This is a genomic window from Micromonospora sp. NPDC048830 (assembly GCF_043198215.1).
Classification (GTDB): domain Bacteria; phylum Actinomycetota; class Actinomycetes; order Mycobacteriales; family Micromonosporaceae; genus Micromonospora.
In genome coordinates, this window is the sequence record NZ_JBICUP010000001.1 from 392887 (window position 1) to 446877 (window position 53991).

Sequence of the window (53991 nt, forward strand, 5' to 3'; positions counted from 1 at the left end):
CCCTGCTCGCCCCGTTCGACCCCGCGGTGGAGCACCACGTGCAGACCAACGCCACCCTGGTCGACGACGCCTGGTGCGAGTTCTTCGCGGCGCACCGGATGCGGGTCAGTGTCAGCGTGGACGGCCCGCGCGGGCGTAACGGCGACCGGGTCACCCGGGCCGGCCTGCCCGCGTACGACCGGATCGTGCGCGGGGTGGCCGCGCTGCGCCGGCACGGGCTGCCGTTCTCGGCGCTGGCCGTGGTCAGCGACCCGACGCCGGGGCGCGCCACCGAGCTGTACGACTACTTTCTCGGCCTCGGCTGCGAGGTGTTGGGCGTCAACATCGAGGAGACCGAGGGCGTCAACACCCGCGGCAACGCCCACGAGGCGGCGGCGGTGCGGGCGTTCTGGGCCGAGCTGGTGGCCGCCTGGCGGCGGGCGCCCCGCATCCACCTGCGCGAGGTGGAATGGTCGCTGCGGTACGTCGGGGCGGTCCTCGACGGCACGACGGACGATCTGTTGCCCCGCCGGCTCGACCCGATCCCCACGGTCGGCCACGACGGGTCGGTGACCGTGCTCTCGCCGGAGCTGGCCGGCTTCACCGACCCCCGGTACGGCGACTTCAGCAGCGGTAACGTCCTGACCACGCCGCTGGCCGAGATCCTGGCCGGCGCGGCGGGGACGCCCTGGGTCGGCGAGTTCCTGGCCGGCGTGGAGGCGTGCCGGGGGTCCTGCCCGTACTTCGGCTTCTGCGGCGGCGGCCACGCCGCCAACCGTTACTTCGAGCTGGGGCGTTTCGACGGTACGGAGACCGACCACTGCCGCAACAGCAAGATCCGCCTACTGGAGGGAGTGTTGGACCATGCCCGAGACCACCGGACACCGGCTGTCTGAGCGCGCCGGGGCCGCTGTCGTCGACCCGGTTGCCCAGCGGGTGCGGGAGACCGCCCCGGGGATCACCGCGCTGCTCTGCGAGGCGGAGGACGCGCGCCGGCTGCGGTCGGAGGTGGCGGGAGGCGAGGGTTCCGGCGCGGTCTGCGCCTGGAACCACTTCGAGAACATCCCGACGTTCTACAACTGGAACAACCGGCCCCGCTGAAACGACTGCCCGCGATCAAGGACCTGCCGGGGTTTCCGGATGCTCCGGCACGGCAGGCCCCTGATCGTCGGTGAACGCCGCCTCACGATGGGCACATGCGTGAGCACGCGGGGCTCACCGCGTGCTCAGATGTGACCGGGGGTCAGCGGGTCGGGCGGACCCAGGGATCCGGGTCCTCGTCCGCGTGGTCCTCGTCATCGTCGTCGACATACTCTTTGTAGTCGTCGTCGAAGTCGTGGTCCGACTTGCCAGCACCCGCCAGTTCGCGCTGCAAGGCGGTGAGGTCGGTGTTCGGGGAGTGGTACTTCAACTCCCGGGCCACCTTTGTCTGCTTGGCCTTAGCACGGCCGCGCCCCATGGCTCGACCCCCTCGCACAGAATGCGGGGCAGCCCGAAGGCGGGCCCCGATGACGTCAGGCATCTCTCGTGGCTCTTACGGTACATGGGGATGCCACCGTTCGGCACCTCGGGTTACCGTCAGCCGGCACCGCGCGTCGCGGTGATCCGGCCGTCACCAAGTGTACCGGGGTAAGGGGCGTACGCCGACTCGCTCGTGACATCGTGCGAATCGGCCGGAATCTCCCCAATTTCCAGCTTAACGCCGGCGCGGCCGTCCGGTTTTACCGGCTCGCCGGTTCGGGGGCGGGAACGCTCCCGCCCCCGAACGTGACGTTCACCGCAGGTGGATCGTGCGCAGCCGGCCGACGTCGGCCATCCGGCGCTCGGCGAGCCGGTCCGCCGCCGCCGCCGGCGGCACGCCCTCCTGGTCGGCGAGCCGCAGGATCTCCCGGGTGGTGTCGTAGATCTTCGTGGCGCGCAGCTTCGCCCGCTCGAAGTTGAAGCCCTGGACCTCGTCGGCGACCTGGATCACACCGCCGGCGTTCACCACGTAGTCGGGGGCGTAGAGAATGCCCCGGTCGGCGAGGACCTTCTCGATGCCCGGGTGGGCGAGCTGGTTGTTGGCCGCCCCGGCGATCACCTTCGCGCGCAGCACCGGCACGGTGTCGTCGTCGAGGGCGCCGCCCAGCGCGCACGGGGAGTACACGTCGATGTCGGAGGCGACCAGGGCGGCGGTGTCGTCGACGAGCTCGACCTGCGGGTAGGTGGCGCGCGTCCAGGCCAGGGCCTTCGCGCTGACGTCGGTCGCCACCACCTCGGCCCCGTCCTCGATGAGGTGACCGGTGAGGTGCTTGCCGACCTTGCCCAGGCCGGCGATGCCGACGCGGCGGCCCTTCAGGGCCGGCGTGCCCCACACCTGCTCGGCGGCGGCCCGCATGCCCTGGAAGACACCCCAGGCGGTGAGGACCGAGGAGTCGCCCGCGCCACCGTGCTCCACGCTGCGGCCGGTGACGAACCGGCTCTCCCGGGCGACCACGTCCATGTCCGCGACGTACGTCCCGACGTCACAGGCGGTGTAGTAGCGACCGTTCAGCGACTCGACGAAGCGGCCGTACGCGCGCAGCAGGGGCTCGCTCTTGATCTGCTCCGGGTCGCCCCAGATGACCGCCTTGCCGCCGCCGTGGTCGAGCCCGGCCAGGGCGTTCTTGTACGCCATGCCGCGGGACAGGTCGAGGACGTCGGCCAGCGCCGCCTCCTCGCTGGCGTACGGGTAGAAGCGGGTGCCCCCGAGGGCGGGGCCCAGCGCGGTGGAGTAGATCCCGATGATCGCCTTGAGACCGGTCTGCTTGTCCTGGCAGAACACGACCTGCTCGTGGCCGGTGGATGATGGGTCGTCGGTACTGGCGAATACGCCCATGGCTGACTCCTGTGTCGGTGTCCGTCCTTGTGGGACTCGGACTGGTGGCGTGCCGGACGGGATGTTTCCGGTGCTGCCGGTGCTGCCGAGCCTAGTCTCGGCCGATACCGTACTGTCGCCGGCCGGCCTGAGCGCAAGGGCTATCCGGAGTGCCTGAGCGGGGTCGCCACATGCCTGTTCCCCGGACGCTGTCGGCGTCCGGGTTCCGTCTCGTGGGAGGATCGCGGCGTGCCGTCGCTCTTCGCTTCGTACCTTCGCGTGTACGAGCCGCTGACCGCCTTCGACCGGGACCGCCAGGTGTTCTGGCGGCGCTACGCCCAGGAGGGCCGTGCCGTCGCCCCGTCGGATGGGCCGGTACGGCAGCGTACAGCCGTCATCGAGGCGCTCGGCGCGGGCTGGACCCGGCTGCCCGACCTGCCGGACGAGGCGTACGTCCTGGAGACCGACGACACCCTACTGATCTGTCCGTGGAACCTGCGGGTCCGGGTGGCCGAGGCGGCGCTGAGCGCCCGGGACGGGGTGCCGTCGGTGCTGGCGGACGCGTTCGTGCCCCCGATCCTGGCCGGGCAGGCCAAAGCGGTCGTGGAGGACTGGCGCAGCGGGGCCCGGGTGCTGGAGCACGGCGTCCCCCGGGTGCACGAGCAGATCGCCACCTGGGGCGTGCCGCTGCGCTGGTTCGTGCTGTTCGAGCCGGCCGAGCGGCACTTCGTCACCGATCCGGGCCGGCGGGCGCTGTCCTACCGGACGGAGATCTCCCGGGCCCGTCGCCGGTCCTCGCGGGCGCTGTCGGTGCTGCGCAAGACCGTCGGTGAGGCGCCGATCACCGAGGCGGTCGAGGAGGCCGCCCGATGGCTGGAGGAGTTCCACCCGCGCTCGGTGGTGGAGCTGGACTACGGCGGCCTGGTCCAGTTGCTCTCGGACGAGACGCTGGAGGCGGACGACTCGCCGACGCTCGTGGCACGGGGCCTGGCCGGCCTCTCCAACGGCGAGGCCGAGGCGGCCTCGGCGGCGTACGACAAGCTCGTGGCGCGCTGGCGGGCGGTCCAGCTGTTGGAGCGTTGCAACTAGCCCTGAGCTGGGTAGAGGAGTTCTCAATGGGCCCCAAACCGCCCATGGGAAGGCTCCCAAACCGAGAAGTGCTCGTAGTTTACGCATCACGAACCGTGATCATGAGTCCTAATAAGATACTGTCTGGCGTGTATTAGTCGTATAAATCGGGCATGGTTCATCCGTCCGTCTAGGGACCTTCGGCCGTTCGGCCCATGTCGGACATCGGGGACTAGCCGGACCATGGGAGACGCGTCGGCCGGCGGGACCCCGGCCGATGTCTATACCTGTGGAGGAGTGACCGATATGGCATCGCGAACGCACGAACCGGAGCCGCTGCTCACACCGGCCGAGGTGGCGTCGATGTTCCGTGTCGACCCGAAGACGGTGACCCGGTGGGCCAAGGCCGGCAAGCTCAGTGCCATCCGTACGCTGGGGGGCCACCGTCGTTACCGTGAGTCGGAGGTTCGGGCGCTGCTGCAGGGGCAGATCCCGCAGCAGCGCCAGGGAGACTGACCGACGAGGGAAGCTCCGAAACGTACCAGGTCAGGGGCGGCAGAGCGGATCGCGGAAGCGATCGCTCCGCCGCCCCTGACGCGTCTGCGCCGGCGGGCCGCCCGGACGGCCCCGCGGCTCACTCGGCGAGGGTGACCCGGAGCCCCACGGTGCCGCGCTCGCCCCGCCGCAGCCGGCTCGCCAGCAGGCTGAGCCGGCCGAGCATCCGGTACTTCTGCTTCATCAGCTCGCGCACCCGCCGGGTGCCGGCCACGTCGCAGATCGTCGCGTGCCCGGCCACCTCCTCGCCGTGCGGCCGGCCCCGGACGTCGCACGGGGCCACCGTCACCGTGCCGCTGCGCCGGATCCGCCTGACCTTGCCCGAGTCCGCGGCCGTCCAGACGGCCAGCGCGTCGCCGTCCCGGACCGCCCAGACCGGCGTCGGCACGGCGCGCCCGTCGCGACGGTAGGTGGTGAGCAGCAGGTACTTCTCGGCGGCCAAGCGGTCCAACGTGCTCATTCGGCCAGGATACGGCCGAGCGGCCGGCGGGTCCGCGTGTCGGCCGGCGACCCGGGTGTTGACAGGGGCCCCTGCCATACGCGAGAAGCGTCGAGAAGGGCCCCTTCCAACTCAGACCTGGACGGTCGGGGGGAGCTGCTCCGGCGGAAGGCCGCCATCGCCGTCGACCACCTCGTCGGGGGTGCCGTCCTCGTCGAGGTCGACCATGGTGACGTCCACCTTGCCGTCGTGGTCGGTGTCGAACTGGAACAGGTCGGCCCTGCCGTCGCCGTCCGTGTCGACCACCCAGACGTCGGTCCGGCCGTCGTTGTTGGTGTCCGCGCGGAGCAGGTCGATCCGCTCGTCGCCGCGGGTCTCCACAGTCTCCGCGTTGTCCACATTCCGCGGTGCCTGGCTCATCTCTCGGTCCTTCCCTCGGTTGTCGGCCGTCCTACCCGCCTCGGCGTGCCCCCACGCATGCCGCCGCCGGCCGTGCTGCATAGGGTCGCACCCATGAGCCAGCGGAGTGGGCGGCCCGGCGCGGCGGAGACCCCGCACGCCGTACGCAGCGAGGGGACGTCATGAACGGTCGTTTTGTCGTCGTCGGGGCCGGCACGATGGGTCTCGGCATCGCCTACGTGGCGGCCGGCGCAGGGTACCGCGTCGAACTGGTCGAGGTGGACCCCGGCCGGGCCACCGCCGCCGCCGAACGCCTCGGCGAGCTGTGGCAGCGGGCGGTGCAGCGGGGGAAGCTCACCGCCGGCGAGGCGGCGGCGAACCGGGACCGGCTGACGCTGCGGGCCGCCCTCGCCGAGGTCGCGCCGGAGCCGGAGGTGGTCGTGGAGGCCGTCCCCGAGCGGCTGGACCTCAAGCGCGCCGTGCTGCGCGACGCCGCCGCCCTGCGCCCCGCGTTGCTGGGCAGCAACACCTCCAGCATTCCGATCACGGAGCTGGCCGCGGGACTGGACCGGCCGGAGCGATTCCTCGGGCTGCACTTCTTCAACCCCGTCTGGGCCATGGCGCTGCTGGAGGTCGTGGTCGGCCCGGCCACCACCCAGGAGACCACCGTGGCGGCCGTCGCGCTGGCCGGCCGGCTCGGCAAGGACCCCGTCGTCGTACGCGACATGCCCGGCTTCGCCACCTCCCGGCTCGGGGTCACCCTCGGCCTGGAGGCGATCCGGATGGTCGCCGACGGGGTGGCCAGCCCGGCCGACATCGACAAGGCGATGGTGCTGGGCTACCGGCACCCGGTGGGCCCGCTGGAGCTGACCGACCTGGTCGGCCTGGACGTCCGGCTCGACATCGCGCGAACCCTCCAGGCCGCGTACGGGGACCGGTTCGCGCCGCCGCCGCTGCTGGCGGAGATGGTCGCGGCGGGGAAGCTGGGCAAGAAGTCCGGGCAGGGCTTCTACCGCTGGGAAGGCGGTGTAAAACGGTGAGCGCGAGGAGTGAGCTTGCGAGCCCCGCAGTCGCGAACGAAAGGCGGGCACCGGTGAGCGCGAGGAGTGAGCTTGCGAGCCCCGCAGTCGCGAACGAAGGGCCGGCGCAGTGAGCGGCCTGCGGGTGGAGGAGCACCCGGACCGGCTGGTGGTGACGCTGGACCGGCCGGAGAAGCGCAACGCGATCGACGCCGACCTCATCGGCGAGCTGCACGCGGTCTGCGCCGAGCTGGAGGCCCGGCCCCGGCTGCTGCTGCTCACCGGGGGCGCGGAGGGCATCTTCGCGGGCGGGGCGGACATCGGGCAGCTCCGCGAGCGGGGCCGGCTGGACGCCCTCGCCGCGATCAACTCCGCCGCGTTCGCCCGCATCCGGGCGCTGCCGATGCCGACCGTCGCGGCCGTGGACGGGCCTGCGCTGGGCGGGGGCGCCGAGCTGGCGTACGCGTGCGACCTGCGGGTGTGCACGGCCCGCGCGGTCTTCGGTCAGCCCGAGGTGCGGCTGGGCATCCTGGCCGGGGCGGGGGCGACCCACCGGCTGCCGGCGCTGATCGGCGAGGCCCGCGCCAAGGAGCTGCTGTTCACGGGCCGCCGGGTGGACGCCGAGGAGGCGCTGCGGATCGGGCTGGTCAACCGGGTGGTCGCCGAGCCCGCCGAGCTGCTGCCCGCGGCGCACGGGCTGCTGGACGAAATGGCGAAGGCGTCCGCCCTCGCGCTGCGGCTCACCAAGCTGGCCGTGGACGCGCCGCCGGCCGCGCATCCGCAGCTCGACCTCGTCAGCCAGGCGGTGCTGTTCGAGGACGAGGAGAAGCGACGTCGGATGACGGACTTCCTGGAGCGCCGCCGCCCCCGCTGACAGTCGTGCCGGGCCGCAGACGCGCGACGGCCGCCCCCGGAAGCTCCGGGGGCGGCCGTTCGTCGTCCGTGCTGGAAGTCGTCGTGCCCAAGACCGTCAGTGCCGGAACTGCACGCCCGAGTCGGCGAGCGCCCGGATCACCTGAGCGGACTCGCCGAAGCCGATGACCAGCACCGCGTCCGCGCCGTACGCCTTGATCTCGCGCGCGCCGGCGGAGAAGTCCAGCGGCGGGGCCTTGGCGTCGGCCGGCGGCTCGTACGTCAGCAGCTTCACCCGGTCGGCGCCCAGGCCCGCCCGCTCCAGCTCGGCACGCACGGCCTCCTGGAAGCCCTCGCCGTAGGAGTCCTTCCGGGCCACCAGCACGATCTTGTGCGGCCCGTCGCGCAGGATCACGTCCGCCAGCGCCCGGCCCTGCAGGCTGTCCGGCGGCGCGGTACGGAAGAAGAGGCCCTTGTCGTCGAGCGAGGTCAGCCCGGCGTCGGTGCTGGAGGGTGAGAACAGCACCCGGCCGGCGGCCACCACGTCCGGCAGCACCGCCCGCGAGACGCCCGAGGCGCCGGCGCCGATGATGACGTGCGCGCCCTTTTTGATGTGCGAGGCCACCGTGGCCTTCGCGACCTCCGGGTTGGTGCCGTCGTCGCCGTCCTTCCAGACCACGGGCTCGCCGAGCACGCCCCCGGCGGCATTGATCTCCTTGATCGCCAGGCCGGCCCCCGCCGTGAGCGGCGGGTACGCGATGGACAGGTCACCGGTGCGCGGCAGCAGGCCGCCGAGGACCAGCGGCGCGTCGGGCGCCTTGCTGTCGCCGCGCTGCCGGTGCGCCCGGGGCGGCTTCGCCGTGCTCGCGGCGGACTCGTCGCCGGCGCCGACGAACTCGGTCTTGCCCTCGTCGAGCTTCTGGTACCCGAAGGTCAGCGTGGCGTAGCTGGCCGTGGCCGGCTCGCCGGCGTCGGTGAACCCGGCCCGGTTGAGCGACACGCCCCGGTACTCGATGTCCTGGCCGTTGCGGGCGAGCTCGAGGCAGGCCGCCACCTCATCGCAGTGCTGGCCACCGTTGGTGACCCCGACGATCTGCCTGGCGATCGCGGCCGGCTCGGTGGTGCCCGCCAGCTGCGCGGCCAACGCGCTGATCAGCACCGCGTCGTACGACTCCGCCGCGTAGAGGAAGTCGTTCAGCTTCGGGTCGACGGCCCGCAGCCGGTTCTTGAAGGCCTCCGGCAACGGCGTGGACGGGGTGGTGCCCTTCATGCCGTCGATCAGGTCGGCGCGTTCCTTCATCCCCTCGGCGAACGAGTTCTGCATGTTGCCGTCAGTGCCGTAGAGGCGGACCTGGGTCGTGGCGGCCCCCTTCTCCGGCTTGTCGGTGCCGCAGCCGGCGCCGGCCAGGAGCAACGCCCCGCACGCCACCAGCGCGGCGGCGGCGCGTGGACCGGGTGATAGGAGCATGGTCGTCCTTCCTCGGGCGAAGGTCCGCTGCGCACATTAGCGTGCCGGACCCGCCGGTGGGGTCGTGGAGGCCGGGTGAATCGCCTGTTCGGCCCGTGTCGATCGCGGCGGCCACGAGGAAACTGTCGGCTGGTCACCACTTGACCACTCGTCGTACTCTTCGCCAGGTGACGGACGTACCGCAGCAGACGCTGGACGACGCGGCCGCCGTGCTCCACTCGGCACTGTCCGGGGACGGCGAGGCGGTGGTGGGCACCTTCGACGCGGTCGTCGACCGGTCCGGCCTCGCCGGGGCGTACGGGGTGGCCTGGTGCCTGGCGGCCACGATGGTCGGGGACGTGCCCCGGCCGGGTGGCGCCGCGCTGGACTTCCCGGGCATCGACGAGGCCGGGTACGACACCCGCTGGGTGGCCCGGTTCGTCAGCGCGTACGCGAACGCCGACGCCGACACCGGGGAGGCCCTGTTCGGGGCGGCGGTCGCCGACGGGCTGCTGCCCGACTGTCTGCTCACGCTCGCCGGTTCCACGGTGGCCACCCTGCGCAGCCGGGCCGGCTGACGCCTGGCGTCGGGCCGGCGCCGCCCCTTCCGCCCGTGTGATAGCTGTGGTGGCATGTCGGAGGCCATGCTCGCCAAGGTGCGCAAGCTGCTGGCGAAGGCCGAGGACCCGGCCTGCACGCCGCAGGAGTCCGCCGCCTTCACGGCCAAGGCCACGGAGCTGATCGCGCGCTACGGCGTGGACCGGGCGCTGCTGGCGGCCCGTGACCCGGCCACCGACCCGGTCGGCGACCGGGTGATCGAGGTGGTCGCCCCGTACGCCCGCGACAAGGCCGGGCTGCTCGCGGCCGTCGCCGACCCGCTGCGCTGCCGCTGCGTGCGCCGGCACCACGGCGGCGGCTTCGCGATGCACCTGTTCGGCTTCGCCAGTGACCTGGAGCGCGTCGACGTGCTCTTCACCTCGCTGCTGGTGCAGGCCGCGCACGGGCTGGCCGCGACGGCCGTTCCGGCGGGCGAGCACCCGGCCGCGTTCCGACGGTCCTGGCTCGCCGGTTTCGCCCAGGCGGTCGGGGCGCGGCTGCGCGACGCCGAGGCCGGCGCGGTCACGGAAGCCGGAGCCCCCTCGGTCGCGCTGGTGCTGGCCGACCGGTCGGACCGGGTCCAGCGCCGGGTCGCCGAGGTCTACCCACGGCTGCGCGCCGCCGCGGCGCGCCGGCTCGCCGGCACCGGGTACGGCTCGGGCGCCGCCGCCGGGCGCAGGGCGGAGCTGGGCGGGCGGGGAGCCGTCGGCGACATCCGGCCGGGCCGGGGGATCGGCCGCTGAGCCCGTGCCCCGGACCGTCGCCGCCGGTGGTCGGCGTCCGTCAGGACAGCGGCGGGTGGTTGCGGGCCACGGAGACGACGAACCGGGACAGCAGCTCGTGCCAGCCCGCGGTGAGCGCCTGCCGGTATCCCTCGGCCGCCTCGCCGTGCCGGTCGAAGTGCCGGTGCTCGACCTCCACCCGGACCTGATCCGCGTCGGGCAGGAACAGCACCTCCACCTCGCTCGCCTGCGCCGGGTCGGGGACCGGTACCCGGTCGGGGCCGATCTGCCAGGTGAACACGAGCCGGCGGGGCGGGTCCCAGGTGAGCACACGGCCCCAGTCGCTCCGGAAGCCGTACGGGCCGATCTCGTAGAGCATGCCGCCGGCGCGGGGCTCGATCCCCAGCTCGGCCAGCGCCGCGGGCCCGGACCAGGTGTACTCGGCGACCCACCAGTCGGTCAGCGCGCCGGCGAAGACCGCGAAGGCGTGCTCGGCTGAGGCGGGGACGAGGAGGGTGCTGCGGAGCGAGAACCGCGCGACGTCCTGCCGGATTTCTGTCGGGCCGTCCATCTCCTGTCCCATAGGGCCGGACCATACCGGCTCCGGAGCGGGGACGCAGCAGCACAAATGGCCGCTTCTGAGCGCTCGCACGCCCGCATGCCGGACGGTGGTGTTTGTCCTCCGGACGCCCTGGCGGCCACGACACCAGGTGTGGCCTGCGTGGCTGCGCGTCCAGGGACGCGGCCTTCGGCGGCGAGGGCGGATGCCAGCCGCGCCAGCGGGTAGGCGCCCCGACCCGGCCCGACCGCGACCGGGCCGACAGGGGGTGGCGGCAATAAGCGGGTACGCGACGGAGCGGGACCAGGGCGTCCGCCTCCGCCCCGAGCCGGCTCAGGCGCCGCGTGGGGCGTACATGATGATCGCGACGCCAGCGAGGCAGGCGGCGGCGCCGATGACGTCGTAGCGGTCGGGGCGGAACTTGTCGACGACCATCGCCCAGACGAGGGAGCCGGCGACGAAGACGCCGCCGTAGGCGGCCAGGATGCGGCCGAAGTTCGGGTCGGGTTGGAAGGTCGCGACGAAGCCGTAGCACCCGAGTGCGATGACCCCGGCCGCGATCCACAGCAGCCCCCGGTTCTCCCGCCAGCCCTGCCAGACCAGCCAGGCGCCGCCGATCTCGGCGAGTGCGGCGAGCAGGAACAGCAGGATCGAGCGGGCGAGGATCATGCCTGCGACCGTAGCGGCAGGTGCCGGCGGTCGTCTCGGTCGGCCTGCCCGCAGGAGCAGTGCGACCACCGACGGCGAGCTGGGCTCGTCCGACTACGCAATCGCCGTGCCCGGCGCGCCCGCTGGCCGCGCCGGGCTTCCACGGCCGTCAACGGTGTGAAAACTTGACCTTGCGCGTGGGGATCTCGCCGTAGGTCCGGAACACGTTGTGCTCGCCCGTCTTGATCATCTTCCAGCCGATCCAGAACGTCGCGCCGTCGCTGATCCGGTAGGCATACACGTGGACAGGCTCAGTGCTGCCGCTGCGAAACGCCATGCTCCAACATTTGCCCGGCGCTACCAGGTAACTGGAGAACCCGCCACGAGAGGGGAACTGCAGGTACGACCAGTAGCTTGCCTTGTTGCAGAGTCCGGTCCGGTTGGTGCTCGCTGCCCCTGCCGTCGTCGAGGTTGCGGCCAACCCTGCCAGGACCAGGGCGCCGATCAGGACCGGTCGCCACGCCTTGCGCATGCGTGTCAATGCTGTCATCTGGGCTCCTGGGATGTCGTAGTGGAAGCTTGTAGTGGGACGCTGCCGTGGATCGGTTGCGCCTGACACGCGTGCAATACGCCTGTCGATGGAGACACGGATGCATCCGGTGGTGGGGTTCACGGAGCTCGGTATCGCCGGTCTCCGCGCGGTCGTCCTGTCGGAGCGGGCTCGTCTTCTGCGAGGGGCAAGCTGCGGTGACTTGTGCGGGCGGCTTGGTCGCGGCGTCGCCGTCCAGCTCGCGCCACTGGCAGCAGAGGGATGCGGCCGGGGCGTCAACAGCAAGATCCCCACCGGCGTTTCCGCTGGTGGGGATCTCTGTAGCCCGGCGAAAGGCTATGTGGCCAGGGGCGGGGTCGAACCGCCGACCTTCCGATTTTCAGTCGGACGCTCGTACCAACTGAGCTACCTGGCCGTGCTGCTCGGCTCATGGTACCCGGATGGCGGGCTCGCCGCCCGGAAGGGCACCTGCACCGATACGCAGAACGCCGCGCAACGTACGCGCGGCGTCAGCGCTTGCGGTCCTGACGGGACTTGAACCCGCGACCTCCGCCTTGACAGGGCGGCGAGCACTCCGACTGCTCCACAGGACCTAGCTGGTGTTACCGGTGTTGCTCCGGCTTGCGCCGGTCGTGCCCCCAACGGGATTCGAACCCGTGCTACCGCCTTGAAAGGGCGGCGTCCTGGGCCGCTAGACGATGAGGGCGGCCCCGCCATCATTGCACACTCACAAATCTGGCGGACTTGCTCCCATCCGGCCCCGCCGGAGGCTTGGAAAGCATACGTGACCGCCGGCCCCGGCACCAAATCGGTATGGCCCGGGGCGCAGCCACGCGGGAAACGGCAGGTCAGGGCCGGTTCAGCGGAGCCGGATGAGCCCGTAGCGCCGCTTCAGCTCCCCGATCAGGTGGGCGCAGGCGGCGACCGTGGCGGCCCGATCTCCGCCGCCGTCGTGCAGCAGGACGATCGAACCGGGCCGAGTCGCCTCGATCACCCGCTGCCGGATCGTCGGGGCGGTGGGCTTGGCCCAGTCCTGGGGGTCGACGGCCCAGTGCAGCGAACGCATCCCGAGCTGCCGGGCCACCGCCACCACCTCAGGGGTCCACCGCCCGCCCGGCTGCCGGTAGAACGGCACCTTGGCGCCCGGCGCGGCGGCCTGGATGGCCCGGTTGGTCCGTACCAGGTCGGCCTTGATGTCCGCGACCGGCCGGCGGCCGAGGTTGAGGTCGTGGTGCCAGCTGTGGTTGCAGAGCTGGTGGCCCTCACGGACGATCCGGGCGATGAGCTGAGGGTGGCGCCGGGCCTGGGTGCCGATCACGCAGAAGGTGGCCTGCACCTTGGCCGCGCGCAGCTGGTCGAGGATCTTCGGCGTCCAGGTCGGGTCCGGCCCGTCGTCGAAGGTCAGCGCGACGGCGCGGGTGCCGGTGGTCCGCCGCAGCCCGGCCGGGAGCTTGGTGGGACGCGGCCGCAGCGGGGGCGGGGTGGTGGCCCGGGTCGGTGTCGGCTTCGGCGAGGTGGTCGGTTTCGCAGTCGCCTCGGGCTCCGGCGTCGCCGACCCGGTCGGGGCGGCGGCCTCCGGGCGCGGGGCGGTCGGCTCGGCGCAGCCGCCGAGGAAGAGGACCAGGCTGAGGCCGAACGCCAGGACGGCGCGTGCGCTCATCGTCGCTCCGAGGGGTAGAGGTCCGTGGGCGACTCGACGCTAGTGCACGTTTCGCGAAATGGGCAGACCCGTCAAACCCCTGGCGGTCGGTCCAGCGAGTCGCGTACGGCCAGGGCCAGCGCCCGCGCCTCGGCGAGGTCGGCCGGCCGGACCACGCCGGCCGGTAGCGCGTCCCCCTGCCAGCCCGGCCCGGCGGCCAGTACCAGCAGCGGCCGGTGGGGGCCGGCGAGCAGCGCGGTGAGCTGGGCCGGGTCGGCCGTGTCCCGGGTGTGCGACCAGAGCACCACCGCGGCGGGGCCGGTGCGGTTCACCGCCTCGACCAGGGCCGGCACCGGCACCCGGGCACCGAGCATCCGGTACGCGACGCCGGCCTCGGCCAGCGCGGCGGCCAGCGCCTCCAGCGGCAGGGTGTGTTGTTCCTCGTCGGCACAGGAGAGCAGGATCCGGGCGGGCCCGGTGGCCGTCCCGGCCCGGCCGACGGTGGCGAACGTCTCCGAGACGCACCGGGACACCAGGTGCTCCACCTCGATCAGGCCGGCGGTGGCGGCGTGCCGGTCGCCGATGCCGGCGAGCACCGGCCGCAGCAGCCGGTCCCAGGTGGCGACGACCCCCTCGGCCGCCAGGTGACGCGTGATCGCCTCCCCGATCGCGGCCGAGTCCAGCCGTACGGCGGCCTGGGCCAGCCCGCGGGCCGCCGGGCCGGCCCGGCCCACCGGCACGCCCCGGCCACCGCCCGCCCGGCTACCGCCCGCCCGGCCGCCAACCGGCGCCGCCACGGCCGACGTTGGCACGCTCGGGGCCGGGGGTGGCGCGATCGGGGCGGGCGGCGCGGTCCAAGCCGGAAGCGGCGCGTGGCGGGCCCAGCGGGCCGCCTCGGCGGGAGTGACGCCCTCCGCGGTGAGCCTGCGCATGACCTCCAGGCGCGCGAGGTCGGCCGGCGTGTACCGCCGGTGCTGCCCCGGTAGGTGCTGGCTGGGCCCGAGCCCGTAGCGCTGGTGCCAGGTGCGCAGCGTGGTGACCGCGACGCCCAGCCGGCGCGCCGCCGCCCCCGCGCTCAGCGCCTCATCGGCCACCCGGCCGCTCCGACGCGTCGCCCGCCGGGGCGTCGGAGCGGGTCGCGCCGGTGCCGGGGGCGTCCGCCGCGGGCGGGGACGGGTGCAGCAGGCGGTCCAGGACCCCGCCCAGCCACGGCGCGTACGTGTGTGGGTCGGCCGTCAGGTCGGCCGCCAGCTCCACCGGGTCGACCCAGCGCAGCTCGGCGACCTCGTCCGGGTCGGGGCGCAGCGGCGTGTCGGCCGGCACGTCCGCCCGCAGCACGTGGTCGTACTCGAACTCGACGCGGCCGGTGGCCGGGTCGTCGGCGCGGTAGACGTACACGCCGACGGGGGTGAGGCCGACGGGCCCGGCGCCCAGCTCCTCGGCCAGCCGCCGGTTGGCGGCCTCGGCCAGCGACTCGCCGGGACCGGGGTGGCCGCAGCACGAGTTGGCCCAGCGCAGCGGGAACCGGGTCTTGACGGCGGCCCGGCGCTGGATCAGCACCCGGCCGGCCGGGTCGACCAGCAGCACGGAGAAGGCGCGGTGCAGCTGGCCGGGTGGCTGGTGGGCGGCGGCCACGGTCGCCTCGCCGTGCGCCCGGCCGGCGTCGTCGACCAGCTCGACGAGGTGCGCCTCGCGCGAGCCGCTCACCGCTCGCCCCCGGTGACGCGGGCGGCGGCCAGCTTGCCGGAGATGAGCACCATCGGCACGCCGACGCCGGGCTGCGTGCCGGAGCCGACGAACACGACGTTGGCCAGGGATCGGTGCAGGTTCGACGGGCGGAACGGGCCGGTCTGCAAGAAGCTGTGCGCGGACGCGAACGGGGTGCCGGCGGCCATTCCCTGCTCGGCCCAGTCCGTTGGCGTGACCGTGTGCCGGACTTCGACGCCGGCGCCGAAGCCGACGTACCCGCGCTCCTCCAGCGTCGCGACGAGCTGGTCGGCGTAGCGGCGGCCCAGGGCGCCGCGCCAGTCGAGCGGGGCGCGGTCGAGGTTCGGTGTCGGGGCGAGCACGTAGTACGTGTGTCGGCCGGCCGGGGCGACCGACGGGTCGGTCCGGCTGGGGTTGGTCACCAGTAACGACGGGTCGGTCATCAGTTTCCCCTGGCGGATCACCTCGTCGAACGTGCCCTTCCAGGACCGTCCGAAGTGAATGTTGTGGTGCGCGATCCTCGCATAGCCCTGCCGGGAGCCGACGTGCAGCACGAGGCAGGACGGCGAGTAGGTGAGCCGGCGGCGCCGGGACGGGGGGAGCAGGTCCCGGTAGGCGACGGGCAGGTCGGGGTTCAGCACCACCACGTCGGCCGGGACGAACTCGTCGTCCGCCGTGCGCACTCCGGTCGCCCGGCCGCCGGCGGTCTCGACCCGGGTCACCTCGGTGCCGTACCGGATCCGTACGCCGTGCTTCTCCGCCGCGCCGGCCAGCGCGCGGGAGACCGCATGGACGCCGCCGCGCGGAAAGTACACCCCGGCCACCGAGTCGAGGTACGCGATGACGGCGTAGATCGCCAGCGCGTCGTGCGGCGCGAGCCCGGCGTACATCGCCTGGAAGGAGAAGATGCGCTGGGTGCGTGGGTCCCGGAAGAACTGGTCGATCTTCGTCTGGAGCCGGCGGAACGCGCCGTTGGCCAGCAGCCGCAGCAGGTTGCCGGTCAGCAGGTCGGTCGGCGCGTCGAGGTTGCGCTCGATGAAGTCGGCCCGCTCCAGCCGCCACAGCTCCCGGGCGTACTCGACGAAGCGCAGGTAGCCGTCGGCCTCCCGGGGCCCGCACAGGGCGGCGATCCCGGCCGCCATCCGTGTCGTGTCGGTGACGACGTCCAGCGTGGAGCCGTCCGGGTAGTACGCCCGGTACGCCGGGTCCAGCGGCGTCAGGTCCAGCCAGTCGTGCAGCTCCTCGCCGACCGCGCCGAGCGCCTCGGCGATCAGGTCGGGCATGGTGAGCACGGTGGGCCCGGTGTCGAACTCGTACCCGTCGACGGCGAGCCGCCCGGCCCGGCCGCCCGGCACCGGCTCGCGCTCGACCACCGTCACCTGCCGGCCGGTGCCGGCCAGGTGCAGCGCGCAGGCCAGCCCGCCGAGCCCGGCGCCGACGACGACCACCCGGTCCGTCGGTCCCGTCACGGTCCGCACCTGGCCACCTCCTTCGGAACGCGCCCACCATGCCCGGCAACCGCCGCGTCGGCCGTGCGGCGAGCGTACCCTAGGGTTATGAGCTGCGTCGATTGATGCGTCGATTCTTGAGGAGTGCCGGTGGAGACCGACCTGGCCGCCGCCTACGACCGCTGCCGCGAGCTGCACCGGCGTCACGGTCGCACCTACTATCTCGCCACCCGCCTGCTCCCCGCCTGGAAACGCCGGCACGTACACGCCCTCTACGGCTTCACCCGGTACGCCGACGAGATCGTCGACCGCACCGAGGACGCGTCGCCGGACGAGCGGGCGGCCCGGCTCGACGGCTGGTCGGCGCGCCTCCTCGCCGGGCTGGACGGCGCGCCCGTCGACGACCCGCTGCTGCCCGCCGTCCTGCACACCATCGCCGTGTTCGACCTGGACCGGGCCGACTTCGCGGCGTTCCTGCGCAGCATGGCGATGGACCTGACGGTCACCTCCTACCGGACGTACGACGACCTGCTCGACTACATGGAGGGCTCGGCCGCCGTCATCGGCACGATGATGCTGCCGATCCTGGACAGCTCCGACCCGGTCGCCGCCCGCGAACCCGCCCGCCAGCTCGGCCTCGCCTTCCAGCTCACCAACTTCGTCCGGGACGTGGCCGAGGACCTGGACCGCGGCCGGACGTACCTGCCGGACGAGGACCTCGCCGCGTTCGGCGTCACCCGCCAGGACCTGCTCGCCGCCGCCGCCGAACGCCGGAGCACGCCGCGGATCCGGGAACTGATCGCGTACGAGGTGACCCGCGCCCAGGCGCACTACGCCGCCGCCGCGCCGGGCATCCCGCTGCTGTCGGCCGGCTCGCAGGCGTGCATGCGGACCGCGTACGCGCTCTACGGCGGCATCCTGGACGAGGTGGCCGCCCAGGGCTACGACGTCTTCGCGCGCCGGGCCCGCGTACCGGGGCGACGGCGACTGGCCGTGGCGGGACGCGCCCTGCTCGCCCCGCCGGGCACCCCGGTCGCGCTCCCCGGCCCGAGGCGGCGGGAGGGGGGCCTTGTCACCGCGGGGGTCCCGTCCTGACCGTCGCGGGCGGCGGGATCAGAGGCAGGAGTGCAGGGCCTCGACCAGCTCGTCCACCCGGTCGTGGTCGGCGAGCCGCGCGGTGGCGTACGCGACGGTGTAGCCGCGCGCCGGATCCGCCCAGGCGCTGCTGCCGCCGATCCCGCCCATGCCCCAGCTACCGTCCGGCTCCCACTGCATGCCCAGCGTCCAGCACGCCCGGCGGTCCAGCACCACGTCCGGCCCGTCGTACTGGACGCGGGTCGCCTCGGCGACCAGCTCCGGGCTGAACAGACGTACCCCGTCCAGCGTGCCGCCGGCGAGCAAACCGGCGTAGAGGCGGGCCAGCCCGGCGGCCGTGGCGTGCAGGTTCACCGCCGGCACCTCCGCGCTCCGCCACACCGGGCCGTTCAGCACCGCCACGTCGAGGCCGCCGGCCGGGTTGCCCAGCGCCCGCGCCCGCAGCGAGCCCGGCTCGCCCAGCGCCCGCGCCGGCCAGCCCGGATCGCCGTACGACAGGTCGGCGCACCGCCGCCGGTCCGCCGGGCCGAGGCCGAAGCCCAGGTCGAGCCGCCACGGCCCGGCGATCTCGTCGGCCAGGAACCGGCCCACCGGCCGGCCGTCCACCCGCCGGACCAGCTCGCCCACCAGGTGCCCGTACGTCCAGGCGTGCTCGCCCGCGACGGAACCCGGCTCCCACTCCGGCTCGGCGGCGGCCAGGTCGGCGCAGAGCAGCGCCCAGTCGGCGACCGCGTCGGCCGGGCGGGGCACCGGGAACGCCGGCAGGCCCGCCGTGTGGCTCAGCACCTGGCGCACGGTGGCCGGCGTGCGGAACCCCGGCCAGTGCGCCGCCACCGGGTCGTCCAGGCCGAGCCGGCCCCGGTCGACGAGCGCCAGCAGGCACAGCGCCACCACCGGCTTACCGACCGAGTACACGTTGACCAGGGTGTCCGGCCGCCAGTCCCGCCCGTCGCCCGGCCGCCCCCGGGAAGGGCCGGCGGTAGCCCCGCCCCGGGTGCCGCCGACGAGGTCGACGACCAGCCGCCCGTCGTACCAGACGGCGAGAGAGGCCCCCGCCTCCCGGCCGGTGGCGAACAGGTCGTGGAAGCAGTCCCGGACCGGGGCGAAGCGTGCGCGCATCCGGCCACCGTAGGGCCTGCCCGCCGGAAACAGGCCCGCCATTTCCGGCCCCGCCAGGGTGGCCGCGACCCGCCCGGTGAGGAATGCTGGCGTGGTGGCGGAGCCGGAAGTGGTGGACGTGGTCGTGGTCGGGCTCGGCGTCGGCGGCGAGGAGGTCGCCGGGCGGCTCGCCGAGGCCGGCCTGAGCGTCGTCGGAATCGAGCGGGGCCTGGTCGGCGGGGAGTGCCCGTACTGGGGCTGCGTCCCGAGCAAGATGATGATCCGGGCGGCGAACGCGCTCGCCGAGGCCCGCCGGGTCGACGAGTTCGCCGGCACGGCCCGGGTCCAGCCGGACTGGGCGCCGGTGGCGAAGCGGATCCGCGAGGAGGCCACCGACACCTGGGACGACACGGTCGCGGTACGCCGGTTCACCGACAAGGGTGGCCGGTTCGTCCGGGGCGACGGCCGGCTCGACGGCCCCGGCCGGGTACGCGTCGGCGACCAGGTGTTCCAGGCCCGGCACGGGGTCGTGCTCGGCACGGGCACCCGTCCCGTCGTCCCGCCGATCGACGGGCTGGCCGACACGCCGTACTGGACGAACCACCAGGCGATCGAGGTCGAGGAGCTGCCGGGCTCGCTGCTGGTCCTCGGCGGCGGCGCGATCGGGCTGGAGCTGGCCCAGGTCTTCGCCCGGTTCGGGGTCGCCGTGACGATCGTCGAGGCGCAGGACCGGGTGCTCGCCGTCGAGGAGCCCGAGGCGTCCGAGGTGGCCGCCGCCGCGCTGCGCGCCGACGGGGTACGCGTCGAGACCGGCCTGCGGATCGAACGGATCGCGCACGACGGGCGGGCGTTCACGCTGTACGGCGCGGGCGGCGTCACGATCGCCGCCGACGAGTTGCTGGTGGCGACCGGCCGGCGGGCCGACCTCGACGAGCTGGGCCTGGAGACGGTGGGCCTCGACCCGTCCCGGCGCCATCTCGCCGTGGACGACCGGATGCGTGTCGCCGCGGGGATCTGGGCGGTGGGCGACCTGACCGGCGAGGGCCCGTTCACCCACGTCGCCATGTACCAGGCGGCGATCGTGGTCGCCGACGTGCTCGACCGGGCCCGGCAGGCGCAGCCGGGACCGGAGGCGGGCACCACGCTGAGCGGGATGGCGGGCTCGACCGGCGTGCCCCACGCCGACTACCGGGCGCTGCCCCGGGTCACCTTCACCGACCCCGAGGTGGGCGCGGTCGGGCTGACCGAGCGGCAGGCGCGGGAGCGCGGGATCAACGTGCAGGTCGGCCTCAGCCGGCTCGGCTCGTCGGCCCGGGGCTGGATCCACCGCGCCGACGGGCTCATCAAGCTCGTCGCCGACGCCGACCGCGGCGTGCTGGTGGGGGCGACGTCCGTCGGGCCGGCCGGCGGCGAGGTGCTGTCCGCGCTGGTGGTGGCGGTCCACGCGGAAGTGCCGCTCGGCCAACTGCGCCACATGATCTACGCGTACCCGACGTTCCACCGCGCCATCGAGGACGCCCTCCGCAACCTGCGCTAGCGCTGCTAGGCCGGGGCGCCGTGCCGGCCCGCGCCCGCCGCCGCGCCCGCCGCCGCGCCCGCCGCCGCGCCCGCCGCCGCGCCCGCCGCCGCGCCCGCCGCCGCGTCCGCCGCCGCGCCCGCCGCGAGCGACTCCACGCCGTACGCCAGCTCGACCGCCAGCGCCTCCGGCTCGGGCAGGCCGGTGCCGGCCAGCGCCGCCGCCCGGTCGTTGCGCAGGCAGGTCTGCGGATGGCGGGCGATCTCGGCGGCCAGCCGCTCGGCCTCCGCCCGGGCCTCGCCCGGCGCGACCAGGCGGTTCACCAACCCCATCCGGTACGCCTCGTCCGCCGGCACCGGCCGGCCGGTGAGGATCAGGTCCAGCGCCCGGCTCTCCCCGATCAGCCTCGGCAGCCGCACCGTGCCGCCGTCGATCAGCGGCACCCCCCAGCGCCGGCAGAACACCCCGAGCACCGCGTCCGACTCGGCCACCCGCAGGTCGCACCAGAGCGCCAGCTCCAGCCCGCCGGCCACGGCGTACCCGGAGATCGCGGCGATCACCGGCTTCGACAGGCGCATCCTCGTCGGGCCCATCGGGCCGTCGCCGTCCGGCTCGACGCGGTTGCCCCTCGGGGTGCCGATCGCCTTCAGGTCCGCGCCCGAGCAGAACGTCCCGCCGGCACCCCAGAGCACGGCGACCGCCGCCGCCGGTTCGGCCTCGAACGCGCGGAACGCGTCGGCCAGCGCCCGGGCGGTCGGGCCGTCGACGTCCACGATGGTCTCGGCGGGCCCCGCCCGCGACCGCATGTCCAGTAGCATCGGCGGCGGCACGATCATGTGAGGTGCCCCACGCGAGTGGGGAGAATCGGGAAGCCGGTGCGAATCCGGCACGGGCCCGCCGCGGTGACCGGGGAGCCACCGTCCACGCGCAGAGCGCAGCCACTGGCCGTACGGCTGGGAAGGCGGACGGCCAGGCGTCGATCCGGGAGTCCGAAGACCGGCCTCACGTCGACCGCCCGCCCGCCGGGGCGGGCCGAGCGCAGCGGGAGCCTGCCGTGGAACTCTACGACGCCATCCACCGTCGCCGTGACGTCCGAGCCCAGTTCACCGGAAAGCCGGTGCCCGAGGAGAGCCTGCACCGCGTCCTCGCCGCGGCGCACGCCGCACCGAGCGTCGGCTACTCGCAGCCGTGGGACTTCGTCCTGATCCGGGACGCCGACACCCGCCGCCGCTTCCACCGGCACGTGCAGGACGAGCGGGAGACCTTCGCCGCCACCCTGGACGGGGTGGCCGCCGAGCGGTTCGCCCGGATCAAGATCGACGGGGTGCTGGAGTCGACCCTGTCGATCGTGGTCACCTACGACCCGGACCGGGGCGGTCCGGCGGTGCTCGGCCGGCACGCCATCGCCGACGCCGGCCTCTACTCGGTCTGCCTGGCCATCCAGAACCTCTGGCTCGCCGCCACGGCCGAGGGGCTCGGCGTCGGCTGGGTCTCCTTCTACCGGGAGCCGTTCCTCGCCGAGCTGCTGGGCGTACCGGACGGCATCCGGCCGGTCGCGTGGCTCTGCGTCGGGCCGGTCACCCACCTGGAGGCCGTACCGGACCTGGCCCGGCACGGCTGGCGCCAGCCGCGCCCGCTCGCCGCGGCCGTCCACCAGGACCGCTGGCCGGGCTGATCCGCTGGCGCCATGGCGGCGATGTGGCGGTGTCCGCGTCGAGAGGATGGCCCTGTGTCGGCGACATGCCGGTGTCCGCTTCCGTGCGGCCGGCGCGAATTGTCGCCGTCGCCCGGTTTGCGGTCGCTTCCGCCGGGAAGTCGGACGGCATGCGGGCACTCTTGACGAAACTCGAACAGAATCCGGCGCTGGACCGGACCGGCGACCGGTTGCAGCGCGCCGTCCAGGCCACCCTCCGACCGCAGCGGGTCCGCGACCTGCTGCACGGGGTGTTCCTCGGGCACCCGTTGCATCCCGCGATGGTGCAGGTGCCGGTGGGCGCCTGGATCAGCGCCGCCGTGCTCGACCTGCTGCCGGGGCAGCGCCGGGCCGCCACCACGCTGGTCGGGCTGGGCACGATCAGCGCCCTCCCGGCCGCGGTCGCCGGGCTGAACGACTGGGCGGCCCTCGCCCGCGACCAGCGCCGGGTCGGCCTGGTGCACGCCACCGCGAACACCGTCGCCCTCGCCCTGTACGCGGGCTCGCTGGCGGCCCGCCGGCAGGGCCGGCACGGCACGGGGCGGATGCTGGCGTACCTCGGGCTGACGGCCGCGAGCACGGGCGCGTACATCGGCGGGCACCTGGCGTACAAGCAGGCGGCTCAGGTCAACCAGAGCGTCTCCGAGCTGCACCGGATCAGCGACGGCTGGAAGGCTGTCGCGGACATGGCCGCGCTGCCGCAGCGGAAGCTGATCACCCGCGAGGTGGACGACGTCTCGGTGATCGTGTACCGGCACGGCGACGAGGTCACCGTGATGCTGGAACGCTGCCCGCACCAGAGCGGCCCGCTCGGCCAGGGCGAGGTCACCGAGGTCGACGGGCACACCTGCGTGGTCTGCCCGTGGCACGGCAGCACGTTCCGGCTCAACGGCGGCGAGGTCGTGCACGGCCCGGCCGCCAACGACCAGCAGGTGCTGCCGTGCCGGGTGGTCGACGGAGTGCTGCAGACCCGCCTGCCCTGACCCGCGCCGCACGGCACGGTCCGGCCCCGGTGCCGCTGTTCGGCCCGGCCCCGGCCGGCCGCGGTGCCGCTGTTCGGCCCGGCCCCGGCGGGCCCCGGTGCCGCTGTTCGGGGGCCCCGGTAGGTCAGCCCCGGCGGTGCCGGCCGGTGACGAAGGCCCGCGCGCCGGCGGTCGCCCGGGCGGTGGTGGTCCGGGCGGCGCCGGCGGCTCGGGCGGCGGCGCCGCCCCGGGCGGCGGTGGCGGGCCGGCGGCGCAGCCCGAGGACCGCGCCGATCTGCGCCCCGACGATGCTGGCCACGGCGAGCACCGCCGAGACCGCGAGCGGCCGGTTCACCCGGTCCTCCTCGCCGGCCCGGGACGCCCCGGCGGCCATCGCCGGCTGCCCGCCGCCGGGCGGCTGGGCCACCTGCTGGGTCGACTGGGACGACCCGGCCGGGGGCCGGGCGGCCGACGGTCCCGGCGAGGGACGGGTGGTCCGGGGCGACGAGGGGGTCTCTCCCACCTGAGCGCCGGGTCCGGCCGGGTTGGCGGGAGCGGCCGGGCTGGCCGGGGACGCGGGGGACTCGGACGGCGCGGCCGGGGGTGCCGGCGGCGTGACCGTGCCGGGGGCGGGGGTCGTCGGCCGGGCCACGAGCCGGCCGGTGGCGTGCCGGCGCGCCCCGCCGTCCTGGCTCTCGTCCGGGAGCCGGATCAACTGTCCGGGCTGGATCCGGTCCGGGTCGCGCAGCCGGTTCAGCTTCGCGACGTCCCGGTAGCGGTCGAAGTCGTCGAGGTAGCGCTCGGCCACCTTGCCCAGATAGTCGCCCTTGGCCACCCGGTACACCGTCGGTCCCGTCTGGTCCGGCGTCTCGGCGGCGGCCGTGGCGACCGTCGCCGGCCCGGGTCGGGCGGCCACCGGGGCCGCCGTGGCGGGCGGCAGGGTCGCCGCCGTCCGGTGGGTCGCCGCCGGCTGCACCGCCGCCGGGGCGGCGGCTGCCGCGTACGGGCCGGTCAGGACGGTCGCCGCGCTCGCGGCCGGGCTCGCCGCGATGATCAGCGCGACCGAGCCGACCAGCGCGGCGGCGGCCCGCTGCTGCCGGCTCATCCCGGGCAGCCGGGGGGCCGGCCGGCGCACCGCCTGCGCGCCGAGCTCCACGAGCACGGAGAGGGCGAACGTGGCCCACCCGAACCAGCCGACCAGGGCGAGCGCGCGCAGGAAGAGCTGCCCGTCGTCCCGGCTGGTGAGCGCGGTGCCGATCTCGGCGAGGGTGGGTACGTGGTCGGGCAGCGGGTTGCCGGCGAACGCGATCAGCGCCACCGGCGCCCCGACCAGCACCGCGACCAGCACGACCAGCGCGCCGAACCCGGTGAGGAACTGCCCGGTCCGCCGTGCGGCGGAGCGACCCGGTGCGGCCATGGCGTGCCTTCCCTTCTACGGGCCCCCGGTGAGGGCCCGCGCGGTGGCCTCACCGGAGACGGTGACGGTGTTGCCGAAGCCGAAGAGGCCGAGCACGTACCGGTCGTAGGTGACCGTGACGTGGACGCGGACGAGCTTCTCCCCGTCCACGACCGGGAACTCGACGGAGTGGTTGGTGACGCCGGCCGCGGCGAGGTAGCTGCGTACCGCCGCCCGGGCCGCCACCTCGTCGACCTCCTTGGGTCCACCCTCGATGGCCTGCGCCCGGTCGATGGACTGCCCACCGGTCCGGGCCGCCTCGGCGGCGAGGTTGTCGGCCCGCTGCACCGACCGCAGCTGGCCGGCGCCGTCGAACGCCAGGCCGATGATCGCGAGTACGCCGATCATGCCCGCGGCCAGGAACAGGCTGACCCGGCCGTCGTCGCGGCGCAGCCACCCGACCCGGCGGTTCGAGGCGACGGGCGGGGTCACGACCGGCTCCGGTAGCGGTCCAGCGGGGAGGTGAACGTGGCCGAGACGGCCCGGGTGCCGGTCATGCCGGGCAGCAGCGACAGGTGAATGTCGGCGAAGGAGACCGTGCAGGTGACGCGTACGGTCACGGCGGCCGGTTCCCCGGGGGCGGCGGCGTACGCCTGGTCGAAGCTGACCGGCGTGCCGTTCACGGCGCCGGTGAAGGTCAGCGCCGGCTGGCTGACGCAGTTCGCCCGCTGCCAGTCCAGTTGCGAGCCGGCGGCGGCCAGCGCCGCGTCGCGGGCGGCGTCGGCGCCCCGCGAGATGGACGCTGCCCGGGCCGCGTCGTGCGCCGCCGACTGGACCGCCTCCTGCGCGATCGCCGTACGCCCGGCGACGCCGGACAGCACGATCAGGCCGATGAACGCCGGGGCGAGGACGGCCACCTCGACGGCCACCGAGCCGCGCTCGGGCAGGTGACCGGCACCCGCGGGCCCCGGACGCCTCCACACCTTCGAGCGTCCGCCCAGTTGGCGAACCCACCGCCGCACGACGCTCATCCCGTCGTCCACCGTTCGACCGTGCCGTGGGCGGTCTGCCGTACCGCGAAGTCGACGCCCGGGACGACCGACAGGGACCGGCCGGTCACCGTGCAGGTCACCTCGGTGGTGCCGGTCACGCAGGCCGGGCCGGGCTGGTCCCAGCCGACCAGCCAGTCGCCGGCCGCCGTGAGGAACGCGGCGGCCCGGGCCTCCCCGGCACCCGGTGGGGCCAGGTGGACGCGCTGCGCGTTGACCGCGGTCTGCGCGGCGTTCAGCGCGGTGGCCCGCGCGACGAACCAGGCGGCGACCTGGATCGAGCCGAAGAGCAGCACCAGGATCGCCGGCATCACCACGGCCAGCTCCACCGGATTGGCCCCCTGGTCGGCTCCGTGCCGGTTGAGCCGCCGACGGATCCGACAAAGGAGCCGCCCCGCGCCGCGCACGCCGGCGGGCCGGCCGGCGCGGGCCGGCCGGCTCCCGTCCGCGGGCGCGGGGCGGGGCATCCGGGTCAGCTCCCGGCGCCGGGGGCGGTGTTGTTCGGGATGGCGTTCATCCAGTCGTTGGCCTTGGTCAGGGCGAGCGCGGTGACGGCCATCGCGACGGCGACCAGGCCGAAGATGATCACTGCGGTCGGGACGGGGCTGTCGCCGCGTTCGCCATCGCGGCGCAGCTCGGCCAGCCGGGTGGTCAGCGCGACGTGCAGGTAGGCGATGAGACTCATGACGGTGCTCCTTCTCGGGTGGGATCACAGCCGGGCGAGGAACGGGTAGACCATGAAGCCGAGCAGGACGAAGACCAGCAGCGACCCGGGGACGTCCAGCCGGCTGGTCACCGCCTCGGCGCGGGCGAGGTTGTCGGTGCGGATCTGGTCGCGCAGCGAGTCGGCCCGGCTGCGCAGCGTCTCGTGCACCTGCGCCCCCTCGCTGCCGGACGAGCGCATGATCGCCCCGACATCGCCCAGCTCCGGGATGCCGATCTTCTCGGCCAGCTCGCGCAGCTCGTCCCAGGGCGAGTGCATCTGCATCTGGGCGATCCGCAGCGACTCCCGGATCCGGTCGAACACCCAGCCGTCGCAGATCGCCGCCGCCCGCTCCAGCGCCTGCACGGGGCCGTGCGCGGCGGACAGTTGCAACGCCACCAGGTCCAGGTAGGTGCAGACCGCCTGGCGGAACTCGTCCCGGGCGGCGGCCGCGCGCACCAGCACGGCGCGGTGCGCCAGCAGGGCGGCGACCAGCGCCATCCCCAGGCTCCCCAGCACGGGTACGACCACCGGGACCGACACCCCGCCGAGGAACAGCACGGTCGACGCCAGGGTCGGCGTGACCAGCCCGACCAGCGCGGACAGCAGCACGGACAGGGCGTACTGCTCGGGGGTCTGGTCGATCAGCGCGAGCTGCCGGTGCGGCGGGCGCAGCCAGCGGGCGAACCCGCCGATCCAGTCGAGGCTCCGCCCGGCCGGAACGACCCGGGCGACGCCCGGCGGCTGGTGCAGCCGGCGCAGCGCGGGGCCGAGCGCGGGGGCGGCCGGCAGTGCCTCGCGGACGACCAGGAACACGCCGAGCCCCACCGCCGCGCCGCCACCGACGGCGAGGGTGAGCTGCCAGTTCAACATCATGCAATCACCTCCGCCGGGTCGGGGGCGGGCAGGAACCGCGCCGGCCGGGGCGGCTGGCTCATCGACCGCACCCAGGCCAGCAGGCCGACGAACGCCGCGCCGAGCACCGTCATCACGAGCTGCCCGACCGATGTGCCGTACGGGCGGACGTACTCGGTGTTGACCAGCCCGTACGCCAGGGTCACCAGGGTCATGCCGGTGAGGAAGCGGACGGCGAACCGCGGTTGGGTGCGCTTGGCCTCGATCTCCCGCCGGGTGGCCACCTCGGCCGCGGCGGCGCCGGCGATCGAGCCGAGGACGTCGCCGAGGCGTTCGCCCCGGTCGCTCAGGTGTAGGATCAGCGCGGCCACCACCTGGTCGCAGACCGGGTCGGAGATGTCGTCGGCGAACGCGAGCAGGGCGGACCGGGCCAGCCAGCCGGCCTGGAGCCGGGCGGCGAGCAGCCGTACCTCCTCCTCGATCTCCTCCGGGGCGGTGGCGATGGTGCCGATGATGGCCTGCTGGAGGCCCTGGCCGGTGGCGGAGATGTCCTTGAGCCGGCGGGTCCACTCGCCGACCGCCTCGATCCGGGCGATGGCCCGCTGCTCCGCCCGGCCGACCGAGAACAGCCAGGGCGTGCCCGGCACCGCCGCGCCGACCAGCAGCCCGACCACCGGCAGCCCGGTGAGCAGGAAGGCCAGCGCGCCGGCCAGCACCGCGCCGCCGAGCAGCAACTGGTGGTTGCGCTGCTCGCGGGGGGTGGCGCCGGAGCCGAGCCAGAGCCGGCGCAGCCCGCGCCCGGCGCCCGGGGCCGGCCCGGGCGGCCGGGTGGTGCCGACGAGCGCCACCACGGCCAGCACCAGGCCGGCGACGCAGGCGGCGCCGGAGACCATCGCGATCAGTTCGACGTTCGCGCTCACCGGGCCACCGCCGGTGCGAGGCGGCTGTGCCGGGGACGCTGCCAGGCACCGGCGCCGGCCTCGATCCACCGGCCCAGCAGCCGGGCGTCGTAGCCGACCCGGAGCAGCTGCTCGCGGACGCGCTCGGGCAGGTGGCGGGGGACCGCCCGGCCGTCCGGGCCGGGGCCGAAGACCGTGGTGGTGACGATCCGGTTGCCCTCGCCGACCCCGATGACCTCCTCCACGTGGGAGACGAACCGGTGCTTGCGCCCGCCGATCGCGGTCTCGTCCTCGACGGCGACGTAGACGATCAGGTCGAGGGCGTTGCCGGCCATCCGGCGGGCCTGGTCGACCGTCATCTCCCGGCCGTGGGCGAGAGCCAGCTCGACGATCCGTTCGCCGACCCCGGCCGGCGTACGGGCGTGGATCGTGCACATCGAGCCGCGGCTGGTGGTCATCGCCTGGAGCATCGGGACGATCTCCCGGGACCGCACCTCGCCGACGACGATCCGCAGTACGCCCATCCGCAGCGCGACGGGGATCAGGTCGGCGATGGTCACCTCGCCCGCCGGGCGCCCGTCCAGCCCGCGCTCGCCGTGCCCCTCGCGGGCCTCGAAGCTCATCACCGCCCGGTGCCGGGCCCCGCGCCGTGCCGGCAGCAGCTCCCGGCTCTCCTCCAGCAGCACGTACGGCTCGTCGGCCGGGATCTCGTCCATCAGCGCCCGGACCACCGTGGTCTTTCCCGCCCCGGCCAGCCCGGCGACCATGATGTTGAGCCCGGCCCGCAGGGACGCCCGGAGGAAGTCCCGCAGCAGCGGGTCGATCATCTCGTCCAGGTCGCCCCGCCCGCCGGCGATGTCGTCGAGGCTCACCTCGAGGGTGTTGTGCTTGCGGATCACCGCGTACGGGCGGTGGCTGACCAGGAACACCGCGGCCAGCCGGCTGCCGTCGGGGAGTTGCAGGTCCAGCGTGGGCTTCGAGGTGGACAGCGAACGCTCGGTCGCCCCGGCGCGGCGGGCCGCCGCCTGCAGGATCTCCACCAGCTCGTCGTCGCTGTCGGCGATCGGCTCGGCCCAGTCGACCCCGCCGCCGTGGCGGGTGATGCGCACCTGGTCGCAGCCGAGGATGTGCACCTCCTCGATGCTGTCGTCGACCAGCAGCGTCTGCAGCCGTCCCAGGCCGACCAGCTCGGCGGTCACCTGGTCGAGCAGCAGCCGCTCCTCCCCGGCGGGCATCGGCGTGCCGGCCCGGCGGACCGCGTCGGCGTACTCGGCGACCACCGCGACGGCGAGCCGGGCCCGCTCGACATCCTCGGCGTCGGCGTCGAACTCCCGGCCGCGCTGCCACAGGGCCAGCCGCTCGCTCAGCTCCCGGCGCAGCTCCCGCACCACGGCGAAGTCGACCCGGGGGCGGGGCGGCGGAGGCGCGGCGGGCGGCGGGGCGACGGCCGCCGGGGCGGGCTGGTGCCGCCCGTTCGGCGGGGGCAGCGGCGGCGCGATCGAGGCCGCGCCGGGCTGTTGCGGGCCGCGCGGGTCGTGCGAGACGGGCTCAAAGCGCATGCGGCACCCCCTGCGCCGCCGGCCAGGCCAGCCGCGCCTGGCGCCGTTCGAGCAGCGCGCGGATCGGCACCTCCAGGGCGCCGGCCGCGCGCATCAGCGGTCGTCCGGCCCGCACGGTCCCGCCGAGGGTGAGCACGTCGGCCGTACGCGGGTCCTCCGGCAGCCGCGCGATCACCGGCAGCCGCAGCGCCTTGCTGATCTCGCTGCTCCCGTGGCCGTCGCCGACCGGCAGCAGCCGCAGGGTGCCCGGCGGCACCCGGTGCTCGGTGAAGTCCCGCTCGATCGCCCGGACCATGGCCCGGGTGGCGGACAGGTCGGGCAGCTTCGCCCGGGTGACCAGGAGCACCACGGCGGCGGCCCGCAGGATCGGCCACGGCGGGCCGGTGACCTGGAGCCGCCCGCAGTCCACGAGCACGTCGTACGGCGGCTCGCCGCGTTCCAGCCCGAGGAAGAAGTCGGTGAACCGCTGCCAGAGCGGGGTGACGCTGCCGGCCTGGGCCGGGTCGACGACCCCGGGCAGCAGCAGCCGCTCCCGGCGCGGCGCGTCCAGGTCGACGAGCTGGGACCAGAACGCGGTCTCCAGGCTGCCGTCGCGCAGCTCGCCGACGGCCAGTTCGCCGATGCCCCGCGGGCCGTCCAGCGCCCCGCCGAGGTAGCCGGCGAGGATCGAGCCGCCCGACGGGTCGCACTCGGCGAGCACCAGCCGCCGGTGCCAGGTCAGGGCGCAGGCCAGCGCGGCGGTGGTGACGCCGGGTGAGCCCTTGGCCGAGACCAGCGCGATGATCGCCATGCTCAGGCCGCCTCGGTCAGCACGACCGCCACCCGGTCCTGGGCGGCCAGTGCCACCACGGCCGGCACGTCCCGGGCGGCGAGTGCCACGTACAGCACGACCTTGCTGGTCTCCGGGGTGGCGGTGTCGATCACCGTGGCCTCGAACCGGGTGCCGCCGGCCGACTGCCCGCTGGCGTTGCGGTCGGGGGTGCTGACCAGCAGGACCCGGTCGCCGGGGTGCAGCCGCTTCGCCGGCACCTGGCCGTGGCCGAGGTCGAGCGCGATCTGCTGCTGGCCGGGGCCGAGCAGCGGATCGTCGGTGAGCTGGCCGAGGGTGAGCAGGGTGCCCGGGGTGAGCGCCACGGCGGCCCGCTTGCCCACCACGTCCTTCAGCCGGCCGGCCGGCACCGGCCGCAGTCCCTGCCCGCCGGCCACCTGCACGGTGACCAGGTCGTCCGCGTCGAGCGTCCGGCCCACCTCGACGGGGCGGGCCACCGCCAGGTAGCTCCCGGTGGCCCGGACGGAGGTGACCGCGAACGCCGCGCCGAGACCGCCGAGGGCGATCAGCAGGACGGCGAGGCCGAGCAGGCCGGGACGGACGCGGCGCTGCCGGACCACCCTGGGCGGGGCGACGGGCGCGTCCACCGGCCCCGTACCGTTGCGCGTCGCGAGACTCACCGGGTCACCACCTGAAGTTCGTCGATCTGGATCTGTGCCGTGCCGCTGGTCCGGGTCTGGGTGATCTCGCCGCTCTCGCCGCCGCTGGACTGCCACTTCACGGTCCAGAAGGTGGTGGCGCTGACGTCGTACTTGTCGGCCCGCGGGTAGCCCTCGTGGTAGCCGCAGTCCGGGGAGCGCTGACCGGCATTCGCGCCGTTCACCTCGTACGGGGTGCCGGGGCCGGTGCAGGTGACCTTCTCGCCGTTGTCCATGTCCCAGACGATCCGGTCGACCTCCGCGGTGATGCTCACCGTCAGGCCCCGGTCGGAGGCGGACGCGTGCAGCGGGCCGAAGTAGTCCTCGCCCGGGCTGGCCCACATCCACACCGGCAGCCCGACCAGGCCGGGGCCCTTGCTCCTGCGGGGGGCGACCCCCAGCCGGGGCGGCAGCAGCGAGATCGAGGCGAGCGCGCGCCGGGCCAGCTCCTCCGGGTCGGGCGGGGTGCCGTACCCGGGCGGCGGGGCGTCCAGCAGTTCCTCGTGCTGGCTGCCCAGGTCGCCGCCGTCGCAGGTGACCAGGTACCACTGCTTGCCCTCGGGCGTGTCCGGCGGCTGCGGCTCCTCCAGCTTGTAGTAGCAGCCGCTGCCGTTGTCGAACCAGCCCAGATCCTCGTCGTAGCAGGCGATGACGCGGCCGTTCCACTGGCACTTGCCGCCGGTGTCCGAGCCGCCGCCGTCCCCGGGGTCCCCGCCGTCGCCGGGCCTGCCCGGGGTGCCCGGGTCGTCGTCCCAGACGTTGCAGTCGTGCTGGCCGACCGGGCACTCGATGCCACCGGCCCGGGCCGCCGCCGCGCGGACCGTCGTGGCCGCGCCGGCCGCGGCGGCGGGCGGTGCGACGGCCGCGGCGAGCAGCAGGGCCAGGCCGATCCCGGCCAGCCGCCGTACGCTGTCGCGCCGCGCGCCCGCCGCCGCGTCCCCTCCTCCCCGGGTCAGCACGGCTGGTCCTCGTGCGCGACGCCGTAGTTGATCAGCCAGCGGCCGTCCGGGTACCGGGTCGCGGTCGCCGTCGCCAGGTGCCGGCCGCCCCCGGAGCCGGGGACGACCCGTTTCGTCTTCGCGTAGACCAGCCGATAGCGGGTGGCGTCCAGGCAGTCCTGGATCTCCACCGTCGCCGGGACGGTGTCCAGGCTGACGGCGGTGACGGTCGGGTCGGAGACGAGCGTTCCGGTACGCATCGCGCCGTGCTCCTTCGCTTTGCGAATTGTCAGACGGACCCGGGTCAGCAACGGGTCGGCCAGGAATCTGGCCAGTTCCGGATGGTGCGGATCGCTGCGCCGGCTGGCGTCGCGGGACGCGGCGAGATATCCGGAATAGGCGGCCAGGGCCGCTTCACGCGCCGCGCGCTCGTCCGCCTCGGAATGGGTCGGGGTGGGCTTCTCCGGCGCGGGGAGCGGCCCGGCGGTCGCGTCCGGCTCCGTGCCGCAGGCCGCGACCGGGCCGGCTGCCAGGGCCGCGACCAGGAAGATCGCCCACCGGCCGGGATGCCGTGCTCGCAACGCCGCGCCTCCTCGCTGGCGACCCGGGGGGCGGCGCAGTTGCTGCCTCCGGGCGTGCGGCAGCGCGACCGGATCCAGCCGCCCGGTCTTTCCGCGCCACCGCTGCATTTACCCGTGCTGATCTTCTGAAATTTCGTGAACCGATGTCCTCGTTCTGCCTCCGACGCCTTGTCCGGGGTTGCGTCGTACCCAAGGGGCGAGCATAGGCTGACGTCCGCCGATGCAACAGAGGCAATTTTCTTGAACACGCTCAGTGATGATCGGTGGTGGTGGCGGCGGATGGCGTGTCTCGGTGCCCGCCGGCTGGCGCTCCGGCGACTCCCCGGTCCGGCGGCGGCTGCCGTCGCGCCGGCAGTGGGGTCCGGGCGGACGCGTCCGTTCCGCCCGAAAGGCGGACCAGCTGCGAGCGATCCGTCCGATCTGCGTCCTCCCGGCGAGGCGGACGGGCGGCTGACGTACCGATTCGGAGGGGCGGGCGCAAGGCGTCCCGGCGAGCTGGTCAGAGGCCGGATTCCGCGCCATTCGCTACATAAGGATCATTGTAAAGTTACGCAGCGTGTTGGTGCGGGGTCGGGTCGGCCACCGCGGGCAGGAGGCCGCCGTGACCGCTGAGCACCTGCGGCCGCCGCCAGCCCTCGCCGAACCTTCCCCGGTCGCGCCGGCCGCCGGGCCGTCCCGCCGGCCCTGGGTACGCCTGTCGGCCGCCCTGGCGGTCGTCCCGGTCCTCCGGCTCGCGGTCGCCCGGTACGCCGTACCCGCCGGGGAGCCGGACCGGGCCGGCTGCCCGCGGTGCGGCACGGCGCTCGGGCTGGACCGGCCCTGGCCAGCGCTGGGGCCGGCGGCCCGCTGCCCCGGCTGCCGCGCCCGGATCGGCGCGCCGCCCGGCGCCGTCGAGTTGGCCGTGCTCGCGGGGCTGGCGGCGCTCGTGGTCGCCGGCGGCGCGCCGGCCGAGCGCGCGGCCCTGGCCTGGTGGCTCGGCTGGGCGGTGCCCCTCGTCTTCGTCGACGCGGCCGTGCACCGGCTGCCCGACCGGCTCACCTGGCCGGCGGCCGTCGGCGTCCAGGCCCTGCTCGGGGTGGCCGCCCTGGCCTCCGGGGAGGCCGGCCCGTGGCTGCGGGCGGCGGTCGCCGGGGTCGGGCTGGGGCTCTGCTTCGCCGCCACCACCCTCCTGCTCGGCCGGCGGGGGTTCGGCCTGGGCGACGCCAAGCTGGCGCTCGGGGTGGGCGCGCTGCTCGGCTGGTACGGCTGGCCGGTGCTGGTACTCGGGCTCATGCTGACCTTCACGCTCTCCGCGCTGACCAGCCTGGCGTTGCTGCTGGCCCGCCGGGTCCGCTGGTCGAGCCACCTGCCGTTCGGCCCGTTCCTGGTACTCGGCACCCTCGCCGCGCTGCTGCTCACGACCTGACTCCTGTACCGGAAACGTCAGGAAGGGGCTCTTCCTTTGAGCTGGAGCGGGCGGTCGGCGCGGCGGTCCCGGCGGCGCAGCAGCTCGGCGACGGGTCGGGCCAGCAGCGGAGTGCCGACCGTGCCGACGAGCGCGCCGAGCAGCAGACCGGCGACCACGTCGTGCGGGTAGTGCACGCCGACGAAGGTGCGGGAGAAGGCGGCGAGGACGGCCAGCGGTACGGCGTACCAGGCGAGTCGGGGGGAGAGCAGCAGGATCACCGCCGCCAGCGCCCCGGCGATCGTCGAGTGGTTGCTCGGGAAGGACCAGTCGCCCGCCGGTGGGCAGTGCCCGGCGATGATCACCAGGTCGGCCGGGGTGCGGCAGGGGCGGTCCTCGTCCACCAGGGATTTGAGCAGCTCGCTGGCCCCGTACGCGAGGACCACCGCGACGGGGGCGGCCAGGGCGAGCGCGAGCCTGCGCGGGCCGGCTCCCAGCCTCGGCGCCGCCGCCACCACCAGGAGGGCGCCGAGCAGGATGATCGACCACTCCGTGAAGTGCCCGGCGAGCCACCGCACCGGCTCCGGCGTGCCGTCCGCGAAGTCGACGATCTCGTGGTACAGATCGGTGCTGATCTGCGGAACCTCTGACAAACCGGACCTAATCACGACTCACCCTATCAAATGTTCATGTCTCGTTTACCTGACCGCACGCTAGGAAACTGACCGGACCAGCGCAGTGGACGAAGGTCGGGTACGGGCTGCGACCTGAGTCGGGATCGGCGCCCGCCGCGGGCCGACCACGGCGGTGGCCGACCGGACAAGGCGGCATCCGACCGCGGCGGTGGCCGACCGGACAAGGCGGCGGCAGCCACCCGCGTCCGCCGCGGTGGTGGTGGACCGTCCGACCCGGGGAGGTGCCGTGAGCAGCGATTCGACCGTCGACCGGGAGTCGGGCGGGGCGGACGACGACGGCTGGCGGATCCGCCGGAGCGGGGCCGACCTGGGCCGGCTCGGCGAGACCGAGTCGATCTTCGCGCTCGGCAACGGCTGGGTGGGCTGGCGTGGCAACCTCGACGAGGGCGCCCCGTACGGGATGCCCGGCAGCTACCTCAACGGCTTCTACGAGCAGCGCGAGCTGACGTACCCCGAGGACGGGTACGCCTTCCCGAAGCGCGCCGACACCGTGGTCAGCGCGCAGAACGCCGCGCTGGTCCGGCTCTGGGTCACCGGGCCGAACGGCGTCCCCGACGCGGCGGGCGGCGGTTCCGGTCCCGGCGGCGTCGTCCCTGCCGCCGGCAGCGTTCCCGCCGCTGGTGTCGTCCCCGCTGCCGGTGGCGTCCCCGGCGTGGGTGGCGTTTCCGGCGGCGAGCCGCTGGACGTGCGTACCGGCACCCTGCACGATCACGAGCGGGTGCTCGACCTGCGGGCCGGGGTGGTGGAACGGCGTACCGACTGGGCCTCGCCCGCCGGCCACCGGGTCCGGATCCTCAGCACCCGGCTCGTGTCGCTGCCCCGACGCCCGGTCGCCGCCGTCCGGTACGTCGTCGAGGCGGTGGACGCACCGGTCGACGTCCGGGTCTGCTCCGACCTGCTGGCCAACGAGCGGGTGCCCGAACGCTCCGACGACCCCCGCGCCGCCTCGGTGATCCACGGTCCGCTGACCGCCGAGGCCCGCCGCGCCAACGGCCTGGACGGGGCGCTCGTGCACCGGACCGACCGCAGCGGCCAGCGGGTCGCCGTCGCGGTGGCCCACCAGGTCGCCGCGCCCGACGGGTTCGCCACCGAGGCGGACTGCGCCCCCGACCGGTTCCGGGTCGCCGTGACCGGCCGACTGCACCCCGGCGACCGGCTGGAGCTGACCAAGTTCGCCGCGTACGAGTGCGCGCGCGTCGGCAACGCGTCCCCGGACGAGCTGGCCGACCTCGTCGTCGCCGAGGCGGACGCGGCCCGCGCCGAGGGCTTCGCCGGGCTGCTCGCCGCGCAGCGGGCCGCCCTCGACGCCGCCTGGGCCACCGCCGACGTGGTGCTCGACGGTGATCCGGAACTCCAGCAGGCGGTCCGGTTCGCCGTCTTCCACCTGCTCCAGTCCGGCCGCCCCGACGGGGACCGGACGATCCCGGCGAAGGGGCTGACCGGCAACGGATACGACGGGCAGGTCCTCTGGGACACCGAGGGCTACGTGCTGCCCGTGCTGACGTACCTGGCGCCGGAGGTGGCCCGCTCCGCGCTGCGCTGGCGGCACGCCCACCTGCCCGAGGCCCGCGAGCGCGCCGCCGAGCTGCGGCTGGCCGGGGCCGCCTTCCCGTGGCGCACCATCGGCGGCAGGGAGTGCTCCGGCTACTGGCCGGCGGGCAGCGCCGGGCTGCACGTCAACGCCGACATCGCCGACGCCGTACTGCGCTACGTCGCCGCCACCGACGACCAGGAGTTCCTGGCCGGGCCGGGCGTCGACCTGCTGATGGAGACCGCCCGGCTCTGGCACCGGTTCGGCCACTGGTCCGACGACGGCGCGTTCCACCTGCACGGCGTCACCGGCCCGGACGAGTACACGGCCCTGGTCGACGACAACCTCTTCACCAACCTGATGGCACGGCGCAACCTGCGGGGCGCGGCCGACGCAGCCGAGCGGCACCCGCAGGCGGCGGCCCGGCTGCGCGTCGACCCGGGCGAGATCGCCGGCTGGCGGGCCGCCGCCGACGCCATGTTCGTCCCGTACGACCGCAAGCGCGGCGTGCACCAGCAGGCGGCCGGGTTCACCGAGCAGCCCGAGTGGGACTTCGCGAACACCGGCCCGGACGAGTACCCGCTGCTGCTGCACTACCCGTACCTGGAGCTGTACCGGCGGCAGGTGATCAAGCAGGCCGACCTGGTGCTGGCCATGCTGCGCTGCGCGGGGGAGTTCACCGCCGCCGAGAAGGCACGCAACTTCGCCTACTACGCGGCCCGTACGGTCCGGGACTCCTCCCTGTCGGCGTCGCCGCAGGCGGTGCTCGCCGCCGAGGTCGGCCACCTCGACCTGGCGTACGACCTGTTCGCCGAGACGGCGTTGCAGGACCTCACCGACCTGGGCGACAAGAGCGCCGACGGGTTGCACCTGGCCTCGCTGGCCGGGGCGTGGCTCGTCGTGGCGCAGGGCTTCGGTGGCCTGCGCGACGACGCGGGGGTGCTCTCCTTCGACCCGCGGCTGCCCCGCCGACTGCGGCGGGTGGCGTTCAGCCTGCGCTGGCGTGGCCACCGGCTTCGCGTCACCCTCACCCGCGACGGGGCGTGCTACGAACTGCCCGACGCCGGCCCGGGGGACGCGGTCGACGTCCTGCACCACGGCGAGCGCCTGCGGGTGTCCGGGAACGCCCCGGTGACCCGCCCGCTGCCGCCGCTGCCCGACCCGGGCCCCGAGCCGCCGTCCCCACCCGGCCGCCGCCCCGCCTCTCGGTGAGCCGCCGGCCCCCGGTGAGAGGAAGGACCCCGGCCGGGCCCGGGCCCGTCAGGCGGTACGGGTCGCGGGGCGCTGGACCGGCTCGTCCGCGACCCCGGACATCCGCTCGACCACGGCCTCCAGCTCCTCGAACGCGTACGCCCAGTTGTGGCACTTGAAGCTGCGCAGCCCCTCGATCGGGGTGCGGCAGTCGGCGCAGTACACCCCGGCGATGGCGTCCGGCACCTCGGTGTTGACGTACCGGCGGTCGCCGAGGATCACCTTGGCGATCATGGTCGGCTCGTGCACGCCGTGCAGCGCCGACGAGACGATGTCCAGCCAGGTCACGCGCCGGGCGCACTTCGGGCAGTCCGGCTCGTCGCCGCTGACCCACAGCGGCGCGCCGATACTGCGCGGCGGCATCCCCAGCAGCTTCTCCAGCCGGCGTACGTCATGTTCCGGCGTGACCCAGCGGTGCCGCCCGGGCAGCGAGGCCGGCGAGTCGTACACGGCGCGGAACAGGACCGGATCCACCTCGACGGTCTCCCGCTGACGGGTCATCGCGTACCTCCTCGACCTCGTGGCCCCGGACCGCGCCGGCGTGCCGACCGTGCCGGCCCGGCGCCCATCCACGGCGGGCCCCACCGTCGACCCGGCGGAGCGACCGGCGCATCCGGGTCAACGACACGTGCGGGCGGGTCGTCACCCGGAGTGTCGGATTTCGGTCCGAAGGGATCGCCGCCGCTGGCCGCGGAGGTGAGGGGATCCCGCCGTCCCAGGGAGAACGTCCCGGCCCGTGGGGCAGCCCGTGGAGCGCGTTCGCTCCTTCCCGCCGGCCTTCTTCCTGCCTGTCCCTGACCGTCTCACCGGGGTCGGCGGGACGACGTCCAGTCCTGCTGTTGCAGCCGTTCGATGCCGTCCAGCAGCAGGTCCAGCGCGAACTCGAACTCGAACTGGTCGTCGCAGCCCTGCCCGACGACCGAGGCCTCGTCGTGGGACGCCGCCATGGAGATCTCGGCGAGGTGCGGGAACCGGGCCGCGACCTCCGGTGGTAGGGCCGCCGGCGGGTCCGGCGTGGTCGTGCCGGACCGGCCGGCGCGCCGGGCGGGATCGAACAGCTCCTGGCTGAAGCCCAGAATCCTGCTGCCCATCGCGTGCATCACGTGGTGGGCGAGATCGGCGGAGAACCCGCCGGCCCGGAACGTCCCGACCATCGAGTCGAGGTAGGCGAGGACGGCCGGCGTCGCCATGTTCCGCGACTCGATCGCGAGCGGCGCCCAGGGGTGGCGCCGCAGCACCTGCCGCGCCGAGAGGATGCGGCCGCGGATCGCGTGCTTCCAGTCGGTGTCGGGCACCGGCGGATCGATCTCGCCGACGACCACGTCGATCATGCCGTCGAGTAGTTCGTCCTTGTTGGCCACGTGCTTGTAGAGGGCCATCGGCACGACGCCGAGATCCTGGGCGAGGTTGCGCATGCTGAGGGACTCGATCCCGGCCTCGTCGGCGAGCGCGACGGCGGCGCGCAGGATCCGGTCCCTGCTCAGCGGCGCTCGGCGCAACGTCTCAGCCTGCTCAGCCATCTCGGTCCTCGTCTTCCGGCGGCGGTTGAAACCATAACCGCCTTGACGGGTGTACGGCGTACACCTACATTGCTCCTATGACGTGTACGCCGTACACCCAGAGGGGGGCGGAGATGAAGGCGATCGTCCAGGACCGGTACGGCCCGCCGGAGACGCTCAAGCTCGCGGACATCGACGCGCCGGTGCCCGCCGCCGACGAGGTGCTCGTGCGGGTCGAGGCCGCCGCGCTCAACGCGTACGACTGGCATGCCATGCGTGGCGATCCACGGATGGCGCGGTTGGCCATGGGGCGATCGAGCCCCCGAGCGCGCATCCGTGGCCGCGACTTCGCCGGTCGGGTCGAGGCCGTTGGCGCCCACGTTCGACAGGTACGCCCGGGCGACGCCGTCTTCGGCGACCTCGGCGACGCCAACGGCGCGTTCGCGGAGTACGTGTGCGTCCCCGCGACTCTGGTCGCGCCGAAGCCGGCGAACCTGACGCCGCAGCAGGCGGCTGCCCTGCCGCTGGCCGGTGTCACCGCGCTCATGGGACTGTGCGACGTCGGGCAGGTCGAGGCCGGCCACCGCGTCCTCGTCAACGGCGCCTCCGGCGGCGTCGGCACCCTGGCCGTCCAACTGGCCAAGGCGCTCGGCGCGACCGTGACCGGAGTGTGCAGCACCCGCAACGTCGACCTGATCCGCTCCCTCGGCGCCGACCACGTCATCGACTACACCCGCGATGACTTCACCCGCGACACCCGCCAACACGACGTCGTGTTCGACCTGGTCGGCAACCGCTCACTCACCGCGCTCCGCCGGGCGCTGACGCCGACCGGGACGCTGGTGCTCTCCGGCGGCGGCGTGTATCGCGGCGGCAGTCTCATCGGACCGGTCTGGCTCCTCGCGCGCGGACGGCTGCTGGCACCCTTCGTTCGACACCGCATCGTCACACTCACCACGGCACCCAGCCGAGAACACCTCGACACGCTCCGCGCCCACGCCGAAGCCGGTCGCCTCACCCCGGTCATCGACCGGACCTATCCGCTCCGCGAGGTGCCCCAAGCCATCCGGTACCTCGAAGGTGAACACGCGCGGGCGAAAGTGGTCATCACCATCTGACCTGCCGACCACGGCCGGGGCCGGACCAGAGCACCGCCTTGAGCACGTCGGCGGGCCTACGTCCCACGCGGTGGAGGTCGTCGAGGCCGTGCGAGGCGCAGACGTCGATGCGGTCGTGCTCGTCGGGGCCGACCGCGACGGCGGTGGCGTACTCGGGCCAGGTGGCGACCGCCGCACAGCGAGTCAGTTGTTGGACGGCTGCACCGCACGCCCTCGCAGGTCGTCGCCAACAAAGGTGAGCCGACGTGCGAGGTAGTCGCCGAGCGACGTGGCTTCCGGTACCTCGGGATCCCCGGTGGGGCCGGCGGGGGCGTAGCGGGTGTGCCGCAACTCCGCCACGAACTCGGACACGGGCGCGCCGGCGTGCAGCCCGGTGGTGATCGCGGTCGCCAGGGCCTCGGTCAGGCCGGCCAGGGTGGAGCCGTGCTTGCCGACGTGCAGCTCGACGTGGGCGAGCCGGTCGGGTGCGACGGCGGCAATGACGAGGCGACCGGGCGTGTCATCGAGGACGAACTCGGTCGTGGTGCCTGCCGTCCGGCGAGGTGCAGGTACCCGCGTTCGTCCAAGATCCGCCATCGTCGGTGCTCCTTCCCGGTCATGTCTCGCCCGGTGCTGGCGAGGACCTCGACACGGTAGGCAGCCGGGCAGGCCGGCACCAGCGCGACACGGCATCCATTCGCACAGGTGAACGAAGGCCAGATCCCGTAGCGAGAAGTCCGACACCGGTAGCGGCGTTCCAGCGGCGACATCCCGGACCCGGTCGGTCCTGCCTGCGGGCAGTCCTGCCTGCCGGGCGGTCCTGCCTGCCGGGCGGTCCTGCCTGCGGGCGGTCCCGCAGGCGAAGCCAAGAAAATTTTCGGGCGGTGATGTCGAGAACCGGTGGCTGGCTCCGTCCCCGTGGTGAAGGTGACCAGAATGGGTCGCACCAGCACCGAGGAGAACCACGATGGCCAAGTACCTGCTGCTCAAGCACTACCGCGGCGCCCCGGCTGCGGTCAACGACGTACCCATGGACCAGTGGACGCCGGAGGAGATCTCGGCGCACGTGCAGTACATGAACGACTTCGCGGCCCGGCTCGAGAAGACCGGCGAGTTCGTCGACGGCCAGGCGCTCGCCCCCGAGGGGACCTTCGTCCGGTACGACGGTGAGGGGCGCCCGCCGGTCACCGACGGCCCGTTCGCCGAGACCAAGGACCTCATCGCCGGCTGGATGGTGATCGACGTCGACAGCTACGAGCGCGCCATCGAGCTGGCCGGGGAGCTGTCGGCCGCCCCTGGGGCGGGCGGGAAGCCGATCCACGAGTGGCTCGAAGTGCGCCCGTTCCTGGCCGAGCCGCCCACCGTCACGGAGTGCCTCTTCCATGGATGAGGCTCTACTGCGGAGCCTGACGCCGAGCGTGCTCGGGATCCTCGTCCGCCGCGGAGCCGACTTCGCGGCGGCCGAGGACGCCGTGCAGGACGCCCTCGTCGAGGCGGTCCGCGTCTGGCCGGCCGACCCGCCGCGGGACCCGAAGGGCTGGCTGGTCACCGTGGCCTGGCGCCGGTTCCTCGACACGACCCGAGCGGATGCCGCCCGCCGCCGGCGTGAGGACCTCGTCGACGAGGAGCCGGCGCCCGGGCCCACGCCGGCGGTGGACGACACGCTGCAGCTCTACTTCCTGTGCGCCCACCCGTCGCTGACGCCGTCGTCGGCGGTCGCGCTCACGCTGCGGGCCGTCGGCGGGCTGACCACCCGCCAGATCGCCCAGGCCTACCTGGTGCCCGAGGCGACCATGGCGCAGCGGATCAACCGGGCCAAGCGCACCGTGGCCGGCGTGCGGTTCGACCAGCCCGGCGACGTCGCCACCGTGCTGCGCGTCCTCTACCTGGTCTTCAACGAGGGCTACGGCGGTGACGTCGACCTCGCCGCCGAGGCCATCCGGCTCACCCGGCAGCTCGCCGCCGCGTTCGACCATCCCGAGGTGGCGGGACTGCTCGCCCTCATGCTGCTCCACCACGCCCGGCGTGATACACGGACCGCGCCCGACGGCAGCCTGGTGCCGCTGGCCGAGCAGGACCGCGGCCGGTGGGACACCCCGATGATCGCCGAGGGCGTCGAGATCCTGCAGGCGGCGCTCGCCCGCGACCGGCTGGGCGAGTTCCAGGCCCAGGCCGCCATCGCGGCACTGCACGCCGACGCGCCCACCGCCGAGGAGACCGACTGGGTGCAGGTCCTCGAGTGGTACGACGAACTCGCGCGCCTGACCGACAGCCCCGTCGTCCGGCTCAACCGCGCGGTGGCCGTCGGCGAGGCCGACGGGCCACGCGCCGGGCTGGCGGCCCTCGCGGCGCTGGACGACACGCTGCCCCGCCACACGGCGGTGGCGGCGTACCTGCACGAACGCGACGGCAACCTGACCACAGCGGCACGCCTGTACGCCGACGCAGCCCGAAAGGCCCCCAACCTCGCCGAACGCGACCACCTGACCCGCCAGGCCGCCCGCCTCAACGCCCGCCGGCGTCCCTGACGGGTCGCGCTCGGGTTCCTGCCCGCGCCGGTGAGCCGGTGGTGGCGGTGTAGTCGCCCCTCGACCACCTTCACCTGGTCCGATCGGCCAGTCGCACGTCAAGGCCCAGAATCCGACAAGGGCTCGCACCAAAAGGCGAGCTGGGCCACCCGCCGGACGCGCTACAGCTGGTCTGCAGCCATTCCCACTGGCACGGTGCGGCGGTGTTTCGCCAGGTACCGGGGCCGGTGATCGCAGCGGCCGGCCGGTAGCCGCCCAGGACGGTCAAACCATCCAGGTCCGAGTGGCCGTGGCCCCATCCGTCGAGGAACGATTCCCCCTGGTGCGCGGACGCATCACCGAGTTGCCCCAGCTGACCCCTCATTCAAGCAACCGTGCTCGGGCTCCACCCACAGGCGGACGGCACACTGCGTGGCCCCGAAGCTGCGACCCTCGCACGGCATCAGATCAGCGCACTGAGCTGATCTCAGCGACGCGAAAGTGTTGATTGGTGCGACACGGATGAAGGCACTCAGGCCGGACAGTGCTGGAAGTGGACGTGAGGCCCTCGGTAGGTAGTTCTCACCACAAGATCACCCACACGGTGAGGACCCCCGTGATCGCCTATCGTGCCATGGTCGACGTTCCGAGGGACTCGTGCGGCACCTCGGCCGGCTGCTTGCCGCGGAACGCCGAGCCAAGGGGACACGGCGCGGCACCCGCGCGTTGACCTGCTTCTACCAGGCGCTGCTGGTGCTGGTCTGGTTCCGTAAGGCCGAGGACGTGACCCTGCTCGGTGCGGGGTTCGGCATCTCCCCGGCGACGGCGTACCGCTGCCGCGACGAGGGCGTCGCCGTGCTCGCCGCGCAGGCGCAGGATCTGCACGCCGCGCTGCGTCGAGTCGCCGACGACGGCTGGTCCCACGTGATCCTCGACGGCAAGCTGTTCGACTGCGACCGGCTCACCGAGACCACCCTGTCCGTGAAGGGCGAGACCATCGACGCCTGGTACTCCGGAAAGCACCGAGACTTCGGCGCGAACATCCAAGCGATCATCCGCCCGGACGGGCTGCCGATCTGGACTTCGGCGGCGATGCCCGGGCACCTGCACGACACCAGCTGCGCCCGCGAACTCGGGGTGACCGCCGCGCTGAACTGGTCCGCCGCCGAACTGGACCTGCCCGCCCTGGCCGACTCCGGCTACGAAAGCGCAGGCCACGGCATCAAGACCCCGGTCAAGCAGCCTGCTGACGGCCGCCGGCTCGCACCTGACAACCGCGCCTACAACCGGCTGCTACGCGGGCTGCGCTGGCAAGGCGAACGCGGCTTCGCCATCCTGATCGGACGCTGGAAAACGCTACGCCACACCACCGCCAGCCCACGCCGGATCGGCGACGTCGTCGCCGCCGCACTGCACCTGACTCATTTCGAGTACAAGTACCTACCCGAATCTTGTTGAGATCACTTCACTGCTGGCTACTGTCGGCGTGCTCAACGAACCTGACTGATCGACACTGGGCACCGACCTTCCAAGAGAAGGCATATGCCGGTTCCCCGACGTCCGAGCCCCACGGGTCGCCGCTTGCACCGAGCTGCGGCCGGCCCTCTTTCAAGATCATCCTCGCTCGTCTTTCTGCAGGTCGTGCTATACGGTCAGCAGGTGAGAATCGAGCGTCATTGGTGGAACGGGGACCGGAGTCCGCGGGGACGCCGCGATGTGTACATCCGCACCGACGGCCAACGATGGGAAGTAGAGGCGCAAACCGGCGGCCTCGCGGGCCGGTCGAAGCTGCACCCCTGTCCCAGTCGGGCATCGGCGCAGATCCTCGCCGACGCGTGGCTGGGTGGCCGTCCGGAATGGCGTGAGATGGCGCCCTGACAGTCGGCGTCAGGAGCACTCCTGGCAGACCTGCTGACCATCGCGCTGCGTGGCGCGCTGACTGCGGTGGTGCACGAGGAAGCAGCGCGCGCACCGGAACTCGTCCGGCTGCATCGGCACGACCGCCACGGTCAGTTCCTCGCCGGACAGGTCCGCGCCGGGCAACTCGAAGTTCTCGGCAGCCTCGGCATCGTCGGGGTCGACTCTCGCTGACTGCGACGCTGCGCCACGCGCCTTGAGTTCCTCCAGGCTGTCGTCTTCAACCTCAACACCGGGTCGGTACGGTGCGTCGTAGTCGGTGGGCTTGCTCATCCTGATGGCCTCTCCGGATTGGTTCATGGGTTTGACTGAGACCGTCGAAGACAGACACCCTGCTGCTCCCGCCTTGCTGCCCGCGGCCATCGCCGTGGGAACTGGGAGCCGTGTGCCGACGAAGGCTCGACCAACGGGTCAGCCGCTTCGGCGGTTACCCCACTGGCGCGGGCTCTGGACCGAGCCCCGCCCGCTGAGGCGCTGACCCTTTCCATAGGGTTGAGGCGAGGCAACCTTGCCCTTCGCGCGCCGGGCGGCCCGATTTGCGTAAACGGCAGGCTCGTCGGCCTGGGGCTCGGCCGTGGTTGGCGTGTCGGCATCCTCGATATGGGCGTTTTGAACAGGATCGGGCTCCGGCATCGGAATCTCCCTGGATTCGTGGGGTGCCCTGCGGGCCATCGCCAGCCCCGGCGGACGCGGACTGCTCGACGCCGATGTGGGCACGTTGACGGTATCGCAACGCCGAGCCTGTCCGATCGACGGACCGTGGCGTCCGTGCGGGGTCTGCTACTGGGCCGCCGCCCGCCATGCTTGGCCCGCCGCAACCACCAGCGGCTGTGGGACCCGCTCGACATGAGCACGTCTACGCGGCCTCAACCCCGTCACCATGCATCGCTATGGGCGAGAGTAGGCGCCCTTCGGGGGACAGTCTGTCCCGGCCAGTAGCGCACCATGGTGATCCAGCAGTAGCCTGCTTCGCAGCGACATGGACCAGAGCACCGGCTCATGTGCACCCGGGCGGATATCAAGCGGGGCGCCTGTGGTCGGGTAACCTGGTGGCGCAGCGGGCCGTTAGCTCAATGGGATGATGGCGGCCGGGTCGTGGTGGGGTGGCCGCTGCTGCCGCCCTTGATGCGGCCGGTGGTCGTTGAAATGGTCCACGTACTCGCCGACTACGGCCAGCGCGTGCCGCTCGTTGTAGATCAACACGTGGTCGGTGCATTCGTCGCGGAGGCTGCGGCCTCAGCGCTCGATGAAGCAGTTGGCCCGCGGGGTGCGGGGCGGGGTCTTGACCACGGTGATGCCTTCAGCGGCGAAGACGTGATCGAAGGCGGCGGTGTACTTGCCGTCGCGGTCGCGGATGAGAAACCGGAACCGGTTGGCACGCTCGCCCAGCTCCGTAGCGAGGTTAACGGCCTGCTGGACCACCCACTGCCCAGTGGGGTGCGCGGTGACGCCAAGAAGGTGGACCCGTCGGGTGGACACCTCCATGAGCACCAGCGCGTACAGGCGCGGCAGCAGGATCGTGTCGAGGTGAAAGAAGTCGATGGACAGCAGGCCAGTGGCCTGGTTGCGCAGGAAGGTGCGCCAGTTGGTGTCTGGCTGGCGGGGTGGCGGGCCGACCCGCCAGCCGGCCAGGATCCGTCGGATCGTGCCCGCTTCGATCCGATGGCCGAGCCGCTGTAGTTCGCCTTGGATTCTGCGGTGTCCCCATCGCGGGTTCTCTCCGGCCAGCCGTAGCACCATGTCCCGGATCTCGTTGCTGACTGGTGGTCGGCCGGGTCGGTTGGGGTAGGTCCAGTGCTGTCGTACCAGGCGGCGGTGCCAGTTCAGCAACGTGGCCGGGGTGACGATCCGATGTTCCCGTATCCGGCGGGGCAGCAGGCGGGCCAGGGCGGACAGGATCGCCCGGTCCGGCCAGGACAGCCGCGGCCGGCCGGGAACCTGCCGGCGGAGCACCGCTACCTCATGCCGCAGCGCGAGAACCTCGACCAGCAACGCCCTGTCGCCCCGGATCAACAACCCCAGTCCGCTGAACAGGCTGATCATTCCCAGGTACAGCATCCGCACGGTCATCCCAGAGATCATCAGCCCGAGCCGAGAACTCCCGGCTCACAGCATGTGCGACGAGTTATGGCACGGCACACGACGCCACGTAGTGGCCGACATCAGCAAGAAGCATCACCTCGGGTGCCATGCCGAGAGACGTCAACTCGTCGGCGAGTTCGTCAGATCGATCAGCACGACCTGAGGGGCAGACGTGCTCGGCAGCTGATTCCTCACGCTCGCGGGTGCTGGTTGAGGTCGACCCAGAGGGTCTTGAGGTTCGTGTACTTGTCCATGGCATGCAGGCTGCGGTCCGCTCCGATGCCGGACTGCTTGTACCCGCCGAACGGCAGGGAGTTGTCGCCCTTGTCGTAGCAGTTCACGTAGACGGTGCCGGCCTTGAGCTGCCGCGCGATCGTGAAGGCGCGGGTGACATCGGAGGTCCAGACGGCGGCGGCGAGGCCGTAGACGGTGGCGTTTCCAAGTTCGACCGCCTCCTGGGCCGAGCTGAGCCGAACCACGGATAGCACCGGACCGAAGATCTCCTCCTGCGCCAGGCGCGAGGCGTTGTCGACGTCGCTGAAAATGGTCGGCTCGAGGTAGTAGCCACCGGTCTCCTCAAGCGTCCGCCGTCCTCCGGTTTCGAGCCGGACGCCGCTGGCCCGGCCCTCCTCGACGAACGACATCACCCGGTCGAGCTGGCATTGGTCGACGAGCGGGCCCATCCGCGAGGTCGGGTCAAGCGCGTCGCGCGGCTGCCAGTGTGCGGACTCCTCGACCACCTTCCCGACCACCTCGTCGAAGACGGCGTCTTCGACGAGGAGCCGCGACCCCGCGTTGCAGACCTCACCGGCGCCATGGAAGATACCTTCGGCCGCTGCCCGCGCGGCGACGTCGAGGTCGGGCGCATCGGCGAGCACGATGTTGGGCGACTTCCCGCCGCACTCCAGCCAGACTGGCTTCATGTTGGACTCGCCGGAGTAGACCAGCAAGCGCTTGCCCACCTCGGTAGACCCGGTGAAGGTCAGCACGTCGACGTCGAGGTGACGGGCGAGGTGCTCGCCGGCCGCTGGCCCCCCAGGCACCACGTTGAGGACTCCGTTCGGAAGGCCGGCCTCGCTGGCGAGCGCGGCTAGCCGGACCGCCGCCAGCGCTGACTGCTCGGCTGGCTTGAGGACCACCGCGTTGCCAGCGGCGAGGGCGGGTCCGAGCTTGTAAACCGGCATCATCACCGGGAAGTTCCAGGGAGTGATCGCCCCGACCACACCTGCCGGCTCACGCGTGACCATGCCGAGGGCATACGGAGTCGTCGGGGCCACGTCGCCGTACACCTTGTCGACCGACTCCGCGAAGAACCGCAGCTCGCGGGCGCTCGACTCGATCTCGCGACGGGCATCGGAGATCGGCTTGCCCATGTCGGTGGTTATCAGCAGAGCCAACTCGTCTTGGTGCTCGAGCAGCAGGTCGGTGAACCGGTGCAGGACGCGCTTGCGATCGCGCGGGTGCGCGTCCGCCCACTGGCCCCGATCGTGGGCACGCCGCGCGGCCCGGACAGCACGATCAATGTCCTCGCCGTCACCGTCGGCGACCGCCGCGAGCCGCAAACCGCTCAGCGGGGTGATCGTGTCGTAGGTGCGGCCGGTGGCGGTCTCAACGTACGCACCGTCGATGAATGCTCGCCCCTCGGGACGCTGGGCCAGGGCCCGCTCATACCACTCGTCGGTCTTCGCGCTGCTCATCGGTAGTACCTCCGGTCGTTCGGGTGGTGCGGGTTAGGCTGGTCGAGCGGTGGCCACTCGTCGCTCTCGTGGAACGACGCCACCAGCTCACGGCCGCCCGCGAGAACGAGGCCCGGGAATCCGGCGAGCGGCTCGACCGCGCCGCCGGCACGTGTCACCAGAAGCTCGCCACCCGCATAGTCCCAAAGCTTGCCGTTGTGCTCGTGGGCCGCGAGCTGGAGCCGGCCGGTGGCCACCCAGGCGAGGTCGAGGGCCATCGAGCCGGTCTCGCGCAGCCCGCGAGAGCTGTGCATGCGGCGCGCAATACGGGGGTCGGTACGAGCGGCGTACGGAAGGTTCAATGCGACAAGCGCGTCCTGGACCGCGGAGGTAGCCGCGATGCCGATCTTCCACCCGTCGAGCTGGGCGGGACCGTCGTACAACGCAGTGAAGAGCTCGTCACGCGAGGGGTCGAAGGTGACCGCGAGGACCGGCCGGTCGCCGATCAGGAGCGACAGCGCCACCGCCCAGTGCGGGATACCGGCAGCGAAGTTCGCGGTGCCGTCGAGCGGGTCGATGCACCAGCGACGCCCCGAACCACCGTCGCGGTTGCCGCTCTCCTCGGCGAGGATCGCGTCCTCGGGGTACGCCGCGGCCAGCGCGTCCACCAGGACCTTCTCGGCGGCGATGTCGGCGTCGGTGACGACGTCCTGGCGCCGGCTCTTGCTGCGCGTGTTGAGCGTGCCGGCGTCGAAGTGCTCGACGAGGACGGCACCGGCGCGGAGGGCGATGTCGCTAGCCAGGCGTAGCTCGGCGCTCAGGTCCACTGGCCCTCCTTGAGCGCGCGTACGGCGAGGGCGAGGACATCGTCCGCGACGGCCTCCCGCGCGTCGGGCTCGAGCATCGTCAGCTGCTCGCACGCGCCGACGCCGATCATGCGGCGCAGGAGCTCCAGCCCGGCGAAGCGGACCGCGAGCGTGCGTGTCTCTTCCAGCCACGCCTCGAGCCAGCCGTCGGTCAGGCTGGCCGCGCGTCTCTCGGGCCAGTGGGCGCGCAGCTCGTCCGTGAAGCCGGCCCACGTAGCCGACACCAGGTCCGGGGCCGACTCCCCTGGCCGTCGGACGTCCAGGCTGCGTCGAGCCAGCACCAGGTGCGCCCAGAGCTCACCGAGGTCCCAGGCGACCGGCCCGTAGCGGGCGAACTCGCCGTCGATCACGCGGACCTGGTCGCCCGCCACCATGACGCTGCCGGTGTGCAGGTCCCCGTGGAGGAGCGCCTCCCGCCGGGTGCCGTAGCACCATCGCAGCTCAGCCACCCGCGTCAGCACGGCCTCGTCGGCCCGAACCTTCTCACGCCACCGCGTCAGCTGCGGGTCTGTGCTGTTGCGAGCGTCCACGGTGAACGGGATGTCGAACACGACATCTTGCATCATCTGGTCCATAGCCGGGTTGGCCGAGCGGGCGACGTCACGGGCGTGCGCCTCGGCGTCACGACCGAACGGCGAGGTGTGGAAGGCGGAGCGGGCAACCATCGTGCCCGCACCCGTCGCCGCCGCCGCGCTGACGCGGCCTTCGTGGAGGGCGGTCCGCCACAGCTCGTACCCGGTGAGCTCCTCCATGGCCAGGGTATGCGCGCCATCGTCATACCCGTAGGACTTCGGCACGTGGGCAGCGTTGAAGTCCGCCCAGGACTCGAGGAACCACGCCTCCCGCTCGACGCGGTGCACCGTCAGTGCCCAGTTCGGAAGAACCCGGATCCAGGGCAGGGCCTGCTTGAGTACCAGCGACCCACGGTCACCGCGGACGCCGAAGACGGCGTTGATCTTGCCCTCGCCGAACGTCTTGACCTCGATCACGGTGCCCACCACCCTGGCCAGGTGGGAGCGAGCCGCGACGTAGCGGGCGACTCCTTCCGGATCGAGCACCTCCGACACGAGGGCGACATGGGACTCGCGTTTGGGGTCGCTCACCCGTGTATCTCCTTGCTTGTCGCGGTTAGTCGGCAGCCGGTGGCCGGCGCTGCGCGGTCGCGGCGCCGGCCGGGCTTCGTCACTCGGCCGGGTAGAGGTACTTGCGGACGTCGGCCTCGGCGAGATTGTCGCGGGTCACCGCGACATAGTCGGGGTAGGTGTCACCGTCGGGCTTGGTGCCGTCCTTGGCGTACGCCACGGCCTGCTTGATCGCCAGCTGGCCCATCTCGTAGGCCTTCTGGACCACGAGCAGGTCGAGCGAGTTGTCCTTGAGCGCCTGGACCTCGTCCGGAGCGCCGTCGAACGCGACGACGGAGACCCGGTCCTGGGCGTGGGCTTCGCGGATCGCCGCCGCTGCACCGATGGCGTGCGCCTCGGCACCGGCGAAGATGCCGGCGAGGTCCGGGTTCGCCCGAAGGGCCGCGCTGACCTGGCCCGCGGTCACCGACTGGTCGTCCGCGCTGTATTGGGCACCGAGGTACTCGATGCTCGGGTAGGTCTTGATCTGCTCTTCGAAGCCCTTGCGGCGCGCGTCGGTCCCGGCGAGGCCGGGCTTGTAGCCGAGGTAGAGGACCTTGCCCTTCTCGCCGATCCGCTCGGCGAGCTGCTCCGCGGCGAACTTGCCGCCCGCCTCGTTGTCGGAGGAGATCAGGCCCAGCCGCGCCGAGGGGTCGCTGAGGTCGCTGTCGACGGTGATCGTGGGCGTGCCCTTGTCGGCGAAGTGCTTGACGACCGGCAGCAATGCGGCCGGGTCGAAGGGCTGAAGGACCAGCACGTCCGGATTGTTGGCCAGCAGTCCGTTGAGCTGTTGGATCTGGCCGGCGGTGTCGGCGGTCTTCGGCGAGACCACGGTAAGGTCGACCCCCAGGTCCTTCGCCGCGGACTCGGCGCCACGCTGGATGGAGATGCAGAACGGGCACCCGCTCTGCACGGCCAGTGCCAGCGTCACCTGCACCGCAGCGTCGTCGCTCTTGCTGTCGGATGCCGTGCCGTCGCCCGAGTCACTACCACAGGCAGTGAGCATCATGACGAGCGCGGCGCCCACGGCGGCGAGCCGGAGCCCACCACGTCGGTTCACGTTTCCCATCGCGACTTCTACCCTTCTCTGTTGTGAGCTCCCCGACGGAGCTGGTCGATGTATACGGCGAGGACGAGGACCGCACCCACGGCGACGTTCTGCCAAAACGGGTCCACCTGGACGACGACGAAGCCGTTGGCCAGCACCGCCGGAATGAAGACGCCGATCACGACGCCGGACATCCGGCCGCGTCCGCCGAACAGCGAGACACCGCCGATCACGACCGCGGCGATCGCGTTCAGCGCGTCTTGGGTGTGGCCGGAGAGCGACGCCGTGCCGAACCGACTCAGGTCGATGAACGAGACGACGCCCGCGAGCAGCCCGACGAGTGTGTACAGCGCGAGCATGTGCCGTCCGACGGGGATGCCGCTCCGGGCGGCGGCTTCGGCGTTGCTGCCGATCGCGTAGGTGCGCAGGCCGAACCGCATCTGCGAGAGCACCACCCAGAGCACGGCCACCACCACGGCGGCGACCACGACCGGCCACGGCACGACGTCGAAGGCCTTGGCCCCACCGAAGTGCTGCTGGAGCTGGATCGGCAGGCTACTCACGTTGACGCCCTTGCTCACGACCTGCGCCAGTCCGGTGGCGGCGCTGAGCGTGGCGAGGGTCGCGATGATCGGCGGCACCCGCAGCTTCAGGGTGATCAGAGAGTTGAGCGCCCCCCAGGCCCAGCCGCTGAGCACCGCGACGCCGAGACCGGCGAGCACCGCAGGCAGCAGTTGGCCGGCAGATTTGGTCACCGATTCCTCGACCGGTCCCGCGATCGCGAGCATCGTCTTGCCGGACACGATCGCGGAGAACACGACCACCGCACCGACGGACAGATCCAGCCCGCCGGCGATGATCAACAGTGCGACACCGCTGGAGAGAATCAGCAGCTGTGAGGCGTCCAGTGCGATGTTGCTCAGGTTGTCGCTGGTCAGGAATGTCTCCGGCGGCGCCCACAGCGTGAAGATGGCCAGCAGCGCGACCAGCACCAAGCCGATGTAGAGGTTCTCGAACCGGACCGACAGTGCTCCCCACCGGGACGTGACCGACGTCCGGGCGGGGCCAGCGGCGGGCGACCCGGTCGGCTGCTCGGCGTGTGGTTCGCTCGCGATGCTCACGGTGCCTCCTTCACGCCCGCCATGACGAGCGTCAGCTTCTCGATGCTGGTCTTCGAGATGTGGCAGTCGAGCACCACCGCACCCAGCCGCAGTACCGTCACACGGTCGGCCACCGCGAAGACGTCGGGCAGGTTGTGCGAGATCAGCAGGACCGCCGTGTCGCCCCGCGTCCGGACTCGTCGGATGAGCTCCAGCACCTGCTCGGTCTGGCGGACGCCGAGCGCCGCGGTCGGCTCGTCGAGCATGAGCATGGCGCTGCCCCACACCGCGGCGCGGGCGATCGCGACCGCCTGGCGCTGGCCCCCGGAGAGGGATCCGACGGGGACCCTGAGAGACGGGATCGTCGAGCCGAGCGCGGCGATCTGGTCCTGGGTCCGCCGGCGCATCTCCGCCCGGTCGACGAACCCGAGCCGGCCGAGCAGACCGGGCCGGGTGATCTCCCGACCCAGGAAGACGTTCTCCCCCGCGTCGAGGGAGGGTGCCAGCGCCAGGTCTTGGAACACCGTGGCGACGCCCGCGGCCTGCATGTCGCGGGGGCTGCGTGCCGTTACCGGCTTGCCGCCGACGCGGATCTCGCCCGAGTCTGGGGCGGTGACCCCGGCGAGGATCTTCATGAGCGTCGATTTGCCGGCGCCGTTGTCGCCGAGCAGGGCATGGACCTCGCCGGTCCGCACCTCGAGGTCGACGCCGCGTAGGGCTTGGACGTGGCCGTAGGCCTTGCGGACCCCGGATACCTGAAGGAACGGCTGGGTGCCGGTCATCGCTGCTCACCCCTCGCATCGGTGTTCGGGTCGGCAGTTTCCGACGTGCTGGTGACCATCGACCGTGCATGGCCGAAGGCGCCGAAGCTCTCGCAGACCCGGGCCGCAAACCCGGCGGCCGCGGCCGCTGCCTCCTTGGCCTCCTCACCGCGGAGCAATCCGATCAGGAAACGCGCGGCGAAGGCGTCGCCCGCGCCGAGCGTGTCGACGACGTCTGCCGGGGCAGCGGGCTCCTCGTGCAGCACGCCGTCGACCGCCACAACGGCGCCCTGGGCACCGCGGGTCACGAGGACGACCTTCGGGCCTCGGCCCTGCGCGGTCGTCGCCAGCTCGCGGGCCTGGCCCGCCGTGAGCCCGGCTCCGGAGAAGGTCGCCGACCACAGGTGCGGAAGCAGGGGCTCGGCGTAGTCGAGGCCCCTGTAGGAGAAGTCGAAGGAGACCAGAGCCAGCTCGGCGAGGGACGGGACCAACGATTCGGTGAAGCTCGCGTGACCGGTGTGGACGAGGTCGGCGCGGACGACCAGCTCGCGATCCTCGGGCTCCAGCGTCAGCCGGTCGGGGATGGGCTCCCACGCAGCGAACTCCCGGTTCCCGCCGGGCGTGAGGTGAACGACGGCGTACGAGTTCGGTCCCGGCACCCGGCGCACCCTCGACACGTCGACGTCCTCGCGTCGCAGCACGTTGACAAGGTGATCGCCGGACGCGTCCGCGCCGACGATGCCCAGGTAGGCGGCAGCAGCGCCGGCACGCCGCGCGAAGACGGCGACGTTGTACGCGTTTCCGCCCGGGTATTCGAGGCCCGTGTCCAGGTAGCGGTCGACGACGTTGTCGCCCACCCCACAGACGAGCAGTGGTCGGCTGCTCAATAGTCCACCCGCCCCATGTAGCGGCGCTCGTCGAGGCTGTGCCCGGAGACTGCCTCGAAGTGCTCGGCCAGGCGGCTGCACAGGACGCCGAGCGCGATCGGGGTGACCTCCGACCGCAGCTCCGGCGCGATGCCCGGCAGCGACAGCATCGTGGTATCGAGAACGTGCGAATGCGGGCTGACCTGCTCGGCGAACCGAACCGCCCGCTCGGACACCGGCCGGCTCGCGTCCTCGCCGACCAGGTGAATGATGCCGGCATCGCCATGGAGCATCTCGAACGCGCCGTGGAAGAAC

General features: G+C 73.3%; 59 protein-coding genes, 3 tRNA genes, 1 pseudogene and 1 riboswitch (2 of these 64 cut by a window edge). Of the genes and pseudogenes, 18 read left to right on the forward strand and 45 right to left on the reverse strand.

Going from position 1 to position 53991, the window contains the following annotated elements; genetic code table 11:
• Together amcB and amcA are read left to right on the forward strand one after the other, a co-directional pair.
• Positions 1-875: the 3' portion of a cyclophane-forming radical SAM peptide maturase AmcB gene (amcB, locus tag ACGFIZ_RS01915; protein WP_393414871.1), read on the forward strand. Its footprint begins 229 nt before the window's first position; 875 of the gene's 1104 nt are visible here — the last part of the coding sequence; its start codon lies beyond the left edge, outside the window; the stop codon is at positions 873-875.
• The gene (amcA, locus tag ACGFIZ_RS01920) at positions 844-1080 is read left to right on the forward strand and encodes a multiple cyclophane-containing RiPP AmcA (RefSeq protein ID WP_393414650.1); all 237 of its coding nucleotides are present in this window, start codon (positions 844-846) and stop codon (positions 1078-1080) included. The genes amcB and amcA overlap by 32 nt, the downstream gene beginning before the upstream one ends.
• Before the next feature lie 142 nt (positions 1081-1222).
• Here the strand turns inward: amcA and ACGFIZ_RS01925 are convergent, their stop codons facing one another.
• Both ACGFIZ_RS01925 and ACGFIZ_RS01930 read right to left on the reverse strand, forming a co-directional pair.
• On the reverse strand, positions 1223-1438 hold the full coding sequence (locus tag ACGFIZ_RS01925; protein WP_393414652.1) for a DUF3073 domain-containing protein: 216 nt from the start codon (positions 1436-1438) through the stop codon (positions 1223-1225).
• A 315-nt stretch (positions 1439-1753) separates the two neighbouring features.
• Positions 1754-2836, reverse strand: a complete 1083-nt coding sequence (locus tag ACGFIZ_RS01930; RefSeq protein WP_393414655.1) for a Glu/Leu/Phe/Val dehydrogenase — start codon at positions 2834-2836, stop codon at positions 1754-1756.
• A 228-nt stretch (positions 2837-3064) separates the two neighbouring features.
• Here ACGFIZ_RS01930 and ACGFIZ_RS01935 point away from each other — a divergent pair, with 228 nt between their 5' ends.
• Both ACGFIZ_RS01935 and ACGFIZ_RS01940 read left to right on the forward strand, forming a co-directional pair.
• A complete protein-coding gene (locus ACGFIZ_RS01935; RefSeq protein ID WP_393414658.1) occupies positions 3065-3904 on the forward strand; it encodes a hypothetical protein in 840 nt (279 codons plus the stop codon).
• Between the two features lie 285 nt (positions 3905-4189).
• Positions 4190-4399 carry a BldC family transcriptional regulator gene (locus ACGFIZ_RS01940; RefSeq protein ID WP_007073996.1) on the forward strand — a complete coding sequence of 70 codons (210 nt, stop codon included), beginning with the start codon at positions 4190-4192 and terminating at the stop codon, positions 4397-4399.
• Positions 4400-4517: 118 nt separating this feature from the next.
• Here ACGFIZ_RS01940 and ACGFIZ_RS01945 read toward each other — a convergent pair whose 3' ends face one another.
• Both ACGFIZ_RS01945 and ACGFIZ_RS01950 read right to left on the reverse strand, forming a co-directional pair.
• Positions 4518-4898: a PPOX class F420-dependent oxidoreductase gene (locus ACGFIZ_RS01945; RefSeq protein ID WP_393414660.1), complete on the reverse strand. Its 381-nt coding sequence runs from the start codon at positions 4896-4898 to the stop codon at positions 4518-4520.
• A gap of 111 nt (positions 4899-5009) precedes the next feature.
• A complete protein-coding gene (locus ACGFIZ_RS01950; RefSeq protein WP_347669853.1) occupies positions 5010-5297 on the reverse strand; it encodes a hypothetical protein in 288 nt (95 codons plus the stop codon).
• Between the two features lie 161 nt (positions 5298-5458).
• Between ACGFIZ_RS01950 and ACGFIZ_RS01955 the strand changes: the two genes are divergently transcribed.
• The gene (locus ACGFIZ_RS01955) at positions 5459-6316 is read left to right on the forward strand and encodes a 3-hydroxyacyl-CoA dehydrogenase family protein (protein WP_393414664.1); all 858 of its coding nucleotides are present in this window, start codon (positions 5459-5461) and stop codon (positions 6314-6316) included.
• A gap of 109 nt (positions 6317-6425) precedes the next feature.
• Positions 6426-7169 (forward strand): enoyl-CoA hydratase/isomerase family protein, encoded by a 744-nt coding sequence (locus ACGFIZ_RS01960; protein ID WP_393414667.1) that lies wholly within the window; start codon positions 6426-6428, stop codon positions 7167-7169.
• Between the two features lie 96 nt (positions 7170-7265).
• Here the strand turns inward: ACGFIZ_RS01960 and ACGFIZ_RS01965 are convergent, their stop codons facing one another.
• Positions 7266-8615, reverse strand: coding sequence for an ABC transporter substrate-binding protein (locus ACGFIZ_RS01965; protein WP_393414670.1), 1350 nt, complete (start codon positions 8613-8615; stop codon positions 7266-7268).
• 167 nt (positions 8616-8782) lie between these two features.
• Here ACGFIZ_RS01965 and ACGFIZ_RS01970 point away from each other — a divergent pair, with 167 nt between their 5' ends.
• Entirely contained in the window at positions 8783-9172 is a 390-nt protein-coding gene (locus tag ACGFIZ_RS01970; protein ID WP_393414673.1) for a hypothetical protein, read from the forward strand.
• Positions 9173-9226: 54 nt separating this feature from the next.
• On the forward strand, positions 9227-9934 hold the full coding sequence (locus tag ACGFIZ_RS01975; RefSeq protein ID WP_393414676.1) for a DUF2786 domain-containing protein: 708 nt from the start codon (positions 9227-9229) through the stop codon (positions 9932-9934).
• A 40-nt stretch (positions 9935-9974) separates the two neighbouring features.
• Here ACGFIZ_RS01975 and ACGFIZ_RS01980 read toward each other — a convergent pair whose 3' ends face one another.
• From ACGFIZ_RS01980 to crtI, 10 genes are all read right to left on the reverse strand, one after another.
• Entirely contained in the window at positions 9975-10496 is a 522-nt protein-coding gene (locus tag ACGFIZ_RS01980; protein WP_393414679.1) for an SRPBCC family protein, read from the reverse strand.
• Between the two features lie 309 nt (positions 10497-10805).
• Complete coding sequence (locus ACGFIZ_RS01985; RefSeq protein ID WP_393414682.1) at positions 10806-11141, reverse strand: YnfA family protein; 336 nt, start codon at positions 11139-11141, stop codon at positions 10806-10808.
• A 148-nt stretch (positions 11142-11289) separates the two neighbouring features.
• Positions 11290-11670: a hypothetical protein gene (locus tag ACGFIZ_RS01990; protein WP_393414685.1), complete on the reverse strand. Its 381-nt coding sequence runs from the start codon at positions 11668-11670 to the stop codon at positions 11290-11292.
• A gap of 341 nt (positions 11671-12011) precedes the next feature.
• Positions 12012-12085, reverse strand: a tRNA-Phe gene (locus tag ACGFIZ_RS01995).
• 104 nt (positions 12086-12189) lie between these two features.
• A tRNA-Asp gene (locus tag ACGFIZ_RS02000) sits at positions 12190-12263 on the reverse strand.
• A gap of 40 nt (positions 12264-12303) precedes the next feature.
• A tRNA-Glu gene (locus tag ACGFIZ_RS02005) sits at positions 12304-12376 on the reverse strand.
• Between the two features lie 153 nt (positions 12377-12529).
• Positions 12530-13330 (reverse strand): polysaccharide deacetylase family protein, encoded by an 801-nt coding sequence (locus ACGFIZ_RS02010; protein ID WP_393414687.1) that lies wholly within the window; start codon positions 13328-13330, stop codon positions 12530-12532.
• Between the two features lie 71 nt (positions 13331-13401).
• Positions 13402-14403 (reverse strand): MerR family transcriptional regulator, encoded by a 1002-nt coding sequence (locus tag ACGFIZ_RS02015; RefSeq protein WP_393414690.1) that lies wholly within the window; start codon positions 14401-14403, stop codon positions 13402-13404.
• On the reverse strand, positions 14393-15016 hold the full coding sequence (gene idi / locus ACGFIZ_RS02020) for an isopentenyl-diphosphate Delta-isomerase (RefSeq protein WP_393414693.1): 624 nt from the start codon (positions 15014-15016) through the stop codon (positions 14393-14395). Before idi ends, ACGFIZ_RS02015 begins: the two co-directional genes overlap by 11 nt.
• Entirely contained in the window at positions 15013-16494 is a 1482-nt protein-coding gene (gene crtI, locus ACGFIZ_RS02025; protein WP_393414696.1) for a phytoene desaturase family protein, read from the reverse strand. The genes idi and crtI overlap by 4 nt, the downstream gene beginning before the upstream one ends.
• Positions 16495-16614: 120 nt before the next feature.
• Between crtI and ACGFIZ_RS02030 the strand changes: the two genes are divergently transcribed.
• Entirely contained in the window at positions 16615-17559 is a 945-nt protein-coding gene (locus ACGFIZ_RS02030) for a phytoene/squalene synthase family protein (RefSeq protein WP_393414699.1), read from the forward strand.
• Between the two features lie 18 nt (positions 17560-17577).
• Here ACGFIZ_RS02030 and ACGFIZ_RS02035 read toward each other — a convergent pair whose 3' ends face one another.
• Positions 17578-18678 carry a serine hydrolase domain-containing protein gene (locus tag ACGFIZ_RS02035; protein WP_393414701.1) on the reverse strand — a complete coding sequence of 367 codons (1101 nt, stop codon included), beginning with the start codon at positions 18676-18678 and terminating at the stop codon, positions 17578-17580.
• Between the two features lie 94 nt (positions 18679-18772).
• On the opposite strand from ACGFIZ_RS02035, the gene ACGFIZ_RS02040 reads away from it, so the two are divergent.
• A complete protein-coding gene (locus ACGFIZ_RS02040) occupies positions 18773-20194 on the forward strand; it encodes a dihydrolipoyl dehydrogenase family protein (RefSeq protein WP_393414704.1) in 1422 nt (473 codons plus the stop codon).
• Between the two features lie 5 nt (positions 20195-20199).
• On the opposite strand, the gene ACGFIZ_RS02045 is transcribed toward ACGFIZ_RS02040, so the two are convergent.
• Complete coding sequence (locus ACGFIZ_RS02045) at positions 20200-20979, reverse strand: crotonase/enoyl-CoA hydratase family protein (RefSeq protein WP_393414707.1); 780 nt, start codon at positions 20977-20979, stop codon at positions 20200-20202.
• Positions 20980-20995: 16 nt separating this feature from the next.
• Positions 20996-21193, forward strand: a riboswitch (cobalamin riboswitch).
• A gap of 34 nt (positions 21194-21227) precedes the next feature.
• On the opposite strand from ACGFIZ_RS02045, the gene bluB reads away from it, so the two are divergent.
• Positions 21228-21848: a 5,6-dimethylbenzimidazole synthase gene (gene bluB, locus ACGFIZ_RS02050; RefSeq protein ID WP_393414710.1), complete on the forward strand. Its 621-nt coding sequence runs from the start codon at positions 21228-21230 to the stop codon at positions 21846-21848.
• A 149-nt stretch (positions 21849-21997) separates the two neighbouring features.
• Positions 21998-22849, forward strand: coding sequence for a Rieske 2Fe-2S domain-containing protein (locus tag ACGFIZ_RS02055; protein WP_393414713.1), 852 nt, complete (start codon positions 21998-22000; stop codon positions 22847-22849).
• Positions 22850-22973: 124 nt separating this feature from the next.
• Here ACGFIZ_RS02055 and ACGFIZ_RS02060 read toward each other — a convergent pair whose 3' ends face one another.
• The 12 genes from ACGFIZ_RS02060 to ACGFIZ_RS02115 all read right to left on the reverse strand — a co-directional run bounded on the left by ACGFIZ_RS02060 (position 22974) and on the right by ACGFIZ_RS02115 (position 32275).
• Complete coding sequence (locus ACGFIZ_RS02060; RefSeq protein WP_393414716.1) at positions 22974-24245, reverse strand: LysM peptidoglycan-binding domain-containing protein; 1272 nt, start codon at positions 24243-24245, stop codon at positions 22974-22976.
• A gap of 15 nt (positions 24246-24260) precedes the next feature.
• Positions 24261-24632 (reverse strand): hypothetical protein, encoded by a 372-nt coding sequence (locus ACGFIZ_RS02065; protein ID WP_393414874.1) that lies wholly within the window; start codon positions 24630-24632, stop codon positions 24261-24263.
• 80 nt (positions 24633-24712) lie between these two features.
• Entirely contained in the window at positions 24713-25267 is a 555-nt protein-coding gene (locus ACGFIZ_RS02070; protein ID WP_393414719.1) for a TadE/TadG family type IV pilus assembly protein, read from the reverse strand.
• Positions 25252-25740, reverse strand: a complete 489-nt coding sequence (locus ACGFIZ_RS02075; RefSeq protein WP_393414721.1) for a TadE/TadG family type IV pilus assembly protein — start codon at positions 25738-25740, stop codon at positions 25252-25254. The genes ACGFIZ_RS02070 and ACGFIZ_RS02075 overlap by 16 nt, the downstream gene beginning before the upstream one ends.
• 5 nt (positions 25741-25745) lie before the next feature.
• Complete coding sequence (locus tag ACGFIZ_RS02080; protein WP_393414724.1) at positions 25746-25958, reverse strand: hypothetical protein; 213 nt, start codon at positions 25956-25958, stop codon at positions 25746-25748.
• A gap of 24 nt (positions 25959-25982) precedes the next feature.
• Complete coding sequence (locus ACGFIZ_RS02085; protein ID WP_393414877.1) at positions 25983-26849, reverse strand: type II secretion system F family protein; 867 nt, start codon at positions 26847-26849, stop codon at positions 25983-25985.
• Positions 26849-27796, reverse strand: a complete 948-nt coding sequence (locus tag ACGFIZ_RS02090) for a type II secretion system F family protein (RefSeq protein ID WP_393414880.1) — start codon at positions 27794-27796, stop codon at positions 26849-26851. Before ACGFIZ_RS02090 ends, ACGFIZ_RS02085 begins: the two co-directional genes overlap by 1 nt.
• Complete coding sequence (locus ACGFIZ_RS02095; RefSeq protein WP_393414727.1) at positions 27748-29289, reverse strand: CpaF family protein; 1542 nt, start codon at positions 29287-29289, stop codon at positions 27748-27750. The genes ACGFIZ_RS02090 and ACGFIZ_RS02095 overlap by 49 nt, the downstream gene beginning before the upstream one ends.
• A complete protein-coding gene (locus tag ACGFIZ_RS02100; protein ID WP_393414730.1) occupies positions 29279-30079 on the reverse strand; it encodes a ParA family protein in 801 nt (266 codons plus the stop codon). The genes ACGFIZ_RS02095 and ACGFIZ_RS02100 overlap by 11 nt, the downstream gene beginning before the upstream one ends.
• A 2-nt stretch (positions 30080-30081) precedes the next feature.
• A complete protein-coding gene (locus ACGFIZ_RS02105) occupies positions 30082-30738 on the reverse strand; it encodes an SAF domain-containing protein (protein ID WP_393414733.1) in 657 nt (218 codons plus the stop codon).
• Positions 30735-31715: a hypothetical protein gene (locus ACGFIZ_RS02110; RefSeq protein WP_393414736.1), complete on the reverse strand. Its 981-nt coding sequence runs from the start codon at positions 31713-31715 to the stop codon at positions 30735-30737. The genes ACGFIZ_RS02105 and ACGFIZ_RS02110 overlap by 4 nt, the downstream gene beginning before the upstream one ends.
• Positions 31709-32275 carry a hypothetical protein gene (locus ACGFIZ_RS02115; protein WP_393414739.1) on the reverse strand — a complete coding sequence of 189 codons (567 nt, stop codon included), beginning with the start codon at positions 32273-32275 and terminating at the stop codon, positions 31709-31711. The genes ACGFIZ_RS02110 and ACGFIZ_RS02115 overlap by 7 nt, the downstream gene beginning before the upstream one ends.
• A gap of 694 nt (positions 32276-32969) precedes the next feature.
• On the opposite strand from ACGFIZ_RS02115, the gene ACGFIZ_RS02120 reads away from it, so the two are divergent.
• The gene (locus ACGFIZ_RS02120) at positions 32970-33680 is read left to right on the forward strand and encodes a prepilin peptidase (protein ID WP_393414883.1); all 711 of its coding nucleotides are present in this window, start codon (positions 32970-32972) and stop codon (positions 33678-33680) included.
• A 17-nt stretch (positions 33681-33697) separates the two neighbouring features.
• Here the strand turns inward: ACGFIZ_RS02120 and ACGFIZ_RS02125 are convergent, their stop codons facing one another.
• Complete coding sequence (locus ACGFIZ_RS02125; RefSeq protein ID WP_393414742.1) at positions 33698-34312, reverse strand: phosphatase PAP2 family protein; 615 nt, start codon at positions 34310-34312, stop codon at positions 33698-33700.
• 268 nt (positions 34313-34580) lie between these two features.
• Here ACGFIZ_RS02125 and ACGFIZ_RS02130 point away from each other — a divergent pair, with 268 nt between their 5' ends.
• Positions 34581-37097, forward strand: coding sequence for a glycoside hydrolase family 65 protein (locus ACGFIZ_RS02130; protein WP_393414745.1), 2517 nt, complete (start codon positions 34581-34583; stop codon positions 37095-37097).
• Positions 37098-37145: 48 nt separating this feature from the next.
• On the opposite strand, the gene ACGFIZ_RS02135 is transcribed toward ACGFIZ_RS02130, so the two are convergent.
• Together ACGFIZ_RS02135 and ACGFIZ_RS02140 are read right to left on the reverse strand one after the other, a co-directional pair.
• Entirely contained in the window at positions 37146-37637 is a 492-nt protein-coding gene (locus ACGFIZ_RS02135) for a hypothetical protein (RefSeq protein ID WP_393414747.1), read from the reverse strand.
• A gap of 302 nt (positions 37638-37939) precedes the next feature.
• On the reverse strand, positions 37940-38656 hold the full coding sequence (locus ACGFIZ_RS02140) for a TetR/AcrR family transcriptional regulator (protein WP_393414750.1): 717 nt from the start codon (positions 38654-38656) through the stop codon (positions 37940-37942).
• A gap of 113 nt (positions 38657-38769) precedes the next feature.
• Here ACGFIZ_RS02140 and ACGFIZ_RS02145 point away from each other — a divergent pair, with 113 nt between their 5' ends.
• Positions 38770-39753 (forward strand): NAD(P)-dependent alcohol dehydrogenase, encoded by a 984-nt coding sequence (locus ACGFIZ_RS02145; protein ID WP_393414886.1) that lies wholly within the window; start codon positions 38770-38772, stop codon positions 39751-39753.
• On the opposite strand, the gene ACGFIZ_RS02150 is transcribed toward ACGFIZ_RS02145, so the two are convergent.
• Both ACGFIZ_RS02150 and ACGFIZ_RS02155 read right to left on the reverse strand, forming a co-directional pair.
• On the reverse strand, positions 39743-39940 hold the full coding sequence (locus ACGFIZ_RS02150) for a nucleotidyltransferase family protein (protein ID WP_393414889.1): 198 nt from the start codon (positions 39938-39940) through the stop codon (positions 39743-39745). The genes ACGFIZ_RS02145 and ACGFIZ_RS02150 overlap by 11 nt on opposite strands.
• Complete coding sequence (locus ACGFIZ_RS02155; protein WP_393414753.1) at positions 39937-40329, reverse strand: hypothetical protein; 393 nt, start codon at positions 40327-40329, stop codon at positions 39937-39939. The genes ACGFIZ_RS02150 and ACGFIZ_RS02155 overlap by 4 nt, the downstream gene beginning before the upstream one ends.
• A 370-nt stretch (positions 40330-40699) precedes the next feature.
• On the opposite strand from ACGFIZ_RS02155, the gene ACGFIZ_RS02160 reads away from it, so the two are divergent.
• The 3 genes from ACGFIZ_RS02160 (at position 40700) to ACGFIZ_RS02170 (ending at position 43697) form a co-directional block, all read left to right on the forward strand.
• A complete protein-coding gene (locus tag ACGFIZ_RS02160; RefSeq protein WP_347671872.1) occupies positions 40700-41122 on the forward strand; it encodes a YciI family protein in 423 nt (140 codons plus the stop codon).
• Complete coding sequence (locus tag ACGFIZ_RS02165) at positions 41115-42260, forward strand: RNA polymerase sigma factor (RefSeq protein ID WP_393414756.1); 1146 nt, start codon at positions 41115-41117, stop codon at positions 42258-42260. The genes ACGFIZ_RS02160 and ACGFIZ_RS02165 overlap by 8 nt, the downstream gene beginning before the upstream one ends.
• A 636-nt stretch (positions 42261-42896) precedes the next feature.
• On the forward strand, positions 42897-43697 hold the full coding sequence (locus ACGFIZ_RS02170) for a transposase family protein (protein ID WP_393414759.1): 801 nt from the start codon (positions 42897-42899) through the stop codon (positions 43695-43697).
• A gap of 429 nt (positions 43698-44126) precedes the next feature.
• On the opposite strand, the gene ACGFIZ_RS02175 is transcribed toward ACGFIZ_RS02170, so the two are convergent.
• The 11 genes and pseudogenes from ACGFIZ_RS02175 to ACGFIZ_RS02225 all read right to left on the reverse strand — a co-directional run.
• Entirely contained in the window at positions 44127-44429 is a 303-nt protein-coding gene (locus ACGFIZ_RS02175) for a DUF4193 domain-containing protein (RefSeq protein ID WP_393414762.1), read from the reverse strand.
• Between the two features lie 792 nt (positions 44430-45221).
• A pseudogene (locus tag ACGFIZ_RS02180) lies at positions 45222-45377 on the reverse strand (transposase); the annotation flags it as partial.
• Positions 45378-45392: 15 nt separating this feature from the next.
• The gene (locus ACGFIZ_RS02185) at positions 45393-46226 is read right to left on the reverse strand and encodes an integrase catalytic region (protein ID WP_393414765.1); all 834 of its coding nucleotides are present in this window, start codon (positions 46224-46226) and stop codon (positions 45393-45395) included.
• Positions 46227-46429: 203 nt separating this feature from the next.
• On the reverse strand, positions 46430-47935 hold the full coding sequence (locus ACGFIZ_RS02190) for an aldehyde dehydrogenase (protein WP_393414767.1): 1506 nt from the start codon (positions 47933-47935) through the stop codon (positions 46430-46432).
• Positions 47932-48741, reverse strand: coding sequence for an inositol monophosphatase family protein (locus tag ACGFIZ_RS02195; RefSeq protein ID WP_393414770.1), 810 nt, complete (start codon positions 48739-48741; stop codon positions 47932-47934). Before ACGFIZ_RS02195 ends, ACGFIZ_RS02190 begins: the two co-directional genes overlap by 4 nt.
• Positions 48732-49883, reverse strand: coding sequence for a phosphotransferase (locus tag ACGFIZ_RS02200; RefSeq protein ID WP_393414773.1), 1152 nt, complete (start codon positions 49881-49883; stop codon positions 48732-48734). The genes ACGFIZ_RS02195 and ACGFIZ_RS02200 overlap by 10 nt, the downstream gene beginning before the upstream one ends.
• 79 nt (positions 49884-49962) lie before the next feature.
• Entirely contained in the window at positions 49963-50961 is a 999-nt protein-coding gene (locus ACGFIZ_RS02205; protein ID WP_393414776.1) for an ABC transporter substrate-binding protein, read from the reverse strand.
• Between the two features lie 17 nt (positions 50962-50978).
• Positions 50979-52070 carry an ABC transporter permease gene (locus ACGFIZ_RS02210; RefSeq protein WP_176737837.1) on the reverse strand — a complete coding sequence of 364 codons (1092 nt, stop codon included), beginning with the start codon at positions 52068-52070 and terminating at the stop codon, positions 50979-50981.
• The gene (locus tag ACGFIZ_RS02215) at positions 52067-52831 is read right to left on the reverse strand and encodes an ATP-binding cassette domain-containing protein (RefSeq protein ID WP_393414779.1); all 765 of its coding nucleotides are present in this window, start codon (positions 52829-52831) and stop codon (positions 52067-52069) included. Before ACGFIZ_RS02215 ends, ACGFIZ_RS02210 begins: the two co-directional genes overlap by 4 nt.
• Positions 52828-53697, reverse strand: a complete 870-nt coding sequence (locus tag ACGFIZ_RS02220) for a PfkB family carbohydrate kinase (RefSeq protein ID WP_393414782.1) — start codon at positions 53695-53697, stop codon at positions 52828-52830. Before ACGFIZ_RS02220 ends, ACGFIZ_RS02215 begins: the two co-directional genes overlap by 4 nt.
• On the reverse strand, positions 53694-53991 hold the 3' portion of the coding sequence (locus ACGFIZ_RS02225) for an SIS domain-containing protein (RefSeq protein WP_393414785.1). It continues 761 nt past the right edge of the window; only the last 298 of its 1059 coding nucleotides appear in the window; its start codon lies off the right edge, out of view — the gene reads right to left on this strand; it ends in the stop codon at positions 53694-53696. Before ACGFIZ_RS02225 ends, ACGFIZ_RS02220 begins: the two co-directional genes overlap by 4 nt.

Excerpts from the sequence above, each read along its gene's own strand:
- ACGFIZ_RS01990 (WP_393414685.1), bottom strand. The coding sequence starts at position 11,670 with ATGACAGCATTGACACGCATGCGCAAGGCGTGGCGACCGGTCCTGATC.
- ACGFIZ_RS02035 (WP_393414701.1), bottom strand. The coding sequence starts at position 18,678 with ATGCGCGCACGCTTCGCCCCGGTCCGGGACTGCTTCCACGACCTGTTC.
- ACGFIZ_RS01930 (WP_393414655.1), bottom strand. The coding sequence starts at position 2,836 with ATGGGCGTATTCGCCAGTACCGACGACCCATCATCCACCGGCCACGAG.
- ACGFIZ_RS02010 (WP_393414687.1), bottom strand. The coding sequence starts at position 13,330 with ATGAGCGCACGCGCCGTCCTGGCGTTCGGCCTCAGCCTGGTCCTCTTC.
- ACGFIZ_RS02190 (WP_393414767.1), bottom strand. The coding sequence starts at position 47,935 with ATGAGCAGCGCGAAGACCGACGAGTGGTATGAGCGGGCCCTGGCCCAG.
- ACGFIZ_RS02065 (WP_393414874.1), bottom strand. The coding sequence starts at position 24,632 with ATGATCGGCGTACTCGCGATCATCGGCCTGGCGTTCGACGGCGCCGGC.
- ACGFIZ_RS02160 (WP_347671872.1), top strand. The coding sequence starts at position 40,700 with ATGGCCAAGTACCTGCTGCTCAAGCACTACCGCGGCGCCCCGGCTGCG.
- ACGFIZ_RS02165 (WP_393414756.1), top strand. The coding sequence starts at position 41,115 with ATGGATGAGGCTCTACTGCGGAGCCTGACGCCGAGCGTGCTCGGGATC.
- ACGFIZ_RS02215 (WP_393414779.1), bottom strand. The coding sequence starts at position 52,831 with ATGACCGGCACCCAGCCGTTCCTTCAGGTATCCGGGGTCCGCAAGGCC.
- ACGFIZ_RS01925 (WP_393414652.1), bottom strand. The coding sequence starts at position 1,438 with ATGGGGCGCGGCCGTGCTAAGGCCAAGCAGACAAAGGTGGCCCGGGAG.
- ACGFIZ_RS01965 (WP_393414670.1), bottom strand. The coding sequence starts at position 8,615 with ATGCTCCTATCACCCGGTCCACGCGCCGCCGCCGCGCTGGTGGCGTGC.
- ACGFIZ_RS02055 (WP_393414713.1), top strand. The coding sequence starts at position 21,998 with ATGCGGGCACTCTTGACGAAACTCGAACAGAATCCGGCGCTGGACCGG.
- ACGFIZ_RS02140 (WP_393414750.1), bottom strand. The coding sequence starts at position 38,656 with ATGGCTGAGCAGGCTGAGACGTTGCGCCGAGCGCCGCTGAGCAGGGAC.
- ACGFIZ_RS02060 (WP_393414716.1), bottom strand. The coding sequence starts at position 24,245 with ATGGCCGCACCGGGTCGCTCCGCCGCACGGCGGACCGGGCAGTTCCTC.
- ACGFIZ_RS02045 (WP_393414707.1), bottom strand. The coding sequence starts at position 20,979 with ATGCGGTCGCGGGCGGGGCCCGCCGAGACCATCGTGGACGTCGACGGC.
- ACGFIZ_RS02095 (WP_393414727.1), bottom strand. The coding sequence starts at position 29,289 with ATGCGCTTTGAGCCCGTCTCGCACGACCCGCGCGGCCCGCAACAGCCC.
- ACGFIZ_RS02185 (WP_393414765.1), bottom strand. The coding sequence starts at position 46,226 with ATGACCGTGCGGATGCTGTACCTGGGAATGATCAGCCTGTTCAGCGGA.
- ACGFIZ_RS02080 (WP_393414724.1), bottom strand. The coding sequence starts at position 25,958 with ATGAGTCTCATCGCCTACCTGCACGTCGCGCTGACCACCCGGCTGGCC.
- ACGFIZ_RS02085 (WP_393414877.1), bottom strand. The coding sequence starts at position 26,849 with ATGTTGAACTGGCAGCTCACCCTCGCCGTCGGTGGCGGCGCGGCGGTG.
- ACGFIZ_RS01955 (WP_393414664.1), top strand. The coding sequence starts at position 5,459 with ATGAACGGTCGTTTTGTCGTCGTCGGGGCCGGCACGATGGGTCTCGGC.
- ACGFIZ_RS02100 (WP_393414730.1), bottom strand. The coding sequence starts at position 30,079 with ATGGCGATCATCGCGCTGGTCTCGGCCAAGGGCTCACCCGGCGTCACC.
- ACGFIZ_RS02075 (WP_393414721.1), bottom strand. The coding sequence starts at position 25,740 with ATGCCCCGCCCCGCGCCCGCGGACGGGAGCCGGCCGGCCCGCGCCGGC.
- ACGFIZ_RS02155 (WP_393414753.1), bottom strand. The coding sequence starts at position 40,329 with ATGGCGGATCTTGGACGAACGCGGGTACCTGCACCTCGCCGGACGGCA.
- ACGFIZ_RS01940 (WP_007073996.1), top strand. The coding sequence starts at position 4,190 with ATGGCATCGCGAACGCACGAACCGGAGCCGCTGCTCACACCGGCCGAG.
- ACGFIZ_RS02145 (WP_393414886.1), top strand. The coding sequence starts at position 38,770 with ATGAAGGCGATCGTCCAGGACCGGTACGGCCCGCCGGAGACGCTCAAG.
- ACGFIZ_RS01975 (WP_393414676.1), top strand. The coding sequence starts at position 9,227 with ATGTCGGAGGCCATGCTCGCCAAGGTGCGCAAGCTGCTGGCGAAGGCC.
- ACGFIZ_RS01950 (WP_347669853.1), bottom strand. The coding sequence starts at position 5,297 with ATGAGCCAGGCACCGCGGAATGTGGACAACGCGGAGACTGTGGAGACC.
- ACGFIZ_RS01980 (WP_393414679.1), bottom strand. The coding sequence starts at position 10,496 with ATGGGACAGGAGATGGACGGCCCGACAGAAATCCGGCAGGACGTCGCG.
- ACGFIZ_RS02135 (WP_393414747.1), bottom strand. The coding sequence starts at position 37,637 with ATGACCCGTCAGCGGGAGACCGTCGAGGTGGATCCGGTCCTGTTCCGC.
- amcA (WP_393414650.1), top strand. The coding sequence starts at position 844 with ATGCCCGAGACCACCGGACACCGGCTGTCTGAGCGCGCCGGGGCCGCT.
- ACGFIZ_RS02175 (WP_393414762.1), bottom strand. The coding sequence starts at position 44,429 with ATGAGCAAGCCCACCGACTACGACGCACCGTACCGACCCGGTGTTGAG.
- ACGFIZ_RS01945 (WP_393414660.1), bottom strand. The coding sequence starts at position 4,898 with ATGAGCACGTTGGACCGCTTGGCCGCCGAGAAGTACCTGCTGCTCACC.
- ACGFIZ_RS01985 (WP_393414682.1), bottom strand. The coding sequence starts at position 11,141 with ATGATCCTCGCCCGCTCGATCCTGCTGTTCCTGCTCGCCGCACTCGCC.